This is a genomic window from Gracilibacillus dipsosauri (assembly GCF_003176895.1).
GTDB lineage: Bacteria > Bacillota > Bacilli > Bacillales > Amphibacillaceae > Gracilibacillus > Gracilibacillus dipsosauri.
In genome coordinates, this window is record NZ_QGTD01000012.1 from 1 (window position 1) to 51,842 (window position 51,842).

Sequence of the window (51,842 nt, forward strand, 5' to 3'; positions counted from 1 at the left end):
TGTTGATCAAGCTCGCTTAAAGCTAGCATGTTCTTACTTTTTGTACTGGTTGTTTTGTTCAGTTTTCAATGATCAATGTTCGCCGTCTTTTTGCGACAGCTTTTATATCATATCACCATAAATCACAATTGTCAACAGCTTTTTTTAAGTTTGTAAATTGTTTAGTAGATTATATTAACTACCTTATTTAAAGCGACGCTAAACAATATATCACACCTCACTCAGAAGTGTCAATAGCTTTTTTAACTTTCCATGGATTGTTTTTCATGACTTGACAGTCTAAGTTTTCTTTTTTTGCTTTTAAAGAAAGATAACCCCAAAAAGTTGAGCGGGAGGTCTAACTTTTCAGGGTTGTTGTATGGGTTCTTTCTATTACTTATTACGCATTTGCGGGAATAGCAGCACATCACGAATCGATGGTGAATTAGTTAGTAACATTACTAAACGATCAATCCCGATACCAAGACCGCCGGTTGGTGGCATACCATATTCTAAAGCTTCTAAGAAATCTTCATCCATTTCGTGAGCTTCGTCATTTCCTTGTTCTTTTTCCTTCACTTGGGCTTCAAAGCGTTCACGCTGATCAATAGGATCGTTTAACTCAGAGAACGCGTTGGCATGCTCTCTACCAACAATAAATAGTTCGAAGCGATCTGTAAAACGATCGTCATCCTTGTTTTTCTTTGCAAGTGGTGAAATTGCAACAGGGTGTCCGTACACAAAAGTCGGCTGAATTAATTTCTCCTCCACTCTCTGCTCAAAGAATTCATTTACAATATGCCCATAGGTCATGTTATCTTCTATTTCTATTCCGTGCTCCTTCGCAAGAGCTTTCGCTTCACCATCACTCATTTGCTGCCAAAAATCTACTCCAGTGTATTCCTTAATTGCATCCACCATATGGAGTCTAGTCCATTTAGGTTGTAAATTAATTTTGTCTTCACCGTAAGAAATAGTTGTCGAACCAAGAACCTCTTTAGCTATATGTGCTACCATATTTTCAACTAGTTCCATTATATCGTGGTAATCCGCATATGCTTCATATAACTCAATCATCGTAAATTCAGGATTATGCCTAGTCGATACTCCTTCATTTCGAAAAACACGGCCAATCTCATAAACTTTTTCCATACCACCTACAATAAGTCGTTTTAGATGTAATTCAATCGCAATCCTCATATATAAAGGAATATCTAAAGCGTTATGATGAGTTTCAAAAGGTCGAGCAGATGCTCCTCCCGCTATTCCGTGCATCATCGGTGTTTCTACTTCCAAGAAACCTCGATCGTCTAGATATCTACGCATGGATTGAATGATTTTACTTCTTATAATAAATGTTTGCTTACTATCGATATTTGTAATCAAATCTAAGTAGCGTTGGCGATAGCGTTGTTCTACATCCTTTAATCCATGGAATTTCTCTGGCAACGGCCGTAACGCCTTTGTAAGTAGAATGAATTGCTCTGCTTTTACAGATAGCTCGCCTACATTTGTTTTAAAAACAGTCCCTGTAACGCCTACAATATCCCCAAGATCCGCTGTTTTGAAAATTTCGTACGCTTCCTCGCCTACTGTATCCTTTCTCACATACAACTGGATTTGACCACTTAGATCTTGAATATGAGAGAAGCCTGCTTTCCCCTTCCCTCTTTTTGTCATAATACGACCAGCAATTGTCGTCTCTATTTTTTTCTCTTCTAATTCCTCTTTAGAATATTGATCATAGTTAGCTCTTAATTCTTCTGCTAAATGTGTACGGGTAAACTTATCTCCAAAAGGGTCCATCCCTTTTTCGATATAGGATTCTAATTTTTCTAACCGGACACGCATGTGTTCACTTAATTCTTCACTCATTTTTATCACTCCATATTAAAAATTGTAGTTGGCTACGAGGTAATCCTATCACTTATCCACCCTAGTTTATTTCTTAGGTTCTAATTCTTGGATAGAAATATCTAATTGCTCAGAGATTTTTTCTAGGGTTTCCAATGTTGGTACCCGTTTACCTCGTTCTATGTCTCCTAGCTGAGAAACTGACATTCCGAGCTCTTTTGCAAAACCTATTTGTGTATAGCCTTTTAATTTTCTATAAGCCTTTATTCTTTTCCCCCATCTATTTTGTTGCATTGAACTACCCCTTCTTTTTCTTTCAAAGACATTTCACTAATTAAAGTAGAAACATCCTTCTCTATATGTGATAAGTATAAATGATGATTTATGTCCATTAATGGCATTAATACAAATGCCCGCTCATGCATACTTGGATGTGGTAAAGTTAATCGTTCTGTTTCTATATTCTCTTGATTATATAACAAAATGTCAAGGTCTATCGTCCTCGGCCCCCACTTTATTTCACGTTTTCTGCCTAAGCTATGTTCAATTTCCTGACAAGTATCCAATAATTCAAGTGGGGACAAAGTTGTTTCGATACGAATAGCCATATTGAGAAAATCATTCTGATCCGTAAACCCAACCGGTGCTGTTTCGTAGATCCCAGAGACCTTCTTGATCTGAATGGATCGATGTTCTTTCAATCGTTGTATTGCAAGTTGTAAATATTCTAATCTTGGTTCAATATTAGATCCTAACGCTATATATGCTTGATTCATTTGTTCTTCTCCCGATAAATCTCAACTGCTACCGAACGATAATGTCCAGGGATTGGTGGATCTGGCTTATAAACCTTGACGGTGCATGCCTGGAGTAAAGGAAGACTCATTAACAGTTTATCGGCAACAGATTGTGCTACAGCTTCGACTAAGTTCTTTGCTTCCCCTTCCACTATCTCTTTGGTTAATTGATAAACAAGTCCATAATCGATCGAATCTTCCATGTTGTCAGACTTACCTGCCTTACGCAATTCCAATTCAAGTATAAGGTCGACTGAAAAGCGTTGGCCTAGCTTTCTCTCTTCTGGAAACAAACCATGATAACCATAAAATTGCATCTCATGAACATAGATCTTATCCATCTATCTCACTACCTTTACCTATCATTTGATCCATCATGCTGGTCATCCGCGCAATCATTTCTACATTGTGCACTCGAACGATCTCTACCCCTTTTGTGATTCCGTAGCATACCGTTGCTCCTGTCCCTTCATCTCGTTGACCAACAGGTAAATTCAATGCATGTCCGATCATAGATTTCCTAGAGGTACCTAACAAAACAGGGTATCCTAATGTTTTAATTCGTTCGAGTTCTCGCATTACTTGCATGTTTTCCTCAAAGGACTTTGCAAAACCAATTCCAGGATCAAGTATAATATTTTCTTCTTTTACACCTCTCGCAAGGGCAATTTGTATACTTTCCTCAAGATCTGACAATACATCATTCATTAAAGACTGATAGTGACGATCTTCACGATTATGCATGAGGATAATCGGAGCTTGATATTCTGCAGCAACCTTGGCAATCTCAGGTTCCTTCTTTGCCCCCCAAACATCATTAATAATCGAAGCACCTGCTTGAACAGCTGCTTTTGCTACCTTGGACTTGTACGTATCTACTGATATGGGTATCGTTATTTCCTGGGCAATAGCCTCAACAACTGGTACCACACGGTTTAATTCTTCTTGTTCAGATACAGGCTTGTGCCCGGGTCTAGTGGATTCACCACCAACATCAATGAGATGGGCACCTTGCTCTTCCATTTTTTTCGCTTGTGCAATCGCCTGATCGATTGTATGATAGCTCCCACCATCTGAAAAGGAATCTGGAGTAACATTCAAGATACCCATCACCAACGTTTGATCAGAATAGCGAAAATCTTTCACCTTCGTCTTTAGCCAATCGTTCATCTAAATCCGTCCTTCATTCTTCTATTTCATTCCTATCATAGGATATAATAGGTATTATTATACAAAAGTCAATTATAGCATAATTTTAACCCTTTTTTGTCAAAAATGCACGATCTTATTAGAGAAACTGATGTGTTAGTTTAACCTTCGTTGCATGACCCTGCCAAACATTAAAAAAGACTACCTATAAAATAGATAGTCTCACCAATCTTATTCTTCATCAAATTGATATAAAGGTGTTGATAAATAACGTTCTCCATTACTTGGTAATACCGCTAGAACCTTTTTACCTTTTCCAAGCTTTTTCGCTACTTGCTTCGCCGCATAAATAGCAGCGCCAGAGGATACTCCACCGAGGACTCCATCTTTTTTAGCAGCTTCTCTTGCTGTTTCATAAGCTTGATCATTTGTGACAGTAATAACTTCATCATAAACCTTTGTATTTAATACACCTGGAACAAAACCTGCACCTAAACCTTGTATCTTATGAGGTCCTGGCTTTCCTCCGGATAATATTGCAGAATCTGCTGGTTCTACAGCATAAATTTTTATATCCTTGAAGTGCTCCTTTAAAACTTTACCGGCACCAGTAATCGTTCCACCTGTACCAATACCTGAAACAAATGCATCTAATTGATCTCCCATTTGCTCCACAATTTCTTTACCTGTTGTCCGTGCATGTACATCTGGATTAGCTTGGTTGTTAAATTGTTGTGGCATGAAGTATCCATGCTTTTCTTGAAGCTCACTTGCTTTTTTGATGGCACCTTTCATACCCTCTGCACCTGGTGTTAGTAATAATTCAGCACCATATGCTCGTAATAAATTACGCCTTTCCATACTCATTGTATCTGGCATGACAAGAATAGCTCTATATCCTTTCACTGCTGCTACGAGTGCTAAACCGATACCTGTATTACCGCTTGTTGGTTCAATGATTGTATCTCCAGACTTTAATACACCTTCTTGTTCCGCTGCTTCAATCATCGCTAATCCAATACGATCCTTCACAGAGCTTCCCGGGTTCATGAATTCTAGCTTTAAGTAGATTTCCGCAGCTTCTGGATCAGCAGTACGATTTAACTTAACAATAGGAGTATTGCCAATCAATTCTGCGATATTTTGAGCAACTTTCATTTAACTTCCTCCTCAATCCCAAGTAATATAATTGGTTTTATATACAATGTACATGAAAAAGGTATCATTTGTCAACCCATAACTTGGAAAAGTCCTATATCCTTTTGACCTTGCTCCTTAGTCATTTTTATCTAGCACTGTTGTGACTTCTAGTTCTTCCCACAACAATTTAGGATCTAAATTCTGGTCCATTTGATCTAGTGCTAAATCCTGCTTCACTTCTTGATAGGCTTCTTCATAGCTTACATTAACTGCAGGAATATGATGATGTAGAAACACAATACTAAAGCCTTGATCTGTTCGGATAGGCTGACTAAATGTCCCCTCGTCCATCGCTAACGTTTCATGAAAATATTCAGGAGGAATAAAGCTATTAGTCTCTGTATAATAACCGAGATATCCGCCTTCAGAAGCTGTCTCCTCATCCATAGAATATTCTTGCGCTACATCCGTAAAAGAAGCTCCTGACTCTAACTTTTGGTAAGCCTCATCCGCTTCCGCTTCGCTGGATACAACAATATGAGATAGTTGAACAACCTCTTCAAATTGATACTGGTTCTCGTAGGTTTGAAAATACTGCTTCACTTCAGAGTCTGACACTTCGACATCACGCGTTAATAAAGCCTTCATGTAATAACGATATTTAATTTGTTCTGTCCATTTCTCTTGAAGGGATTTCCTTTCCTCTTCCGTTAGGACACCTTGCATGATTAATAGCCTTGCTATTTCACGCTCTACAATCTTTGAATCGATTTCTAACTTCTCTTGCTCCGCGAGTTGAAAAACCACCTCTTGATTAACCATTTCGGTTAACACCTTTTCACCATAGCCTCTAGTTAATAAATCCAGCCATTCCTCATACTTTATCTTTTCATTTTCGATAGTGGCTAATGGTTTTTTTTGATTGATAACAGATTCATCATCTAATGCAATTTCCGTATTTCCTTTGGAGAAAAGCAGTGTTGTTATATTCGTGATGAGCAAAATAAAAATAATGACCCACAAAGACAGCTTCGACAATCTCACAACACTTTTCCTCCTTAAGAAGATTTTAATGCACGTAATTCATCAATGGAGAAGGTATAAACCTCATTACAAAAATGACAGGTAGCTGTCGCCCCGTGATCCTCTTTAATCATTGCATCGATTTCCTCATTCCCAAGTCCACTAATCGCAGTCGACAACCTCTCCTTCGAACAAGGACAAGAGAATTGAACTGGCATGTTTTCTAGTATATTAAGCTTGCCTTCCTCTCCTACTAAAAGGGTAAGGACTTCTTCTGGTGTTTTTCCTTCCTGTATAAGCTGGGAGATAGGAGCAATCTCTTCAATTTGTTTTTCTACCTTTGCAATTGTCTCATCAGAAGCTCCTGGTAGCATTTGAATAATAAAACCACCTGCTGCCAAGATAGAATGGTCGGGATTCACAAGGACACCAGCTCCTACAGCAGATGGAATTTGCTCTGAATTTGCCAAATAATAGGTGAAGTCCTCACTTACTTCTCCTGATACGATCGGGACTTGTCCTGTAAAATGATTTCGCAGTCCAAGATCCTTGACCACACTTAAGGTTCCTTCTGTCCCCACTGCTCGACGGACATCCAATTTGCCTTGAGCATTGGACTCAAAATCTACATGAGGATTGATAACATAGCCTCGTACCTCTCCTTTATCATTGGCATCTGCAATCACAGCACCAATCGGGCCATTCCCTTCAAGTTTCACGGTCAATTTTGCATTATCCTTTAACATCACACCAAGCATTGCCGTGATCGTAATCGTTCTTCCTAAAGCAGCAGAAGCAGTCGCCCAAGTATCCTGTCTTTCTCTTGCTTCCTCCACTGTATTGGTAGATTTGATCGCATATGCCCTCACTTCACCATCAAAGGCTGTTGCCTTTAAAACATAATCCTTCATCTATAACACCCTTTCACTCAAAGGTTTTTTCGTTTTTTTGATAAATTTCATACAACCCTTTTAAGGTTAAAAATGGATCGACAATATCGATTGTCGCAGAATCCTCTACTAGGAGTGTTGCGAATCCTCCAGTTGCAATAACTTGAGCAGAGGTGCCTGTTTCCCCTTTAATTCGGCTAACTACTTCATCTACTTGTCCTACGTAGCCGTAGTAAACACCTGATTGCATCGCCTCCACCGTAGAAGAACCTATGACCTTATCGGTTCTTTTCAGTTCAATTTTCGGAAGCTTTGCAGCATTGGTATACAGTGCATCCAATGAAATATTAATACCTGGTGTAATCGCACCACCAACATATTCCTCCTTTTCATTAATATAACAATAAGTCGTTGCCGTCCCAAAATCAATGATAATACTAGGAGCACCATATTCTTTGATTGTTCCAACTGCATTCACAATTCGATCTGCGCCTATCTCCTTCGGGTTAGGGTAGGCCATTTTTAAATGAGGATTAACCATTTCTTCGCCAATCACCATTGGTCTACAGTGAAAGTATTTATCTGCCATCCTCTGTAATGCGAACAAAATAGGGGGCACAACAGAAGAGATAATAATCCCGTCAATATCTGAAAAGCTTATGTCCTCGTGAGCGAACAATGATTTAAAGAACATTCCGAATTCATCTTCTGTTTTGTTCTTATCTGTTTGCATACGCCACTGATACTTTAGTTTGCCCTGATCGAAGACCCCTAATACAGTATTTGTGTTACCAACATCTAATACAAATATCATTTCCCACACCGCTTTTCTTTTTTATAGATCATTTTCATATTGTATAGGTAATAATTAATAATTAGCAAGTGAATTGAATTAGATTTGACCTGAAAGCATGATCGATTCAAAGCCCTTTTGAGAAACTCACATTCGCTCGTCCTTTAGTGGAAGTATTAGCTTTACTTATACTTTGGACTTCAAAATTTTCGCTACTTCCTGCAAAAATTTTATGCTTTCCTAACGTAAAACAAAAAGCAGCCTCCCTAATTTAGAGAGGCTGCATTTCTAATGTTATTCTTTATCTTGATTGTCTTCAGAAACTTCCTCATTGTTTTCTTTGGATTGGATGTTTACTCGAACATCCTGAGATTGATCATCAGCCTTTTCCTCTGAATGCTTCTCTCCATCTTGTTCTGACACTACTGGGTCTGGTAAAACACCATCCTCAAACAATGATTTAATTTGACTTGCATCTAACGTTTCTACCTCAAGTAAGGTTTTAGCAACTAATTCTAGCTTACTACGGTTTTCTGTAAGAATCTGTTTCGCACGATTATAACAAGTTTGAATGAAGTGCTGGATTTCTTGGTCAATTTCATAAGCAATCGCATCACTATAGTTCTGGTCAGATTGCATATCACGACCTAAGAAAACTTGACCATTACTATTGCCAAATTGAAGTGGGCCAATTTTTTCACTCATACCATATTCCATTACCATCTTACGCGCAATTCCTGTAGCACGTTGGAAATCATTGTGTGCACCTGTACTTACTTCGCCAAAAATAATCTCTTCTGCTACACGTCCACCTAATAGACCCGTAATCTTATCCAATAATTCTGGCTTAGTCATAAAGTAACGATCTTCACGAGGAAGCATAACTGCATATCCACCAGCTTGACCTCGAGGAACAATAGTAACTTTATGTACCATGTCAGCATCATCTAAAACCATACCTATAATGGTATGTCCACTTTCATGATAGGCTACAATATTTCTTTCCTTATCAGAAATTACACGGCTTTTCTTCGCTGGACCTGCAATGACACGATCAATCGCCTCATCTACATCGTCCATTTCGATCTTTTGCTTATCGGATCTTGCTGCAACTAATGCCGCTTCATTTAACAAGTTCTCTAAGTCAGCCCCAGAAAAACCTGGTGTACGCATCGCAATAGTCTTAAGCGAGACATCGTCCGATAATGGTTTATTACGAGCATGTACTTTTAATACATCCTCACGTCCTCTTAGATCTGGTCGGTCTACTGTAATTTGACGATCAAATCGACCAGGTCGTAATAAGGCAGGGTCTAAAATATCTGGACGGTTTGTTGCAGCGATAATTATAATTCCTTCGTTTTCACCAAACCCATCCATTTCAACGAGTAATTGGTTTAAGGTTTGCTCCCGTTCATCATGTCCACCACCAACACCAGCTCCACGTTGGCGACCGACTGCATCAATCTCATCAATAAAGATAATACATGGTGCATTTTTCTTCGCATTTTCAAATAAATCTCGGACACGAGACGCACCGACACCGACGAACATCTCAACGAAATCAGAACCACTGATAGAGAAGAAAGGAACACCCGCTTCCCCTGCAACAGCACGAGCTAATAACGTCTTACCAGTACCTGGAGGTCCTACAAGAAGTACCCCTTTTGGAATCTTAGCTCCAATAGCGGAGAATTTACGTGGATCCTTTAAGAAATCCACCACCTCAACTAATTCCTGCTTCTCCTCATCTGCACCAGCAACATCTCGGAAACGAACTTTTTTCTTTTCTTCATTGTACATCTTCGCCTTGCTCTTACCGAAGTTCATCACACGACTTCCGCCACCCTGTGCTTGATTGAGCAAGAAGAAAAACAGAATAAATATGATAACAAATGGAATCATGGTTGTTAAAAAGGTTACCCATCCACTTGGTTGTTCTTCCTCTTTGACCGTTAGGATTTGTTGTTCCTCAGCCGTTTCGGTAACTTGGCTTACAATCGTTGTATTGTCAGGAATATTCGTTACAAAGTTCTTATCCTCACCTGACTCTAATTCACCAACAATTCTCATGACACCATTTGATGGGCGCATTTCCATTTCTTTTATTTCATTATTTTCCAATGCTTCCATGAATTCATTTACTTTAAATTCTTGTGCTTGGTTGTTTTGATTAATAAAAACATTGATGATCCCTATCACTACAAGAAATATAAATAGATATAGGATCACATTACGTATTATCCGATTCATTGCCTACCTCCTCCCGTAACGAGAAAACTATAGTAAATAGTACCATATTAAAATAGTTTATTACAACTAATTACCACTATAAAATTTGCATATGTATGTTTCCATATACATTGCACTAAGACTTTAATTTAAACTTATTCTTCTCCACCGTAAACCTCTGGCTTTAATACACCGATATACGGTAAATTTCTAAATTTTTCTTGATAATCCAGTCCATAACCTACGACAAACTCATTTGGGACTTCAAATCCTACCAGGTCTGCTTTAATATTAGCTGTACGACCTTCTGGTTTATCTAGAAGGGTTACAATTTTAATCGATTTCGCTTTTCGATATTTAAATAAATCCACTAAATAACTTAAGGTTAAACCACTGTCTATAATATCCTCTATGATAAGTATGTCTCTTCCTTCTACTTTTGTATCCAAATCTTTGACAATTTTCACTTCACCGGAGGAGCGCATTTCATTACCGTAACTTGACACATCCATAAAATCCATTTCAATATGTGTATGGATATTACGTAATATATCAGACATAAATGGTAGAGCACCTTTCAAAATTCCAACTGCTAGAGGGAATTTTCCGTCATATTCTTCGGTTAATTGCTCACCTAACTCCTTACATTTTTGTTGTATGGATTCTGCTGAAATCAACACTTCTTTTATTTCATCGTGCATCATGGTGCCTCCTACTTATATTTTGCTCAGTACTTTCCGCTTTCTTCGCAGCACTTTTATAGTGTAACGATATAAAGGTATCCATTTTTTCTAAAAGAATCTCTGCCTTCGTTAAGCCTATAATCCATAAAATCGTACCATTATTTCCTACTAGCAATGGCCAGCTATCCCTTTTTTCGATAGGAATTTTTTTATCGATAAAAATATCTTTGACTTTTTTACTGCCATTTAACCCTCTTATTTTCATTCGATCTCCTGCTTGCCTTGTTCTTACTATTAGGGGAAATAACGATTCGTCATTTGGAAGGTACATCGAATGATGACTTTCCTGCTTAGTGAAGGTACTAATGCTGGACTCTATGACAAAACCATTCCATAATGCTTGCACACCTGGGATATGTAATTTTTGCGCCACGGATTTCTTGGGCTGCTTTATTTGAAAATGAAAGGAAATTTCCTGATAGCTTTTCGTTATATGTAGCGATTTAGGTAAATCGATCGTTACATTAGCTCTAGATTGTTGTAGCAATGTGAGGAAATCTTCTTCATGCTTCATCGAAATCTTATCAGGGATTTGATGATTGTATAGATAATTTAATATTAGATGAAAGGCTCGTCTTTGTAAAGCAATCGGGTATTGTAAAAAGGAAGGAATGGAAAAAGAAGCCGTCTTCCCTGCAGATGGAAATTGTACTATTTCGGATACCATCTCCTCTGCTTTCTGGGTTAGATACTTATCGTCTTCTCTAATTCTTTCAGTTAATTGCTGAACTTGCCTATGAATGTTTTGATTTTTCTCCTTGAGAAATGGCAGAACATTTAATCGATAAAAATTTCTAGTGTAATCAACAGATTGGTTTGACGGATCCTCTCTTGGCATCAGCTGATGCTGATCACAATAATGATAGATCGCTTCCTTCGTTGTACATAAAAAAGGGCGAATAATCTCTCCTGTACTAAATTTACGTTTAACTGGTATACCTGCTAATAAGGACGGATTACTATGTTGTGTGAGACGCATCAGGACAGTTTCTAATTGGTCATCCCCATGGTGGGCCAATGCTAGATAATCTGCGTCAAATTGTTCCATCACCTTCTCAAACACCCTGTATCTGAGCTTTCTAGCTACCAATTGTGTTCCTTCCTGTAGCTTATTTTTTTCCTTCTTTACATCTACTTTTTCCTTAACAAAGGTCACTTGCCATAAAGCACACAATTGCTCTACGAACTTCACATCTTCTGCTGATTGCCTTCCTCTTAATCCATGATCCACTGAAACGGCAGCAATATGTAGTTTCCACTTATCTCTTAATGTACAAAGATAGTGTAGTAATGCTATCGAATCGGCTCCACCCGAAACGCCAACAACAATGGTAGCCTCTTCTTTCAATAGCTGATGCTTTTTAATAAACACCATAACGGTTTGCTCAAATGATTGATTTGACATCCACCACCACCCCACAAAAACTCTTTTAGACTATTTTAACATATTATGAAATAGCATTTCGATTTATCACATAAATAATGTCATATATAAATAACATCCACCACTTATTGTTAATATACTTAAGATCTCTAATAAAGGGTAGTAATGCTCGTCATTCCTCTTGGTGGCCCCCCGACGCTTCCTCTTTTCCCTTGTGAAATAATGGACTAGAAAATCCTTTACTTGATTCGCCTCAGTAATTTCTCCACTAATCATCTTTAACAGCAATTGTTTAATAGAAGGAGAGGATATCGCCAAATTTATTTTTTGTTGGAGGATTTTTTTAGGATTAGACCCCTTCGTAAAACCATTTGGGTAATAGATTCTTAACACTACCATCGCTAAAGCGAATAGGTCATAGCTTGGCTCCGCTCTTCTCGTCCCCATTTGCCAATAGGCTCTATCATAGAATTCGGTATATTCCTTGATCGATCTTCCAATTAACGTCGTCCCTCCTACATCCACCCAACGAAGACGAACTGGATTCCTGGAAACAATCAAATTATCCAATTTCAGATCCCCAAACACATAGCCTTGTCGGTGCAGCATGTCTAAATCCTTCACAAATCCCATCAACAAGGTAAACAAACGATCCTGACCATTTCTCCGTATGAAATCTGGTAAGGAGTCACCCGAAATATATTCCATAACATAAAAGGCATAAACATGACCATTTGGCGCAATAAAATCATCTACATCGATTAAAGAAGGCCCAAGGTGATGGCCTTGAACCTTCTTTAATCCTTTCAATACATTTACTTCTGAGCTGATCGAGGTACTTTGTTTACTCACCTTTAGCGCAACTTGTTGGTTGTGGTGTACACATAAGTATACCGTACCAATCGCCCCGCTCCCAAGCTTGCGAATCACATAATAGCTATGATGGTGCCATTTTCCTTTAATCGTCTGTCCTTTTATTAAATTGACATTAGGCTTCTTCGATGTTTCCGTATTCATTAGGCAAGAATCTCCTTCTTAAGCTCTTCTTTCCAAATTGGTGCATCGCTTCTTTCAGAGCTGGTCCTGTGGGTGTAACACCACCACTTGCTAATTTGGAAAAAATAGCAGTAATCGAGTCTAATTTCCCTGTCCAATCTACTAATTGATGAATGGCCTTCTTTCTTCCCGGAAATTGATAGACACTGAATCTACTTCGTCCAATTCGTGCATTCATACTGATCGACAAATCGATTAATGCTTCTTGTACAGTTGGAAGCTTATTCGCCATACTAGCACTCGTATCTACTAATACCAAAACCTCCAGATCACAAGTTTCTCCTAATTCATCCACTACCTCCATTACTTCGCCTCTTTGTTCAGGCGGTAGCTCTTCCATTGTCTGCTGATTGCCTAATATTTGTTTGAGTTCTTGATTGACCACACCTTGTAATGTCTCCGTCATCGCTTGCTTAGTGACAGCCTGGACCGTCTGAGATAAGATTTGCTTATAGACAATTTGACTGACCCCTTGACCACAACTGGCAATCTCTTCTACTTCTAATAGACCTGTAGGTTCCTCTGTATCATCATCTTCTAAAATACCAATTACGTTGACTGTAATACCCTGCTCTGCGATGATGGTTGCTACTTGTGCCGGGTCCTCCCCTTGGTTCGAGCAACCATCTGTTATTAATAGAATCTGCTTTAACGTTCCTGTCTTCATCTAATACTCCTCCTATTTCTAGCCTTTTTCTACATCTTCACCAAAAAAAGCTAGAAATATACTTCCATGCTTACCGGTTTTTCAGTAAAAAAACTATTGCCAGCTATAAGCAGGGTAAAAAGAAGCATCTGTGCGAATCGGTGCCCATTTAGGGTGATTTTTATCAATTTGAGCTACTAATACAGTCATATCATCTTCAATCATTCCACCTTGTGAACGAATCACTTCCTCTAGTAACAAATCGGCTATTTCTTGAGGTTCCTTCGTCTCCATTTCTCTTAGCTTTCGCTTTAGCCACATATCTACATTCTCGATTTCCTTTGGCCCTTCAAAAATCCCGTCACTCATCATAATAAGGTAGTCGCCTGGTTTAAGCTCAGCTGTTACGACCTCGACATCGAATTCTTGTATAATGCCAATGGGTAGATTACTCGCTTCAATTCGTTCAATGGCATCACTTCGCATCACATAGCTAGGGGACGAGCCTATCTTCAAAAATCTTACCGATGCGTGGTGGAGATCAATCATCGCCAAATCTAAAGTGGCATATATTTCTTCGTTTGTCCTTAAAGAGAGGATGGAATTAATCGATTTTATCGCAACTTGTTCATGAAGCCCTGATTCTAGGATTTGCTGTAATAATCGCAATGTTTCCATACTTTCTTCATGTGCCCTGTCTCCGTTCCCCATGCCATCACTTATAGCTAAGGCATAATGACCTGCACCAAGTTCCATTGCTTTATAGGAGTCACCTGATACTAAGCCACCACCTTTTGCTGCATGAGCCATTCCAGTAGATACGACATAACGCCGAGCAGATCCAAAGGTAAAGAAGCTATGACCTTTCGCCATCGGAGAAACATCCTCTGTTACCACAATAATCGTTTCATCTAATATATCAGATAGAATTGGTGCGATGAGCTTAGCAGCTTCTCCATGATACTGCTGGAAGAGAATCACCATTTCGATATCAATATTTCCTTTTTCTAGACTGTATACATCTAATTTTTCTAATTCAATTCCTACATGCTTTAATGCGGCTACTATCTCTAATTCTTGTTGCTCATGATTTTCCTTTTCCTTTAAAATCTCTTTCGCAAAGTTTTCCATTACATCGGAAACACCGCTAAGCTGATCTGCTACAAACCTTCTGCTTTCTAGTACTTGCTTCTTTAATTGTTGATTCGCCTGAAAAAAAGAAAGCTCCTGTTGCATTGCATCTATCACTCTTCTTGACTTGATACAATGATTCTCAAATTGATGCTTCGTTACCTTGCTTAAGCCAGAAGGTGTTTCTAATTCTGATTTAACCCCTTTCATTAGATCATAGGTTTGATCAAACTGCTTAACCCAGCATGTTTCTTTCTTAAAGCATGTTTGGCATGTTTTCTCTGCTACATTGCTCAGATAATAATCCACCTCAATATCTTCGTCTTTTAATTGATTGGAATCTATTTGAAAACTTCGTGATAATGCCTTAAACACACTGGAAAAACGCTCGACTCGATGTGCTGTTACATCACGAACTTTTTGTAAATACTGCTCTTGTTCTTTTGTATGCTCTACCGTCCCTGGGATATATCTAGCTATTTTGGAAATGAGCGCATTTGGTGTAAGCACAAATAAAAATACAGCAAAGCTTGATTCAATTAATGCCGCACTAATATAATCAAAGGAATCTCCATATAAGCTTAACAATACCGTACTGACAAACAAACCTACACTTACAGCGAGTTTTTTCCCTTCTTTTAATAGACCGCCCAGTAGTCCAGCGAAGGCTAGTAGACTCATCTGATAGAGATTCCCAACATTAGCTAGACTAAGAATGAGACCAGCTACCACACCTACCGTCGAACCGATAGAAGCTCCGCCGATGAGAGCAAGTAATAGCACGAGATATCTTGCTAATATTTGTTCAAATTGGGCACCGTACCACTCGATTCCCGTTAAGCCTGTTAGTACTGAGGCAAGTAAAATGATCAAACAAACAATTTCTTCATTTTTTAATGTAGGTTTATATCTTTTTGGTGATAATAAAGGGAGGCTTTGCATAAATATTAGAAGTAAGACGGCAGCAAGCACTCCCTCGACTAAGGCAAGCATCCACTGAACATAGGTTAGTGGGCCTTCCCATGCATACAAGCATAAGCGGGGTAAGAATGTGGATATTAAAGCAATAAGCGGAAGTAATTTCTCGATGTGTTTGACATGAAAAAAAATGATATTGAGTAAGAGCATCGTCGCAATGGCTAATACGAGATAGACACCGTGCATTATTGAATATGTACATGCCCCTATTAGCGAAAAACAAATCAAAGCGACAACTTTGTCTCTCCGCAAATACCATACTGAAACGATAAACGCCAAGGCAAATGGGGATAAAGTAGACAAAATAACTGCACGTCCTAACAGTAAACCTAATAGACAAAGTAGAAAACCTTTCTCAATCATGAAATGATGCCACCATCTCATGAGGTTCTTTTGTGAAAAGAACATGGAAAAACGAGCCTTTAATTCGATAGATTTTGGTTTATTCTCCGTAATAGTATTCATCTACATCACTCCTTGTCCTCTATTAAAACACATTCTTTTTTTCTTTTTTGTCAAAACAAGGAAGTAGAATTGGAGAAATGTTCGACTCTTTTTCTAACTAAAAAGCTAATTCAATCGTTAAGCGACACAATCTGGATGAAAACATGTCAGTTTTCATCTTTTTTATGTCGATGATGTCTGATAGCGTTTTTTTATCTTCTCTCTTTTTTGAGTTGACAGAAAAATAAAGCTGTTGTATTATATTCTTTGTGTCTTTACATTAAGGCGGTGTAGCTCAGCTGGCTAGAGCGTACGGTTCATACCCGTGAGGTCGGGGGTTCGATCCCCTCCGCCGCTATATATGGAAAAAGAGTTGTGAAAAAAATTCACAGCTCTTTTTTATTTCGTTTCTACACATGTAAAAAAGCTACCAATCTAGATAGGTAGCTTTTTGATCTATTGTTCACGAGTCACATCCGTCTTTGTCTTCTATATCCTACATAGACAGCAAGTGTTTAGCCTTTTCTCGCTCCTCGTCCTCCGCGTTTTGATTCTGTATGTTTCTTTAATGTTGCTAAACGATCCTCAGAATCTTTTAAGAAACGATTCATTTTTTGTTCAAATGATTCGCCTCTCTCGCGGTTATTTTTTTGATTGCCTTGATTTCTTCGACGGTTAGGTGGGTTATCCTTTGCTTTTTTGATGGATAAACCAATTTTACCATCGTCCTCTACATTAAGAACTTTAACAGTGACCTCATCACCGACTGTTAAATGCTCGTTAATGTCCTTTACATAATTATCGGCAACCTCACTAATGTGGACGAGACCTGTTTTTCCATCAGGTAACTCAATAAAAGCTCCAAAATTAGTGATACCTGTTACCTTTCCCTGCAACTTGCTGCCTACTTCGATTGACATAAAGAAATTGCTCCTCCTTAAAATTTTTAAAGAATCGTACTCATACTATATTATAGCGAAGCAATAAAAACGGTGTCAATAAGATGACTCCTCTTCTGGTAATTTAAACACAATTTCGCCTTCTTCTGTGAAGAAATAGTTGGTTTTCGCAATTTGTAGTAAGTATTCTTCATCATTCAATAGCTTGATTTCTTGTGTCAGCTTCTTTTCTTCTTTTTCCAGTGATGCTAATTGATCAGATTTCTCTGTATATTCTGCTTGCAATTCATTATATTTTACCCGTTGCTTAATGTGATAGGTAGTAACACAAACTATTGTAATCATGACAACTAGGCCGAACAAAGCAAGTCGTCGAAATAATCGCTTTTTTCTTTGCTTTTGTCTTCTTATGTAAGCATCATGTTGTTCAATATAAGCTTCGTTTATTCTAGATACATTACTAGATTTTGCCATGATTAATTCTACCTCCTTAAAGGGTTCTATTACTTTTTCTTTTTTATTTTACTAAATAAACGAAAAAATTGGTAGAGATAATTTTTCTCCATTTTCGGCATAAAACGTTTCACGTAATTCCATAATAAGATAAATGGATAGAAAAGTATACGGAAAATGAAAGAAAATAAACGAAAGAATAGCTGGTAAAGCCATGAAAGGCAAACAACGATAAACGTGAAAAGTAAAGTGATAGGCTTTATTAGTACCCAATGAATGATGGCATAAACCATCCGGAGAATATGTGAAATAATCCGGATGGCAAGTTCTAACCCTTTACTGTAGGCTTGCTCCAACAGAGCCTTGAACATTGCATAGCCACAAAACACAGCTAAAAATATATAGAAGCGCAGTATTCCTTCATTTACCTGATACAATACATAGAAAAAGACGAAGGCTTGTACGATCCAAAAAAGGAATTCTAGAAGGTATCTTCGTATAATACCATCTGCCCACCACTTTTCGATTCGCTTAAACGTATAGTATGCTGCCCCAATATATACCCCCATTGCCACCATTGTAAACATTGTGAGGAACTGCGTGTTTAACGTCATTTGAAGAGCTTGCTAAAAAGACCTTTAGCTTTATCTCCATGCTGCTCGTCTAGATAAGAGAGCTCATAAACCTTACCCTTTATCGATACATGACCGGACTCTACATCTAAATTTTTCATTTGGAGATTGTCCCCACGAATGACAAGATAGCCCATGACGGTCTGTAGCAGAAATTCCTCACTATCAAAGCTATCTACTTCCTTCACTCCGTCTATTTCTAGTAAACGTCTATTTGTCATTTTCACATGGTGATCCATTTGTGATGTTGTCATTGGTTTTTTATCATAATAGTTCATTGCAAATCCCTCCCTTTTATCCATAACTACTTTATGAAAAGAGGGACAAGTTTAGAACTATTTTTATAGAAATGGCGCTTTACTCGTTCTCTCGATATTCTTCACTCTTTATCGTATATAGTGTACTAGCTTCTTCTTTTCTTACTGTTTCTTTTAATTGGTCTACTTGAATCGTTAACAGCTTTTGGCCAAATTGAATCTTCAGTTCATCACCAACGGCAATGGTGGTTGCAGCCTTCGCTGTTTGATCGTTTACGATAATTCTGCCTTGATCGGCTATTTCTTTAGCCAAGGTTCGTCGTTTAATCAATCGTGAAACCTTTAGAAATTTATCTAATCGCATAATTATTCCCTTCCTGATAGAGGTTTGTCTACTCTTTTTGTTTTGCCTTCTCCCAAAATATATCTAATTCAGCTAGAGTAAAATCCGTCCAATCCTTGCCACTATTCGCTACTTCTTTTTCGACAAATTGAAAACGATTCATAAACTTGTTATTTGTTCGCATTAATGCTATTTCTGGATTAATTTTATAATATCTTGCAAGATTAATCATTGCAAATAGAATATCTCCAAATTCTTTTTCTTTCTCGATTTGGTTTTCTTCCGCTAACGCTTCCCTCCATTCTACTATTTCCTCCTCCACCTTCTTCCTGATGTCTTCTGAATTATCCCAATCAAAGCCTACCTTCGCCGCCTTTTTTTGTAGATCTTCTGCTAATAGAGTTGCTGGCAATCCTTTGGTTATACCGTCCAATACCGAGGAGTGCTTGTCTTTTTTCTCTCTTTTCTTTATTTCCTGCCAGTTTCGTATAACATCCTCTTCCCCATCTACATGTACATTGCCAAAAACATGAGGATGTCTTCGAATCATTTTTTCCGTGATACTATATATTACGTCATCGATGGTAAAATATCCTGCTTCTTCCGCAATTTCACTATGAAGCATTACTTGTAATAGAACATCACCTAGCTCCTCTGCAATTGCCTCATCATCTTCCCGATCTATCGCTTCTAACACCTCATAGACCTCTTCAATCAAGTACTTTTTTAATGATTCGTGGGTTTGCTTTTTATCCCATGGGCATCCATCTGGCCCTCGCAAAATATGGACAACCTCTCTCAATTGGGAAAATTGGTGATGGAGCTTTTCTTTAGTAATCGGTGGTATGTAGACACTTGTTAAGTTACTTAAATCTACTTGTTGATCCAATGCCAGTAGTGGAATATGCTTGATTACCTCATTCTCACTGCCTACTGCCTCCGCTATGAAAATCATATGATCTGCAGGAAGATCCTCCAACAAGGTTAATTTTACCTCGGAGGCAACAAAAGAATCATAAACCTGACAAAATACAAGGTGTTGCTCATATTGTAGCTGATGTCTTAAAAAGCTTGTCGCATCTACCATTTGAAAGCCTTCAATTGGGTCAAAGCCAAATGCCCGAAACAGATCATCCAAAAAGCTCTGACCACCTGATATTTTCAATTCAATTTGATTATGTTCCCGTAAGAGCTGTACCGTACGTTCTGCTAACATGGGATGGCCCGGTACCGCATAGAGAATTCGGTTCTTTTTTAATGCTTGGTTGATTAAGCAATCGACAATCTCCTGATAAACGGCTTCAAACTGATCGTGCTTTTCATAAACCGTATCAAAGCTCTCGAATACAACCCCTTCTTCCTCTAATGATGAAATTACTGGATGATCGATCGTGCGCACATAGCAAATATCCTTTGTGTCTATTAATTTTCGGTACAAGCCTAATGGTAATTGATGTATATCTCCACCACCAAGACCTATTACTTCAATGATTGGTTTCATCTCTATTGACTCCTTTATAGTTCCATTTTTTCGGCATAGGAAGCTGGTTCCACTCTTCTTTTGTTAATATATTTAACCATCGTAGACTAAATAGAAAAACTAAGAAACCAAGAACCACACTAAATAAGACAAATATGACTAATTCTAGTCGAGTTACTAGATGTAGAAGGTTATTGTTTAGAAATTTCAAAAGACATTCTATCGCGATCAGAAGTCCTGTTGCTAGAATAAGACGTAAAAGCGGGAGGTGAAGTAGCCTTTGTTTGATGACCCTTTTTCTTAATAGCCAGTAATTGATAACAAAGATAACCACAATCGTACACACGGTGGCAAGAGCATTACCACTAATTCCAAATGAAGGAACAAACCATTTATTTAATAAAATTTTTACCCATAATCCAAAAAAGATAAGAAAGGCTGTCCATTTCATATAGCCAAAACCTTGTAGTAAAGAAGCAACGACTAAAGTAAGTGGACTGACTAAAAGAGTAAGTGCTAAAATACGCAAACTATTCGAACCAAGCCTATCAGTGAATAATAATTGGTTAATCTCTGGCATTAGGATCCATAAACCTGCTGTTGCACCAACAGACAACAATAAACAAAATTTTAACGATGACTGGATTTGGTTGAATGCATGCTTTTTGTTAGCATGCCAATTCTGCTTCGTTATTTCTGGCATTAACGCCATCGCAAAGGAAGACCCAACAACCGTCACAAGCTGAAGTAATGGCTGACCGCGATCGATAACTCCCTTCGCCTTCATCGCTTCTGTTGTAGAAAGTCCATATTCCACTAGCCCTGGCACAACCGTAACAGAATCTGCAAATTGCATTAATAACAATAGCATATGGTTTAAGCTAATCACGATTCCACCAAAGATGATCGTACTCCATAGACTACTGAATCCAAATACCCTTTCTTCCATTCCATCACACAAAGGCCCTTTCTTTCGATGAAAAAGTAAATATAAGGTAGAGGCAAGGAATGCTACAGTTGTAGCCAATACTGCGCCATCTGCAATCCGATAAACAGAAAGATAGCCTAAAGAGATGAAAGCAGCTGTACCAATAATGATACAAGCACGAATTAGTTGTTCGATTAACTGAGAATTTGCTGTAAGGTACATCCTTTTTTCTGATTGTTGTATTCCCCTGAGTAAGGACAAGATGGGAACAAAAAGAAATATCCACGCCACTAGTTTTAATGCCTCTACTAGGTCCTCATCCCCCATCCATAAAGCTATCTGTGAACGGAAACAATAGATAAGCAAGAAGAGAAACACATGGAAAAGAAGCAGGACCCCTATTATATTTTTCGATAGCGGTTTTGATGCTTTTGCTTTATTTTCAGCTAAAAATTTAGCGATCGCGGAAGGAAATCCATAAAGGGCTATGGTGATAGCAATCCCAATAATTGGATAGATTTGCTGATAAATATAAAAACCGATATCACCGGTTAGGTTCTGTAATGGTATGCGATAAAAGGCACTAATAACCTTACCTATTATGCCAGCAAATACTAGTGCAAAGGCACCTTTATATATTTGCTTATTTTTAGTTGAATGATTCATCTATTTCTTCCTTCAATGATGTTTTTTTTATTATAGCATAGATGTGAATCGTACAAATGGCTGCTTAGGAATGTATAACCCAGTGAGTGCCATAGGGGCTATAGTGAGATTTTGATCATAGTGAGGCATTAAAAAGCTCTCTCCCTAGCCAACTGACCAGGAAGAGAGCTCCAAGCATTTATTGTATTTGTATAATATTTTGGTCTTCTTTATTTACTTTACCAGAGACTTTCACACTAACTTCTTGGTCTTCTTGTAAATTAGTGAAGATAACTGGCGTTACTGTAGAAGGGGCATTTTGTTCGACAAAGGCTAAATCCACTTCCATTAGGACTTGGCCTTGCTTTACCTCATCGCCTTCTTCTATTTTGGCCGTAAAACCTTCTCCTTTTAAATTAACCGTATCGATACCGATATGGATTAGAATCTCTGTTCCATTGTCCGCTAAAATACCGATAGCGTGCTTTGTTGGGAAGATATTGATGATTTTACCATTCACTGGTGAAACTATTTCACCTTGAGATGGTTTAATCGCAAATCCATCCCCCATCATTTTTTGTGAAAAGACTTGATCTGGCACCTCTGATAATGGCATGATTTCACCTGTCATCGGGCTAGTGAAATCTAGATCGCCTTCTATATTAGCTGACGCAGCTACTGTCTCTTCTTTATTATCAGTAGCTTTTTTCGTTGGTGTTTTACCATCCATAATATCTTGCATTTGACCTCTTAATGTATCTGAAACAGGTCCATAAATTGCTTGAATATTATTTCCTACTTCCATTACTCCAGAAGCACCAAGCTTTTTCAAACGTCCTTTATCCACTTTGTTTTTATCATCTACACTAACACGGAGACGGGTAATACATGCATCCAAGTTCGTAATATTACCCTTGCCACCCATTGCTTCCAAGATCTCATAAGGACGATCATCTACTTCGCCTTCATCATCGCTATCTTCTGCCTCATCTTCACGGCCCGGTGTCGCTAGGTTGAATTTTTGAATGGCAAATCGGAAACCAAAGTAATAAATAACCGAGAAGACCAATCCAACAATAATTACCCACCACCAGTCTGTACGGTTAGGCATAACACCGAATAGAAGGAAGTCAATCAGACCACCTGAGAATGTCATACCAATTTTAACATCTAGTAAATACATCGTCATAAACGATAAACCAGCAAAAATTGCATGAATTCCAAATAATAATGGTGCAACGAATAAGAATGAGAATTCAAGTGGTTCTGTAATCCCTGTTAAGAAAGAAGTTAATGCAGCAGAGAACATAATCCCTCCAACTACCTTTTTTCTTTCCGGTTTTGCTGTATGATAAATAGCTAATGCCGCAGCAGGAAGTCCAAACATCATGAACGGGAATTTACCTGTCATGAAATTACCTGCCGTAAAGTCTACCCCATCCTTCAATTGCTCGAAGAAAATACTTTGGTCACCACGAATGATTTCTCCAGCAGCATTCGTATATTGTCCAAATTCGAACCAGAATGGAGAATAGAAAATGTGATGTAACCCAAATGGAATTAACCCTCTTTCAATCACACCAAATACAAATGTTGATATCGTGCGGTTTGTTTCTAGCATAAAATGAGAAACCGCATTAAGCCCTTCTTGTGCAAATGGCCATACTAAAAACATGATAATACCTAATATTAAGGATGAAAAGGCTGTAATAATAGGAACAAAACGCTTTCCTGCAAAGAATCCTAAAAATTGTGGAAGCTCTATATTGAAATACCGATTGTACATAAAGGCTGCTAATATACCGACAATGATCCCGCCAAACACTCCTGTTTGCAATGTCGGAATCCCTAGGACACTTGCGTAGGCTGGATTTGAAGTCATTTCTGCTGTGATATCTCCAAATACACCCATCGTGACATTCATGATTAAGTAACCGATGATAGCCGCAAGTCCAGCAACCCCATCACCTTTTGCTAAACCGATTGCAACACCGACAGCAAATAGTAATGGTAGGTTATCAAATACGATTCCACCTGCTTCTGACATTACTTCTAATATTTTTTGTACGGTTGCATTACCGAACCACGGGAATTGTTCGACCCATTGATCCTGTGCAAAGCTTGTACCAAATGCAAGCAGTATACCTGCAGCCGGTAATAAAGCAACCGGTAGCATTAAAGCTTTACCGACTTTTTGCAATGTACCAAATATGTTGGACATGTTAATTTTCCTCCTTCTTGTTTGTATTGCAACAAAAAAGGCATGAGTAAAATGCATTTAGATCCTATGGTATATACTTCTCCCCATAGAATAACCTAAAACATCCATTTTACTCATGCCTGATCGTATCAGTAACACGTTATGATGATTGCGTTAATCGTTGTAGGTGAATGGTCAGATAAAGTACTTCTGACTCATCTACACGTGTATGCAGTTGTTGTTGCATTACTTTAATTAATTTCCAAGCAAGATTATAGCATATGGGATAAGTCGATTTCAACACTTTTGCTAAATTCGTTTCTTGCCCTAATGTTTCCCCTTCGTATACCCTTTCAATCGCACGATGCAAATGCTGAATTAAGCGGTTATAATTAATGCCTTGGCGATCGAGTTGAATGCCTAGATTTTCTTCAATAATTTCTACAAGCTTGGCAATCAATTGATGATGCCGATTCATATCTCGTAATGATTTATCTGTCACTGCACTGTGAATATGCAGCGCTATAAATCCAACTTCCCCTGGGGGAAATGCGACACCTATTTTCTCCTGCAAGACTTGAACAACCTCTTGTGCTACTTGGAATTCCTTTGGGTATAAGGATTCAATCTCAAACAAAAAAGGATTGGAAAATTGTACATTTTGATTGGCACGATTTATTGCAAATGATAAGTGATCGGTTAAAGCAACATGAATGTGTTCATATAATGTCTCACCCATCCGCTTCTCAATTAATACCATCACATCATTTAATATCTCGAGCAAATCTTGATCTACATAGGATATGAGTTGTCTGTATTGTTCCTGTTCCTGCTCATCCTTTAATAAAAACGTTTTCTCTGCTTGATCCTCTGGTACAACATCTCCCTTTTTCTTGCCGAAGCCGATCCCTTTACCAATAAGGATAACTTCTTTATAAAGAGGATGAGAAGCTATGAGTACATTATTGTTTAGTGCTTTTTTGACGATTATTTTCTCCTCCACCAGTTTCACCTCACTTACCATCTTCTATCTTACTAAAAACGACAGAGATAGCCAAACCGAAAAGCTTTTTCTTATACTTTGGGCATCAACATTTTCGCATCTTCGCCTTCCTAGTGTACAATAAAAAACTAGTGCATGAGATTTCTCAGGCACTAGTTTTCCTATCGGTCTTTTTAATCCATCTGTTTAGCTAAAAATTGACTAGCGGTATGGGCGGCCTTTTCTTCTACCTTGCCGAATTCTTTCTTTTCTCTTGTAAAAATGACCAAGCAGCCAATTGGATCACCATTTGCTACAATGGGATATAAAAGATGTGCTTCCAATTCCTCTTCCTTATTCTCGACTAGCTCTACATTTGCTGCTTCTTTTTGCATCACTAGCTTTCGACCTTCCATTGCTTCATCTATTTTCTTGGAAATATGCTTACCTAAATATTCCTTCTTAGACTCTCCGGCAACTGCAATAATATCGTCACGATCACTAATTAATACAGATAAACCTAAGGATTCATATAATGCCTCCGCATATTCTGTTGCAAAATCACCTAATTCACTGATTGGTGAGTATTTTTTTAGAATCACTTCCCCATCTCGATCTACAAAGATCTCCAAAGGATCTCCTTCACGAATTCGCAATGTTCTACGAATTTCCTTAGGGATTACAACCCTTCCTAAATCATCAATGCGTCGTACAATTCCTGTAGCCTTCATAATTAAATCATGACCTCTCTTTCCATTTTTAACATATAAACAATTATTTCTCCAACTGATGAAATAATTATGTTGTAAGGTTAGTATGATTTAATTATTAGAAAACTATACAAAATTACCATATATTTTCTAACTTACTTACCCGACAGGGGTCTGTTTCATCTCCTTTAATGCTTGAATGAAGGACTCTAACACTTCATAGCGTTTAAGCTTCGGTTCTCTACTAAAGCGGAATTTAACCTTTAATTGGCGATTTTCGGTTCCTAGCTGAATCATTCTCCCGTATTGATTAGCAAATTCAAACAGCTTTGCTCCATCTATTTCTTGACTTCTATCTTCCTCTACTAATAGCTCCATTTGGTGATTTTTTTCGGTAATGGACTCAATTCTCTCTTTCTTTGCCTGCATCTTTAAAGTCGTGACAAGGAATAGGTTCTCTACCTCTTCTGGATAGTCGCCAAATCGATCGATCAATTCATCTCTTAAATCGTGGATATCCTCTTGTGTCATGATAGCTTGGAATCTTTTATACATGTCAATTTTTTGTTTTTCATCTTCAATGTAATTATCAGGAATATAGGCATCTATCTTCAAATCAAGCTCGACCTCAAATGGCTTCACTTCTTCCAAGGATTTACCCTGCTTCTTCGCCTGTACTGCTTCATTTAACATTTGGGAATACATATCAAACCCAACCGAATCAATAAACCCATGCTGCTGTGCTCCTAGAATATTCCCTGCACCACGAATCGATAAATCGCGCATAGCTATTTTAAAGCCTGACCCAAGCTCCGTAAATTCCTTGATTGCCTGCAACCTTTTTTCAGACACTTCTGTTAAAATCTTATCTTGTTGATAGGTGAAATAAGCATAAGCAACACGATTAGAGCGACCAACCCGACCTCTTAATTGGTACAATTGGCTAAGTCCCATATGATCAGCATTATATACAATAAGTGTATTGACATTTGGTATGTCGACACCTGTTTCGATAATCGTTGTACTAACTAAGACATCGGCTTCTCCTTCTAGGAAAGAGAACATCACATTCTCTAGCTCCGTTTCTTTCATTTGCCCATGTGCAACGACCACACGCGCATCTTCCACTAATGCTTGGATATCCTGCGCTACTTTCTCTATCGATTCTACTCGATTGTATAAGAAAAACACCTGCCCACCACGAGCTAATTCTCTTTCGATTGCTTCCCTGACGAGCGGCCCATTATATTCCATTACATATGTCTGGATAGGAAAACGATTTTCAGGAGGTGTTTCAATGACAGACAGGTCTCTCACGCCGAGCATAGACATATGCAAGGTTCTCGGAATTGGTGTTGCTGTTAGTGTGAGTACATCTACATTTGTTTTTAATTGTTTTATTTTTTCCTTGTGCTTTACACCAAACCGTTGTTCTTCATCGACAATTAATAGCCCTAACTCCTTATAGGTAACATCTTTGGATAGTAAACGGTGTGTGCCTATCACAAGATCAACCATGCCATTTTTTAGTCCTTTAAGTGTCTCTGTTTGTTGCTTCCTTGTTCTAAAACGACTCAATAAGCTTACATTGACCGGATAATCTTGAAATCTCTCCATAACGGTTTCATAGTGTTGCTGTGCAAGGATCGTCGTCGGTACTAGTATCGCAACTTGTTTACCATCTGCAATGGCCTTAAAGGCGGCGCGAATCGCTACTTCTGTCTTTCCATAGCCAACATCCCCGCATAATAATCGATCCATTGGGCGTTCCTTTTCCATATCCTGTTTGATTTCTTCAATACAGCGAAGTTGATCGTCCGTTTCTTGATAAGGAAAGGCCGCCTCAAATTCTCTTTGCATCTCGGTATCCTCCGAAAATGCATAACCCTTTGCCGCTTCACGCTCTGCATACAGCTTGATTAAGTCATCGGCAATATCTTCTACCTTAGACTGGACCTTACTTTTTACTTTCTTCCAATCATTACCACCTAGTTTGTATAACTTCGGTTCTTTCCCTTCTGATCCCACATATTTTTGGACAAGATCAATTTGGTCGATTGGAACAAAAAGCTTATCATCACCGGAATACTTTAACAGCATAAAATCCTTGTGTAGTCCATTGACTTCTAATGTCTCTATTCCTACATATCTACCGATCCCGTGATTCGTATGAACCACGTAATCCCCAATTTGTAGCTCTTGGTAGCTTTTAATTCTTTCCGCATTGGAGATTTTTTGCTTTCTTTTTGTTCGTACTGTCTGTTGCTTAAATAGCTCACTATCTGTTAAAACAGCTAGCTTATGCAGCGGAATTTCAAAGCCACCGCTTATATTTCCTGTCGTTATACATGGTGTCTGTACAGGTAAGGAAGGAATGGTTTCCAGAACACTCGCAGTCATCTTATAATCTTCAAGGACGGAATGAATCTTTTCGACCCGTTTTTTATTTGGCGCCAGAATAATGACAGAGTATCCGGCCTTTTGCCATCTTTCCATTTCATTTTGCAACAAGTTCATTTGACCGTGAAATTGCTGCATTCCTCTACTAGATAAATTGACAATATTAGCAGGATTCGTATTCGGAATATGGCGCAAAAAGACAGACATGTACAGACGTTGTCTATCCATTTTGGCCCAAGTGTCTGGCCAATCAAAGGATAAATGCATATCACTTACCGCCTGATTCCTGCTTAAATGATCCTTTAACCATTCTCCTTCTTCCTCATCTAGGTGGAGAGCCGTTTCTTGAATTCTGCTCATCTCATCTAAAATGATCAGACCATCCTTCGGTAAATAATCTAACAAACTAGTTTGCACTGGATAAAAGTAAGAAATATATCTTTTCATTTCTTGAAAGCGCTCGCATTGGTTCAGACGTTCAATGTCTGCTGTAATTGCTTTTTCTAGAGCTTGTTGATCGGCTTTATTTTTTGTTTTCTTTAATGTCTGCTGAAGTGCGTGCTCTATTCGTTGTGCTGCCGTAACTAAGTCCTCATCAGTAGCTAAAAGCTCTGTTGCTGGACCGATTGTTACTTGGTCGAGCTTTTTCAAGGATCGTTGAGTTTCGGCATCGAAAAAACGGATCGAGTCAACTTCATCATCAAATAATTCAATTCGGATAGGATCCTCGTCTGTGATTGGATAAACATCTAGTATCCCACCGCGCAAACTGAATTCGCCAGGACTACTCGTCATTTCTTGCCTTACATAACCCATTTCTATTAGCTTTTGTAGCACTTCCGCTATATCTAATGTTTTTGTCAATTCTATCTTAATCTGATACTTATTCCAATACTCAGGTGGAGGTAACATGCGTTTCAAACCAGCAACTGGTGCGATTAATATCCCTTTATCTGCTTGAATCCAGGCATTTAATGCATCTATTCGTTGGCTTAATAGTTCTGGGCTTGCTATCGCCAATTCAGATGCTAATAATTCATTGACTGGATAAAGGAATACATCCTTTGCCTCTGAAAATTCTAAAAGATCCTCATACAGCTGCTGTGCATGATTTAGTTGATGTGTCACAATAAGTACCTTTCTCTGTACAGCCTCATGAATAAGTGCAGAGAACAAGCTCCTGCTTGAGCCTGATAGACCTGAGATTAGTTGTTCTGATAATCCTGAATGTATACCTTCAATAACAGAGTATACATCTTCCTTTTTTTGTAAATACTGTTTTAATTGCTGCATAGTGCTCCCCCTACCATTACTTTAACCAAACACGTATCCCGTTCATAACTGCAAAAATGCTTTGGTTAGAACCAAAGCGGATGTCTTACTAATATCGATTAATCTATTATTGAATGAAATAGTCTAACTCATGATAATTCGGATTATCTTCTAAAAGACGTTGACAATTTTCACATATGGATTGAATCATCACTTGCTGATCTGGCTTTAGTTTCATCAATTGCGATTTTTCTTCAGGTGAAAGGTGTTCCCAGCCGATCTTATTTAAGTCCACCATTTCTGATGGTAGTCTTCCTACCTCATTACCACAATGCTTGCATTTATAGACAAGTGTCATTTTTTACCCTCCGTATTACTCTTGTATTATTCTTATCATTTCCCGAGCAATAAATATTTATACGAAGGGTTTATTAAACAGGTGGTGTTCATTTCATTTTTATTGATTATAATCATTCATTACTTTTGGAAAGGGCTCTGTCATCCATGCTTCTAGTGCATTCACCGCATGGTCTACGGCCTGTTCTAAAGTGGTCTGCTCCTCTTTTTGAAAATTCCCCAATACGTAATCAATTACTGGAATCGGTGTAACAGGTCTGCCAATACCAAAGCGGATACGATTAAATTTCTTTGTTCCTAAATGATCAATGATCGACCGCACACCATTATGCCCACCATGTCCACCTGTTTGTCTTAAACGAATTTTGCCGAGCGGAAGATCTAAATCATCATAAATGACCACAACATCCTCTGGTGCCAAATCATAAAAATCCATCAAAGGCTTTAAGGATTCTCCTGATAAATTCATATATGTTTGGGGCTCTAAGATCAAAACCTTTTCATTATGTAATGTTTCCATCGTATAATGACCATTAAATTTATTCTTCGATAAAGTCCAATTATTACGCTTCAAAAGCTCATCTACGACAATAAAGCCAATATTATGACGAGTGGAACGGTATTTTAATCCTGGATTTCCCAAACCTACGATACATTTCATTTGTCTTAACTTCCTTTATCAATATTATTCTATTATTCATCTTAACATATTATTTCTGTTTAATATATCAAATAATTTCCACTTTCCTTCGTTCTTCCTTTAGAAAGCCTGCTAAAAAATTCCTGACGTAGAAAAGGGCGCAACTTCATTCGTTGCGCCTCTGTTTTTATTCTTCTGATTCTTTTTCATTCATCACTTCTGGTTCGGCCTGTTCTTCCGCTTCCTCTGTCTCTTCTACTGGTTCCTTGTCTGGCACAAGAATGGTAACAATCGTCGTTGCTTCGTCTTCAAGTATTTCATAGTTTTTCCCATCCTTCAGGTCAGAAACCAATATGCTGTCCCCTACCTCTAATTCGGATATGTCAACAGTGATTTGCTCTGGAATGTCGTTAGGCTTTGCTCTTACTCCTAGCTCATAAAGTGGCTGCTGTAAGACGCCACCTTCTTTCACACCTTTCGCTTCTCCTTCTAGAACAAGCGGAACCTCGACATCCATTTCCTCTGACATATTGACGACATAAAAATCCGCATGAACTAACTCATCCTTTAATGGATCAATCTGATATTCATGGAGCATGACTTGAAATGTTTCCCCATCCACCTTCAAGGAGATAATCGCATTTTTCCCCTCATCACGAACGGTTTTTAATAGTTCTATACTATCAACAGCAACTGTTTTAGGTTGCACATTATAGCCATATATAACTGCCGGTACACCACCAGCTAATCGCACTTCCTTTGTCTTAGATTTCGTTAGATCCTCTCGGTTATTTGCTTGTAAAACTACTGCCATGGTTTCATCACCCTCCAATTATTTTAACAATAGTAATTATATATTTCCCGCTTTTCGACTACGTTAAACATGTATTACTATTAGAAAATCTCGTATTTGCTCGTCCTTTAGCAAATACGTCAGCTTTTCTTAAACTAAGGACTTCAAAATTTTCGCTTCGTTACATTACTTCCTACAAAAAATCCCTACTTTCCTAACGTATAAAAAATTCAGCATTCAGGTATGAAGTTCATAGATGAAAATCTCAAACTTTCTCAATCATGACTTAATTTTCAGCAAAAATGGACTGATCTTAATCGAATAATATACTTACAGATTGTCTTTCATGGACACGGATAATCGCCTCACTGATCAATGGTGCAACAGAAAGCTGTGTAATCTTATCAATTAGTTTTTCCTCTTTCAAAGGAATACTATTTGTCACCACTAATTCTTTGATTTGCGAATTTGCGATTCTCTCAATGGCTGGTCCTGATAATACAGGATGTGTACAGCAAGCATAGACACCTGTTGCGCCACTTTCGATTAGCGCATTAGCGCCGATCGTAATTGTTCCAGCGGTATCAATGATATCATCAATTAATATGGCTGTTTTTCCTTCGATATTACCGACAATATTCATTACCTCTGCCACATTAGGACGTGGTCTTCTCTTATCGATAATAGCAATTGGTGCCTTTAGTCGATCTGCTAGATTACGTGCACGTGTTACTCCACCATGATCAGGTGAAACAACGACAATATCATCAAGACCTTTTTTGCTCCAATAGCTAGATAAGATTGGTACACCAACTAATTGATCGACTGGGATATCGAAAAATCCTTGAATTTGTGGAGCATGGAGGTCCAGTGTAATCACCCTTGAAGCCCCTGCAGTTTGTAATAAATCTGCAACAAGTTTAGCAGTAATCGGCTCTCTTGCTCTTGCCTTGCGATCCTGTCTTGCATATCCATAATATGGCATAACAATATTGATCGATTTCGCTGATGCTCGTTTTAATGCATCAATCATAATTAAAAGCTCCATGATATGTTGGTTGCCTGGTTCACAGGTTGATTGAACAACATAAACGTCACAACCACGGATACTTTCTTCAATATTGATTTGAATTTCGCCATCACTAAACTTTGTTACCGAACTCTTTCCTAATTCGACACCAATATTTGCTGCAATCTCTTCTGCTAGTTTTGGATTCGAATTTAATGTAAAAACCTTCAAAGATGAATCCTTGTATTCGGACATCTTGTTTGATACCTCCATCAGCTTATTTGTTCCCAATCATGCTTATTTGTATTTTTTGGCATATTCTTCTTTGTTCACTTGTTGTGCTCTTCCAATGGATAAGGCATCACCTGGTACATCATTCGTAATTGTCGAACCAGCTGCTATTAAGGCCCCTTTTCCAATGGTTACTGGCGCAACTAGATTTGCATTACATCCAATAAAAGCATCGTCTTCTATTCTCGTTAAAAACTTGTTTTTCCCGTCATAGTTTACTGTGATCGTACCACAGCCAACATTGACGTTACTACCTATTTCCGCATCCCCAATATAACTTAAATGAGATACTTTACTTTTATTATCTATTTTTGTTTTTTTAATTTCAACAAAATTACCAATCTTCACATCATTGCCAATTGTAGCATCAGGACGAATATGTGCAAATGGTCCGATTTGAACACGCTCTCCGATATAGCTAGAGGTGGCTACACTGTGCTTCACTTTGGATTCCTTCCCAATATGGCAGTTCACAATCTCTGAGTTTGGGCCGATCTCTACCTCATCCTCGATGATCGTTTCCCCTTTAATCACACTGCCTGGATGAATGACTACATCCACCCCAATTTTTACATCTGCACCGATGTACGTATTGGCAGGATCGATAATGGTAACTCCTTCTCGCATGTGATTTTCATTAATTCTTTTTTTCATGAAGGCTTCTGCCTGAGATAATGCAACACGATCGTTTACACCAATTGTTTCATTAAACTCATCTGTCTGGTAAGCAGCCACCTTTTGTTGCTGTTCTTGAGCTATTTGAATAACATCTGGTAAGTAGTATTCCCCTTGGGCATTATCATTAGACACTTGCTTTAAGGCAGCAAATAATAGCTCATTATCAAAGCAATAAGTACCTGTATTGATTTCTTGAATGGCTTTTTCTGTTTCTGTCGCATCCTTTTGTTCAACAATTTTCTCCACCTGATTGTCCGCATTACGAACAATTCTTCCATAACCAGTCGGATCCTGGGCATGTGCGGTTAGAATCGTTACTTTTGCTTCTTCCTGCTCATGAAATTCTAATACTGCTTGTAATGTCTCTGCTTTCAGTAATGGTGTATCTCCACATACTACAAGTGTTGTACCTTTTTTGCCTTCCAAGTATTTTCCGGCTTGGATGACCGCATGACCAGTCCCTAATTGTTCCTCTTGTACGACATATTCAGAAGCATCACCCAGTTGTTCCTGAACTTTTTCCGCTCCAAAACCTACAACTGTTGTAATGTTCGCTAATTTTAATGTTTTTAATTGGTCGACTACATGCTGTACCATTGGTTTACCTAGTACAGGGTGTAAAACCTTATATAGCTTTGATTTCATTCTAGTACCTTTTCCAGCTGCTAAAACGACTGCATAACGATTCGGCAAGACTTTCCCTCCGTCCTATTTTAAAAAAATGATTTGATTTAAAAATTTACATTACTTGATTAAGTTGTACAAGTTTCCCCTTATGAATATATATGAAATACAGAGTTTTTTCAATGAAAGTTTCTTTACAATAAAGAAAACAGAGGAGAAAAGTGAAAATAGCTCGGAGCACAACCAACAGGTGGTAGGAAATAATTGTTTTGTATACAGAGAAAAGGCCTAATCACGGGAAACGATTAGGCCTTTTTATACGATTAAATAATTGGTTGATAATACATTTAAGAGCAATTACATTTAAAAAAGGAGCTAATTATGAAGCCCCTGCTTCTTCAAATTCTTGCACCTCACCAGCACGATGGTATTCTTCTAAAACCGCATCTTGAATTTTTGATCGAGTGGTTGAGTTGATTGGATGTGCAATATCTCTAAATTCTCCATCAGGAGTTCTTTTAGAAGGCATTGCAACAAACATTCCGTTATTCCCATCGATCACACGAATATCATGTACGACAAATTCATGATCTAACGTAATGGATGCGATCGCTCGCATTCTTCCATCGGTATTCACGCGGCGTAATCTCACGTCTGTTACTTCCATTATGTATCACCACCTTTTCCCTAATTAAGAGCATATTATCTTAATTCAACAAATGTTCTTAAATTCCTGCTAATCTTTTAAAAATTTTTATCTTTTTTTGGAAAAAGTATTAGTGATTGGAAGTTTGGAAGTAGTTTCCTTTTACAACTTCTATCTCTTTGTTATTCGCATCTACGTTCTTAATCTGTAATAATGAGATATAATCATCCACTACACGCTCTTCTTCTTCATCCTCTGCTTCTGCTAGGACTCCAATTGCGCATACATTTGCATTGAATTCCTGGAGTAAGCTTTTCATTCCATTAATCGTTCCTCCAGCCTTCATAAAATCATCAATGATACAAACGTTTTCTCCCAAATCTAGACTTCTTTTTGAAAGAACCATTGTCTGTATTTTCTTAGATGAACCGGATACGTAATTAATACTGACTGTGGAACCTTCCGTCACTTTGGGATCTCTACGAACAATGATAACCGGTACATTTAGAAAAGAAGCAACAGCATATGCTATCGGTATTCCTTTTGTCGCCACTGTAACAATCGAATCAATATCCAAATCAGCAAACTTAGAAGCGAACAGTCGGCCAATATTACGTACAATGCTAGGGTTTCCTAATACATCACTCATAAATAAATAGCCACCAGGTAAGATTCGGCTTGGATCCTCTAAATCCTCACACAATCGCTCAATAAATGATTGACTATGTTCCGGCCCAACCCTCGGGATATATTTCACCCCTCCAGCAGCACCAGATATGGAAGCTAGATAGCCAATGCCATCCTCTTGAAATCTACGGTTGATAATAGTTAAATCCTCACTAATCGAGGATTTAGCGGCACCATACGTATCCGAAAAAAATGGAAGAGAAATTAATTCCATAGGATGTTCTATTAAATAATTTGTCATTGCTACTAAGCGATCACTTCTTTTCATTACTACACCTCAAAAACCGAATATTTTGTCGTAAATATAACATTTTATACGTGTTTAATCAAGTGTTTGATGAGATCCGAGCATCCTAACAATGTAGACCTCTTCACAAAACCCTCTTAGGCTATTATAGATTCTAACCGCCCTACTTTCGTGTTTGACTAAACCAAATACGGTTGGACCACTTCCACTCATTAATACTGCATCTGCACCTGATTGTAGCATTTGTTGTTTTATTTGTTGTACCTGTGGATGCTTAGGTAATGTCACAAGCTCTAGTACATTTTTTAACCGTGAACAGATCCCATCATAATCGGAATTCTTTAGTGCCTCGACCATTCCTATCGTATCCGGATGCTCGACTTTATCTAATGGTAAGGATTGATAAACTGATTGGGTAGATACCCCTTGCGATGGTTTTGCCAATACGACCCAGCATGATGGTGGGGCTGGTAATTCTGTGATGATCTCTCCTCTTCCTTTTGCTAATGCTGTCGAGTTATATACACAAAAAGATACATCTGATCCAATTTCTGCACCTAACGCAGCTAATTGCTCAGTACTAATACCCAGTTGCCATAAACGATTTAGGCCTCTTAGCGTAGCAGCAGCGTCACTACTTCCTCCAGCAAGGCCTGCAGCAACCGGAATTTGTTTTTCGATAATGATTTTCACACCTGCTGATATTTTAAAGCGCTCCTTTAGCAGTTTTGCTGCACGAAAGGCTAAATTTCGCTCATCATTTGGAATAAAACGATTTTCAGATTGTATCATAATTTCATCACGATCGAGTAAATATAATTCAATACGATCAGCTAAATCCACTGTGGTCATCACCATTTCCACTTCATGAAAATCGTCTGATCTTTTATATAGGACATCCAACGTAAGGTTTATTTTCGCTGGAGCCTTCTCAGAAGTATACATTTCTGTTGTCACCTACTTTACTTAGCTGTGTACTAACGGAGATACACTTTATGTAAAGATACCATAAATAGATTAATGGGACAAAGCCATATCTAGGCTTTGTCCCTTTTCATACTCTCTTCCGCTATTTGCACAGCTCTTTTCACCATGCTTCCAGCTTCTCGAGCTGTTATTTCTCCCCAACCGTGTTGTGACACCTTGTGGTAAAAACCTAATTCTTTAGCAAGCTCTTCCTTAAAACGTTCAGACATGATTCCTCGTCTTCTGCCCATAGAAGATACTCCCCCTCTGTCGTTTCATACGACAGTTATAGCTTATGCCTAATCCGATGGTTTATCCTTTAATAATAATGGTATGTAAGTGAAATTCGGGGAGATGATCGAATCACTTTTTAAGCAAAGAAAAAAAGCAGCAAACATATTGTTTACCGCTCTCCTACCGCTGCTTTTTCTAATTCGTCCATAAAATTTAATTCAACTGTTTCCGTTAGAACATCTGCATAACTATAAGAAACACGCTCGAACGCATTTTCCTCCTGGTCTAACTCTACAATAAATACAGAAGGAAAAGTTTCAGCTAATGTTCCATAGCGCTCAATGGTCTTTTTCCTTCCACCATTAGCTCTAATCTTAAGTCGTTTGCCAACATTACCATCTAGGCCTTGTTTGATTTCAACCAATGTTTTTGCCAATGCACTCCACCTCACTACATATAGTATACTACATTCTTGTCCAACAGTCAATTAAAAATATTCTATTATAACAATATTAATTGAAAGCTGTCAATAAGAAAATCTCAATTATTCGAAAAATAAGTTAGCCACCTAGTAGCTCACACTTCTGCTACAAGTAGTTTGTCTTACTTTATGAAAATTATGTATACGATAAGGAATTCTTTCTAAATTGGTAAATGCTTCGGTGCTTAAGGACGGTTAGCGTTGGTTGTAAAATGTATTAGCTAATAGGGCAAATTCCTCCATTGTTAGTGATTCAGCCCTTCTCGTGCCATCAATTCCCGTCTCTTGTAGAGTTTTTTCAATCATTGGTTTGTCAAGATTCGCAAAATGTCTTGATAAATTATTTCTCAATGTTTTTCTTCTCTGTTGGAAGCATGCTTGTACGAATAAAAAGAAAAAGTCCTCATCCATCACATCTACAGGTGGCTTTTTTCGCATTTGCAAGTGCAACACGGCGGAATCTACGCGAGGCTGTGGCATAAAAACAGTTTTCGGGACAATCATTTCGACACTTGCTTCTGTATAATATTGAATAGCAATGGACAATGAACCATATTCTTTTGTATTTTCGGTAGCTGCCATTCTATCTGCTACTTCTTTTTGGATCATTACCGTGATACTGGATATAGGTAGTTTAGCCATTAGCAAGTGCATTAAAATTGGTGTGGTAATGTAATAGGGTAAATTGGCAACTATTTTTATTTCTTTTTCATCATAAAAATTTTGTTGTAATAGGCTCTGTATGTCGGCCTTTAAAATATCTTGATTGACAATATTCACATTATCATAAGGACTTAACGTATCCTCTAATATTGGTACTAAACGCTGATCAATCTCAAATGCCACCACTTTGTTCGCATAGATGGCAAGCTGTTCTGTCAATGCCCCTATTCCTGGTCCAACTTCAATCGCATTTGTCTCCTTCGTAATATCGGCAACATTCAGAATATTTTTAAGAATATTAACATCAATGAGAAAATTTTGTCCTAAGCTTTTCTTGAAAGCAAATCCATACTTTTTCAGTATTTCTTTTGTCCTGTTTGGTGTTGCGATTGCTTTTATGTTTGCCATTTGCCTTCCTCCTGCAAAATCTGCTCCATCGCCTGCTTCAATTCATTTTGATCTATATGAAACATTTGAAGTCTTTTTAATAATTGCTTGCCATTTACATAGCCAATTCTTAAGGAGATACCTAATTGTTTTCTTCTTTCCTTTGCACCTTGGCCACCTATAAGTCCATATTTTAATAAATCAGCTCTTGTCAGTGTATTCACACCATCTTCTGTGACTTCATAGACCGCTTTTAGTGCTTGGCGAATAACAGGGATGGATGCATGCTCAATTCCTAACCCTTTGCCATTTTTAGCTACCGCTTCTTCCTTTGTCAAAAAAGCATGCTTACAGCCAGGAACGTGCTCATCAATAATTTTACGAATTCGTTGTCCAGGATAGTCAGGATCAGTGAATATGATCACTCCTCGTTTCTGCTTAGCATGGGCTATTTGATCTAATGTTTGCTTATTTATTGCGGAACCATTTGTCTCAATGGTATCTACATCAAGTGCTTGTTTTAGCTTTGCTGTGTCGTCTTTCCCTTCCACTACTATTATTTCTTTTACCTTCAAGGAATATCCTCCATTTCATCATCTCCCCTTATTATACCACGGAAAAAGAAGCAATGTCGCTAGCAAATAGCATAGAAAAATCCGAGCTCATTCATCAATGAACTCGGATTTATTGACTGATAGCTATTCTAATATTTTTACCTTTACTCGTTTACTCCCAAAGCTCATAGCCTGCTTTTGGGTTGGCATATGAACATCGATACGGTTCCCTTTAATAGAACCACCAGTATCTCTTGCGACAGCATACCCATAGCCTTCTACCCAAACCTTTGTGCCAAGAGGAATTACACTTGGATCGACTGCCACGACGCCATTCGGGTTCGCCTTCAAGTCATAGCCTGTCGAAGTCAAACCACGACCATCACAGGAAGGACAATCCCAATTGTAAGCAGTAGCATGCATATAAATGGTTTTACTACTACTTTCACTTCCTCTAGATACCGTCGTTCTAACCGTATTTTTTTCGGCTGTTGCTACTGTTTTCGTATCAGTAGAGCTAGGCGTTGGTTGTTGCGTTTCTTGTACCTCTTTTGTGCCAACAGCAACTACCTTATCCTGGCTTTCTTTTTTTACTTCTTCTTTGATTAGTTCACGTGAAACTTCTTCCCCATTTTCCAAAACGACTTCATAATGTTTTGCAATGACGCCATTTTCTCCTTCAGAAACCACTTCCTCTGTTCCCTTCGTCAAAGAGGCATCGCTTTGCTTTACGGTCGCGAATTCCTTCGGTTCTTCAACTACGTCTGTTACTTTTTCTACTCTTGTTATATTAATCACAGACGCATCCTTAATCTTTGCACTTTGCTTAGGTTCAACTCGATCTAATTCAGACAATGTCGTATCCGTTTTGGCTAGTAACTCTTCAACTGTAGCCCCAATTGTCCAGACTTTTTCCTTTTGACCTGCATCATTAATCGTGACCTGGAATGCTTTTAAGATATCGACAATCATTCCATCTTTGATCTTGTTATCCATGGCTACAGACAATTGATCATGCTCTCGGAGATTCAAGTCCACCTCTCCAACAAAATCCTCTACTCGGTCTGCAGTCGTATAATAGACTTTTTCTTCTCCATTTTGTCGAACGATTACCTGATCTGCAACCGTGTGTTCGATTTTCATTTCTGAGGAAACTATGTCATTTAACTTATGTGATAATTTATCATGTTCTGCTACATGTATGTTTAATTGTTTGAGCACTTCTTCTACAGTATTCGCGTGGGTACGAACTGTAGTCGCTTCGCCTTCTTGAACAACGGTGACCTCTGCCTTAGAAATTTCATAAAATAAAAAACTAATAGTTCCTATAATAGCAAATAGTGTAACAGCATAGACAAAGTCTTTGTTGTTCAATAGGTTTCGCAAGCTGAAAAGACGTTTTAACATTCTCTCACCCTCCTTATGCTCGCCGTTGTATTATATATAGTTAAAAAAAAGCTGTCAAACAGGCGTTTACACAAAAAGAAACAGAAAAACCCTTGATTTCTAAGGACTCTTCTGTTTCTTTCATTTAAATATTTCAAATTCATTACATTATCGTAACAGGCAGTAATACTATTGGATACCAAAAAAGCGTTTAGCATTTTCTGTCGTTATCTTACAAATGCTGTCATAATCAACACCGCGAAGTTCGGCAATTTTCTCAGCAACAAGTCGGACATATGCCGGTTCATTTCTTTTCCCTCGATTTGGATGTGGTGCTAAAAAGGGACAATCGGTTTCAATTAATAAGCGATCCTCCGGAACCGCAATCGCCACCTCTTTCGGTAGCTTAGCATTTTTAAACGTAACTGGACCACCTAAAGAAATATAAAAGTTCATAGCAAGACAGGCATCCAGGTAATCAGCAGAATCATTGTAGCAATGCATAATCCCACCAACCTCATTTGCCTTTTCCTCTTGTAGGATCTTAATTATATCCTTTGTCGCCTCCCGATTATGGATAATAATCGGCAATTGAACCTTTTTGGCTAATCGAATTTGTTTTCGAAATACTTCTTTTTGTACATCCTTAGGAGACTTATCCCAATGATAATCAAGACCCATTTCTCCTATTGCGACAACCTTTGGATGGTTTGCTAATTGTTCTATGCGTAAAAGGTCTTCTTCTGTCATATCAATCGCATCAACAGGGTGCCAGCCAACCGCTGCATAGATAAAATCATGCTCCTCGGCAAGCTCGATCGCTTTCGGTATTGTCTCATTATCAAAGCCGACGATGACCATATGCTCTATCCCTGCATCCCTCGCTCTTTTTATGACTTCCTCTCTATCTTCTTCAAATTGTGCGACATTGAGATGAACATGTGTATCAAATAACATGTTTATGCCTCCTTCGTTCCAATATAGTAAAACTAATAATCACAACACATAAAATAGATATACCTCCGTTTCACTTTAAAGGAAATGGAGGTATATTAGAATGAAGCATTATTTTACGACAGAACCATTCGGTAAATCTGATTCAACAGTAGCTAAGGATAGCTTACCATCCTTGTCTTCACCTGAGAGGATCATACCCTCTGATAGCTCCCCGCGCAGTTTAACTGGTTTTAAATTAGTTACACAAATAACCTTTTTACCTACCATATCTTCAGGTGTATAGAATTTGGCAATACCGGAAATGACTTGACGCTTTTCTTCCCCTAAGTCTAATTGAAGGCGGAGCAGTTTATCTGCATTTTCCATTTTTTCTGCTCGAACCACTTCTGCTACCTTTAAATCTAGCTTCATAAAGTCGTCGTAGGTTACTTCATTTGTTTTAGCGGTGTTTTTCTTCTCAGGCTCTGGCTGCTTCATCATATCTTTAATAATTTTCACTTCTTTTTCGACATCTAAACGTGGAAAAATTGGATCTTTTTTGACGATAGAAGTGCCTTCTGCTATCACACCAAACGCTCGTGCACTATTCCACTCCTGATCTTTTTGCTCTGTCACCCCGATTTGCTCAAATATTCGGGCTGGAGTTTCCGTTAAGAATGGGCGTAGTAAGATTGCAATACGACGCAAACTATCTGTTAAATGGGCCATAACATTCCCGAGGCGAGCTTTTTTATTGTCGTCCTTTGCTAATACCCATGGCTCTGTTTCATCGATATATTTATTTGTTCTACTAACATATTTCCAAATACTGGTTAAGGCAACCGAGAATTCCATTTCATCAAGTGCTTTTTCTACATTTTCGATCGTTTCTTGGCCAAGCTTCTCTAGTGATTGATCAAATTCGTCCTCTGATGCATTAAAGGCAGGAATTTTTCCATCAAAATATTTTTGAATCATCGCAACCGTACGATTAAGTAAATTTCCTAAGTCATTCGCTAAATCATAATTGGTTCGATCCACAAATCCTTCTGGTGTGAAAACACCATCAGAACCAAATGGTACTTCACGTAATAAGTAATAACGCAGTGCATCAAGGCCATAACGATCGATTAAATCGATCGGGCTGACAACATTCCCCTTGGATTTAGACATCTTGCCATCCTTCATCAAGATCCAACCATGGGCAAATACTTTTTTCGGTAATGGTAAATCAAGAGCCATTAGCATAATAGGCCAATAAATCGTATGGAAACGAACAATTTCCTTACTCATTAAATGTACATCTGCCGGCCAATATTTTTGGTATAGGGAATCATCATCTGAACCATATCCAAGTGCTGTAATATAATTCGTTAATGCATCAATCCATACATAGATAACATGCTTCGGATCACCAGGTACCTTAATTCCCCAATCAAAGGTCGTTCTCGAAACAGCTAAATCCTCAAGACCTGGCTTAATGAAGTTGTTGATCATTTCATTTTTACGGCTTTCTGGCTGAATGAATTGCGGATTTTCTTCATAAAAAGCTAATAAACGATCTACATATTTCCCCATTTTAAAGAAATATGATTCTTCTTTTACTTGTTCCACTGGTCCACCACAATCTGGGCATCGACCATTCTCTAGCTGACGCTCTGTAAAAAAGGATTCACAGGAAGTACAATAGCTTCCCTCATATTCATCTAAATAAATATCCCCTTGATCTACTAATTTCGCAAAAATCTTTTCGACAACTTTTTTATGTCTTTCTTCTGTTGTTCGAATAAAATCATCGTTAGAAATATCAAGTTTTTGCCACAATTCCTTGATGCCACTTACAATATTATCGACATACTGCTGTGGCGTAACGCCTGCTTCATCCGCTTTTTTTTGAATTTTTTGTCCATGTTCATCCGTTCCCGTTAGATAACGAACATCATAGCCACGCAAACGTTTATATCTTGCCATGGCATCCCCTGCAACTGTACTATAGGCATGACCAATATGTAAATTACCACTTGGGTAATAAATTGGTGTAGTTATATAAAAAGTTTTGCTATTTTCTGACATCGGGCAATCCTCCTTTTATTTTTTCCATCTCAAAATCAGTCTGCTTATATTGTAGCGATTTTTCGTTTACTTTTCCATTATTATTGCATATTCAGCCAATTTCATAAGAAAAAGGTTGAAAAAATACATTTTTTAAAGAAAAATGTCGAATCTCAGTAATACTTCCATTTCCTTAAAATTTCTTGAAAAAATCTCAAAATTCGTTTGACATTAATGGCAACTAATGGTATTATAACGCTATAGATGTCGAATCTTGCCGAATTTTTATTTATTGAAGGGGAGAATAAATAATGAAATCAACTGGTATTGTACGTAAGGTAGACGAATTAGGTCGTGTCGTTATCCCGATTGAACTTCGTCGTACACTAGGAATTAACGAAAAGGACGCGCTTGAAATTTACGTGGATGATGAAAGAATTATCCTACAGAAGTACAAGCCAAACATGACATGCGCTATTACAGGTGACATCTCTGATGACAACCTATCACTTGCGGATGGCAAGTTAATTCTAAGCCAAGAAGGCGCAAAACAGTTAATTGAAGAAATCCAAAGCAAAATGAAGTAATGAAATATTAACCCGAACTGATACAGTTCGGGTTATTTTGATACAGTTCGGGTTATTTTGTACTTCTGGATTTTTTTCGATAAATGCTTATCTTGTTCTAATCTGTATGATAAGCCTGGTATACTTCACGCTTTGGAATCTTTCTCTCCTTTGCGACAACCTTAATCGCTTCTTTGCTTGAAATATCTTCAATAGCAGCTATTCTTTCTACATGTTCTTTGAGTGTGAGTGGATCCCACCAGTTCTCTTCCTCTGTCCAGATTTTACCTTCTAGGACAATACAGCATTCGCCTTTAAAGGTACGATCCTCCGCCCATTTGGCAACATCACTTAATGCACCACGAGTGAATTCTTCAAACTTTTTGGTTAATTCTCTTGCGATGCTAATTTGTCGATCTCCTAAGCTTTCTAATAAATCACTTAACGTATCTGATAGTCGATATGGCGATTCATATAAAATAATCGTCGAATCCTGCTTCTTTAACCGCTCTAAAGCATCATCTCGATCTTTTTTTTTCCGTGGTAAAAAACCATAAAAATAAAATTGCTCCGTCGGCAGGCCTGAACCAACTAATGCACATAATGCTGCACTTGCCCCAGGTAATACAATCACCGGAACATCTTCTTCGATTACCGATTTCACGATATCATAGCCCGGATCAGATATTCCAGGCATTCCAGCATCGCTCACTAAGGCTAATTTCTCTCCATTTGCTAATTTAGCTAAGATCGCTTCTCGTCTTTCCAGCTTATTGTGCTCATGATAGCTTAAGAACGGCTTTTTTATTTCAAAATGATGCAGTAATTTCCCTGTATTCCGCGTGTCCTCTGCCAAAATTAAATCTGCTTCTTTCAAAATTCTTAGTGCTCTTATCGTGATATCCTCTAGATTGCCAATCGGGGTTGGCACAATATACAAGACACCGTTATCGTATGGCTCTGAAAAGCTTTTTTGAATCTTCATCCTCTTCACCTATCTTTTGATTTGCTTCATGAATCAAAGCTAATTTTCTTTGCTTAGGTAACTTCTTTATCTGTGCCTCAAGCTGCATGGCTTCTGATTTTGTTTGACATTTTTGCTTGTAAACGAGGGTAAAAGGCGCTCTTCCTCTTGTATATTTGGCTCCCTTACCTTCCATATGCTTTTTCAGGCGCTTAGCAACATTTGTTGTATAGCCTGTATATAGAGTTTGATCCTTACACCTCAATATGTATACATAATGCTGACTATTGCTTGCCATATAAGATCCCCTCTAACTCTTCTGAATATTGATCATTGTCGTAAAACGCAAAAAAAGGTGGTAGCATTTTAAGATCTGGCTTGCCATCTCGAATGCCTTCGATGAGGACGATATTCGCCTCTTTATCCTTTTTCGGATAGACCAATCGCATTCGCTTTGGTTCTATCTTGTATTGTCTGAAAAGGGTTAGTATATCCATTAATCGTGCAGGACGATGCACCATCGCTACCTTACCTCCTGATTTCGCAAGACGACTACAGGCTTTAACTACATCCTCTAGCGTACAATAGATCTCGTGACGTGCTATCGTTAAATAATGATTTTCGTTCTGGTGTGCTTTATTTTTCGTTTGAAAATATGGTGGGTTGACGGTAACGACATCAAACTTGTTGTTACCGAAGCGGGTAGGCATGTCCTTAAGATCACCGTGGATCATACTAATTTGATCCTCCAGCTTATTTAATCGGACATTTCGTTCTGCCATGTCATAGAGTCTAGCTTGGATCTCTACACCCGTAATGGGAACGTTCGTTTTTCGCGATAACAATAGAGGAATAACAGCATTCCCACTACATAAATCGAGAATCTTCCCTTTTTTTAAAGGTATTTTTGCAAAATCTGCTAATAATACTGCATCTAATGAAAAGGCAAAAGCACTTTGGCTTTGAATGATCTTCATTGTTTCATCTGCCAATAAATTGTCGAGTCTTTCATCTTCTTTTAACTGCAACTTGTTCATCACCTTGTCTTTACATAATAAGTTATAAAAGTCCTCACTGTATAAAAAGACTGACATGTAAAACGCCAGTCTTTGTGAATAGAGTCAATTATTTCGTTTTATTTAAAAACAATAAACAGAACAAGCAATCCCCATCCTGTCTTGGGCTACCGAAATGGACATTACAGATATGAAAACCTTCCTCATATAATCGTGCTAGGTTATCATATCCTTCTCCAATGGCTAAGTCACCTTCTTCGTTCCCTTCACTCTCTTCTTTCTTCTCTTGTTTCTCCTCCATCCGATTACGTAGATGGTGATTTTCCATCTCTAATCGATGATTTTCTTCGAGGATATCTCGTAACTGCTGTTTTAAATCACCCAGCTGTTGATACAATTGTCCGATCTGTTCCTCCATATCTGAAACCTGTTCAAATAATTCTTTTTTTTTCAAGTGTTTTCACCCCATCATTCTGCAGCCTGGGTCTTTATAACGCCTTCTTCCATTAATTCATCTAGTGTGTACTCAACGACTCTTTCCTTTTCAGGGATTTCTATTTGGATCAATCTTTCTAGAATATTCAAACCAACGACTTTACCATTGCCATAAGAAGTTTTAATACTTTCCCCTAAATCTGGTAGCTCACGCTTTGCTGTTTCATAATCATCATTTTCATATTTTAAACAACACATCAAGCGACCACATAGACCAGATATTTTCGAAGGATTTAAGGAGAGGTTCTGATCCTTTGCCATTTTTATCGATACTGGCTCAAAGTCTCCTAAAAAGGTTGAGCAACAAAGCATACGACCACATGGGCCAATTCCTCCAAGTAATTTAGCTTCATCTCTTACCCCTATTTGGCGTAATTCAATCCTTGTTTTAAAGACAGAAGCTAAATCCTTTACTAGATTACGAAAATCTACCCTACCATCTGCAGTAAAGTAAAAAATAACTTTATTCCGATCAAAAGTATATTCCACATCGACCAAGTTCATTTCTAAATCATGTTCTTTAATTTTTACCTGGCATGTCTCATATGCTTCTTGAGCGACTTCCTTATTTTCTAGAACGAGTACTTTATCTTTCTCATTCGCCATACGAATCACTTTTTTCAGTGGTAGTACGACATCTTCCTCGTCTACCTCTTTATTCGCTACGACTACCTTACCAAACTCTATGCCACGAACGGTTTCTACTATCACATAGTCCTCGTTCGTAAACTTAACCTCATCAGGGTCAAAATAATATATTTTACCCGCTTTCTTAAAGCGGACACCAATAACTTCTATCACTAAAGTTCACCTCTGTATTTGAAGTGTTAATTGCTCCATGACTAATTGTGGATGGACGTTTTGTTCAAGCTTTCTCTTCGCTTCCATAATAGCTTGGAGGTTCTCTGTTACATTTTTCATTGACCAGAACATGCTAGAAGCCTCGATTTTCTCCATTTGATGAACGAATACGATCTTTGAATGCTCCTCAAGATGATATTGAAGCAAATCTCTAAAAAATACTAGCAATAAATCTAGCCCTTCTTGTAACTGATTCCTCTCTTTAAAATGCGGCATCCATTGAGTGTGCAAAAATACTGGCACTTCGTCTTTGTTGTGCTGAAGCATTTCAATTAATTGTACCACTAACTTTCGCGCCTGTGCAAACCAAGTATCCTTACTTTTTTCGATAGCATCCTCCACATTTTGTGTAAAGATCGTCATTAGCTTAGCAGAGGCCGCCGATAACCCTTCTTTTAGTAATTGTTCTTCTAATTGCTTGGGGTTAAGAGGGTGTAGAGACATGATTTGGCACCGAGACCGAATAGTGGAGAGGACTGCTTGACTATTTTCTGTTAACAGGATAGCGGTTGTCTTTTGACTAGGCTCCTCTAAAAACTTCAATAATCGGTTAGCAGCATTGTCTGTCATTTTATCGGCATCAACAATTATATATACTTTTGTATTTGATTCTAATCCAGTATAAGTGAATTCCTTTTGTAGATGTAGAATTTGGTCTTTTTTAATACTCGCACCATCTGGTTTAACAATATGCAAGTCAGGATGATTGCCACTTTCAATACGGCGACAATCTCTACACGTTTGGCAAGGCTCTTCTCCGTTCTTATGCTGACAAAAAATACTTTTAGCAAACATATGAGCGAGTGCATATTTCCCTGCTCCTTTATCCCCCTGAAATAAATAGGCATGAGAGATTCGACCCTTTGCAATACTATTCATCATCATTTTACTAATAATTGGCTGTCGTTTTTTTATATCTAACCATGAACTTACCATATATTGGCCTACCTTCTATTTTTAACCTTTTATATTAAATCCATTGTGTAAAGAAAAAAGGATTGATTAGTATTTGAAGCTAATCTATCCTCCCCCTCTTGGTTATCATATTACGTATATAAGTTAATGAGTAATCCTTTGATCTCACCAATTACATCTAAGATTTCAATTGAGTTTTTTTCTTGATCCAATACCGCTTCCGATAATTCGACTAGTTTCTCATCGATCTCTTTGACGATCGTTAATCTTCTGTTATCGCCATCCATTAAGAAGCTGTGCGATTTCTTTAATCCAAGACCAAAGTTAACCGCCTCTTTGACAAAGCGTTTTACCATCCTTTTATAGGCAGCTAAATCCTTAAATGAACGAAATCGGGCAATCCTTTCTCCTTGCGCTGTCAATTCGGACATTAATTTTTGCAATTCTGCTTGCTTTAATTGGGTAGATTCAGCCTTCACTAAAGAATCAAATCGCTGGTTATTCACCCTTTTTTGTTGCTCATTTTTGTTCATTGATTCCAGCTGTGTTCTCATTTCTTGGCTAATTTTCATCCTAATCCTACCTTTAGTTTAAAATTGATGAAACTCATCAACAGGTACAACAAAAACTGTTGCTCCTCCCACCTCTACGTTAATAGGGCGTGGAATATAAGAGTCGGCACTACCTCCCATTGGAGATACAGGAGAAACCATTTGCTCTCTTTGGCTACAATTATCCTTGATAATAGCTAAACCTTCTTCAACATACTTATCCTCACAGCCCACCATTAAAGTTGTGTTACCTTCCTTTAAGAATCCGCCTGTGGAAGAAAGCTTCGTTGTCTTAAAATGCTTTTCATTCAACGCATCTATTAATCGGTTACTATCCTTATCTTGAACTACAGCCAAAATTAATTTCATCCTTACCGCCTCCTTTATGATATTTTATTAAGGGAGAAAGCCTTCTAACACTTTATATGCTGCATTTTCTACATTTATTATATCAGAATTTGCATCGATCTTCTTGATCCGTTGTGGAAATTTTTCAATTAATTGTTGATAGGCATCATAGACCTGTTGGTGAAAGGATAAGGCCTCTACATCTAATCGATTTTTTTCTCTATCTTTATTATGATCAATTCTCGCTAAACCATCCCTAGGAGAAATATCAAAAAACAAGGTCAGATCTGGCATCCTACCATCAATCGCAAATTGATTGATTTGATACACTTCTTCCATACCAAGACCTCGCCCTACACCTTGATAGGCTAAACTACTATCAATAAAACGATCGCATAAGACAATTTGATTTTTTTCTAATGCAGGAATAACCACTTCTACTAAATGCTGTCTTCTCGCTGCAGCATATAACAATGCTTCTGTTCTTGCATCCATCATCGTATGGGACCGATCTAGAATAATCCCTCGGATTTTTTCGGCAATGGGAATGCCACCTGGCTCTCTTGTGGTGACCACTTGATAATTCTCTTTTTCTAAGCGTTGGGCCAGTCTATTTAGCACGGTCGTTTTACCAGCACCTTCGCCTCCTTCAAAAGTTATAAATAATCCTGACAACATTCATTCTCCTTCAGATTGGTCTTTCTTTTCCTTCTCGAAAACATACAATCCATCTAATACGTTAGATGGTTGGAATAAGATATGGTTTGCCTGGAGTGTATGGATTTGCTGCACATGTTCGTCTGTAATATATTCCCCTTTCACCAATAATGGAATTCCAGGGGGATACGGGACAATAGCTTCAGCAGCTATGTAACCAATTGTATTCTCAAGCTTTACCCACTTACTATCTTTTTCTTTCATCTCTTGATAGGAAAGTGCCAATTCGTTCGTTCTATATGGAATAAAACGATTGTTTGTTTCTATTCTATCATGATTTGTTAACAATTTTAATCGATCTTTTATTTTTTTGATCGTATTCTTTAGCGATCTTACCGGTATAGTTGGTTCTAGCCCAAAGATAAATAAGATATCTTGTTCTGTTACGAGCTCTGGGATGAGCCCTTCCGATTGACATACTTCTGCCACCATCGCTGGTGTTAGGGAAGGATTTATTTTCCACACACATTTTAATGGATCATCCATTTCCTCTTGTTCTTCTAGTCGCCAGAAATCATTTGTTGCAAAAATTTCACGGGCTTCGTCCATATAACGCATTAATTGGTAAAATTGCTCCCTTTTATAATTTGCTAAGTAATGTCTCGCTAAATCTAAGCTAATCATAATTAAATAAGATGGACTGCTAGATTGCAACATTTGTAAATAATATTGAAGTCGGTGAACATCTACTCGCTCTGTTTTATTTACATGTAAAAAAGCCCCCATCGTTAAAGCGGGGGTCATTTTATGGGCAGATTGGACAACTATATCAGCACCTAACGATACTGCTGATGGGGAAGATAGATATGGGATAGAAAAATGGCAGCCATGTGCTTCATCAATTAAAACGACCATATTTCTTTGATGTGCTTTTTCTATCATTTGTTTTAGTTCAAAGGTTTTTCCAAAATAATCTGGATAAGTTAATATGAGTGCTTTTGCCTCTGGATAAAGCTCGCTAGCGTTTTCTAATGTTTTAATAGATGGATGATCATAACGTTCTGTATCATGATCAAATTCAGGAGCAAGAAATACTGGTCGGACACCAGCAAGCTCTAATCCATGTAAAATAGATTTATGACAATTTCGCTGTACAAGTACCATATCGCCCGATTGACAAGTAGCCATTATCATCGCTAGATTTCCAACTGTACTACCATTTACAAGGAAAAATGTTTCCATAGCACCAAACCAATTCGCTGCTAATTGTTGTGCATCCTTTATCATTCCTTCAGGTGCATGGAGATCATCCAAGCCTGGTAATTCTGTTAGGTCAAATCTTAAAACTTCTTTAAAATGTTCGTATCCGATTTCATTAAAAATTCTTCCATTTTTATGACCTGGTACGTGTAAAGAATATGGTTGTTTTTTTGCAAGCTCAAGTACTTGATCATATATTGGAGTTTTTCTTTGGTTGATTTCCATTGCTTTTATCCTCACTATTGAATCATTGAAGTAGTTTGATTGATTGCCTTCAACTTTTTGACAAAATAGTCGTAATGACTATCCGAAGGGTTTGTAGCGACAATCTCTTTCTCACATTCGTGACAAATAAACATATGATATAAATAGATTCCATCTTTCTTTGATTGATCACATACTCCGCAGTGTGTGCTGAATGTTTTTTCCTTCATTTTTTACACCTCCACTACTATTGTGACCAATCTATGAAAATATATTCCTACTTTATAGAAAAAATTTTTTCACGTGAAACAATTATAAAGGTGCTTTAAATACATAACTAACCTTATCATAATTCATCTTTTCTTCATAGAATCGATGGGCGTCCTCTCGTTGCAATCCTGAGGAAAGTGCGATACTTTCATAATCATTATCTTTTGCCCATTGATGAAGATAAGAAAGTAATTGCTTTCCATAACCTAGTGATCGATGATTATAATCTGTAACTAGATCACAAACCCAAATAAATTTACCATAATAGAGAGTGATCATCGGTTGAAACCCAATCACAGCTATTATTTCGTTCTCTACTATTAATGCAACCATTTTATAATTTTCTTTTTCTTGCGCCTCTTTTACTAATGCTAGATACTCTTGCTCTTTCAAATGTGATCTTAATTGCTTGATCACCTTATAGGCAGTTTTTATTTCATCTTCTGTATGTAACTCGTTTATCATAACTCCTTGCACGATTCAACTTCCCCCTTTTTAAGGATACTATAACATGGACAAAATTCAATGCCTCCTCCATATACAAAAAACCTCTTAGTTTTAATGTTAAAACTAAGAGGCTTTTCCGTTGCCTGGCAGCGTCCTACTCTTGCAGGGGCGTGAGCCCCAACTACCATGGGCGCTGGAGAGCTTAACTACTGTGTTC

The 51,842-nt window shown here is 37.9% G+C and carries 54 protein-coding genes and 1 tRNA gene; 2 read left to right on the forward strand and 53 right to left on the reverse strand.

The features are described from left to right. Positions 1-372 precede the first annotated feature (372 nt). The 15 genes from lysS to spoIIE form a co-directional block, all read right to left on the reverse strand. Entirely contained in the window at positions 373-1,854 is a 1,482-nt protein-coding gene (gene lysS / locus DLJ74_RS13415) for a lysine--tRNA ligase (RefSeq protein ID WP_109984857.1), read from the reverse strand. Between the two features lie 66 nt (positions 1,855-1,920). Next, on the reverse strand, positions 1,921-2,127 hold the full coding sequence (locus DLJ74_RS13420) for a helix-turn-helix domain-containing protein (protein WP_109984858.1): 207 nt from the start codon (positions 2,125-2,127) through the stop codon (positions 1,921-1,923). Then, entirely contained in the window at positions 2,097-2,609 is a 513-nt protein-coding gene (folK, locus tag DLJ74_RS13425) for a 2-amino-4-hydroxy-6-hydroxymethyldihydropteridine diphosphokinase (RefSeq protein ID WP_054789110.1), read from the reverse strand. Before folK ends, DLJ74_RS13420 begins: the two co-directional genes overlap by 31 nt. Beyond that, positions 2,606-2,971 carry a dihydroneopterin aldolase gene (gene folB, locus DLJ74_RS13430; RefSeq protein WP_109984859.1) on the reverse strand — a complete coding sequence of 122 codons (366 nt, stop codon included), beginning with the start codon at positions 2,969-2,971 and terminating at the stop codon, positions 2,606-2,608. Before folB ends, folK begins: the two co-directional genes overlap by 4 nt. Further along, a complete protein-coding gene (folP, locus tag DLJ74_RS13435; RefSeq protein ID WP_109984860.1) occupies positions 2,964-3,800 on the reverse strand; it encodes a dihydropteroate synthase in 837 nt (278 codons plus the stop codon). Before folP ends, folB begins: the two co-directional genes overlap by 8 nt. Before the next feature lie 210 nt (positions 3,801-4,010). Then, a complete protein-coding gene (gene cysK, locus DLJ74_RS13440; protein ID WP_054861461.1) occupies positions 4,011-4,937 on the reverse strand; it encodes a cysteine synthase A in 927 nt (308 codons plus the stop codon). A 117-nt stretch (positions 4,938-5,054) separates the two neighbouring features. Continuing rightward, positions 5,055-5,963 carry a peptidylprolyl isomerase gene (locus DLJ74_RS13445; protein WP_109984861.1) on the reverse strand — a complete coding sequence of 303 codons (909 nt, stop codon included), beginning with the start codon at positions 5,961-5,963 and terminating at the stop codon, positions 5,055-5,057. 14 nt (positions 5,964-5,977) lie between these two features. Next, on the reverse strand, positions 5,978-6,853 hold the full coding sequence (hslO, locus tag DLJ74_RS13450) for an Hsp33 family molecular chaperone HslO (protein WP_054789113.1): 876 nt from the start codon (positions 6,851-6,853) through the stop codon (positions 5,978-5,980). Positions 6,854-6,866: 13 nt separating this feature from the next. Then, a complete protein-coding gene (locus DLJ74_RS13455; protein WP_109984862.1) occupies positions 6,867-7,646 on the reverse strand; it encodes a type III pantothenate kinase in 780 nt (259 codons plus the stop codon). Between the two features lie 273 nt (positions 7,647-7,919). Next, positions 7,920-9,878, reverse strand: coding sequence for an ATP-dependent zinc metalloprotease FtsH (gene ftsH, locus DLJ74_RS13460; RefSeq protein ID WP_109984863.1), 1,959 nt, complete (start codon positions 9,876-9,878; stop codon positions 7,920-7,922). Between the two features lie 134 nt (positions 9,879-10,012). Next, positions 10,013-10,558 carry a hypoxanthine phosphoribosyltransferase gene (gene hpt / locus DLJ74_RS13465; RefSeq protein ID WP_054789114.1) on the reverse strand — a complete coding sequence of 182 codons (546 nt, stop codon included), beginning with the start codon at positions 10,556-10,558 and terminating at the stop codon, positions 10,013-10,015. Further along, complete coding sequence (gene tilS, locus DLJ74_RS13470; RefSeq protein WP_109984864.1) at positions 10,548-12,005, reverse strand: tRNA lysidine(34) synthetase TilS; 1,458 nt, start codon at positions 12,003-12,005, stop codon at positions 10,548-10,550. Before tilS ends, hpt begins: the two co-directional genes overlap by 11 nt. 66 nt (positions 12,006-12,071) lie before the next feature. Next, positions 12,072-13,001 carry a serine/threonine protein kinase gene (locus DLJ74_RS13475; RefSeq protein ID WP_109984865.1) on the reverse strand — a complete coding sequence of 310 codons (930 nt, stop codon included), beginning with the start codon at positions 12,999-13,001 and terminating at the stop codon, positions 12,072-12,074. After that, positions 12,973-13,707 carry a vWA domain-containing protein gene (locus DLJ74_RS13480; protein ID WP_109984866.1) on the reverse strand — a complete coding sequence of 245 codons (735 nt, stop codon included), beginning with the start codon at positions 13,705-13,707 and terminating at the stop codon, positions 12,973-12,975. Before DLJ74_RS13480 ends, DLJ74_RS13475 begins: the two co-directional genes overlap by 29 nt. Positions 13,708-13,800: 93 nt before the next feature. After that, complete coding sequence (gene spoIIE / locus DLJ74_RS13485) at positions 13,801-16,260, reverse strand: stage II sporulation protein E (RefSeq protein WP_109984867.1); 2,460 nt, start codon at positions 16,258-16,260, stop codon at positions 13,801-13,803. Positions 16,261-16,523: 263 nt separating this feature from the next. Between spoIIE and DLJ74_RS13490 the strand changes: the two genes are divergently transcribed. Beyond that, positions 16,524-16,597: transfer RNA gene (locus tag DLJ74_RS13490), tRNA-Met, on the forward strand. A 157-nt stretch (positions 16,598-16,754) separates the two neighbouring features. Here the strand turns inward: DLJ74_RS13490 and DLJ74_RS13495 are convergent. From DLJ74_RS13495 to metG, 26 genes are all read right to left on the reverse strand, one after another. Continuing rightward, the gene (locus DLJ74_RS13495) at positions 16,755-17,159 is read right to left on the reverse strand and encodes a S1 domain-containing RNA-binding protein (RefSeq protein ID WP_054861456.1); all 405 of its coding nucleotides are present in this window, start codon (positions 17,157-17,159) and stop codon (positions 16,755-16,757) included. Positions 17,160-17,234: 75 nt separating this feature from the next. After that, on the reverse strand, positions 17,235-17,612 hold the full coding sequence (locus DLJ74_RS13500; protein WP_054861455.1) for an FtsB family cell division protein: 378 nt from the start codon (positions 17,610-17,612) through the stop codon (positions 17,235-17,237). A 29-nt stretch (positions 17,613-17,641) separates the two neighbouring features. After that, positions 17,642-18,205: a spore cortex biosynthesis protein YabQ gene (yabQ, locus tag DLJ74_RS13505; RefSeq protein WP_109984868.1), complete on the reverse strand. Its 564-nt coding sequence runs from the start codon at positions 18,203-18,205 to the stop codon at positions 17,642-17,644. After that, on the reverse strand, positions 18,202-18,501 hold the full coding sequence (yabP, locus tag DLJ74_RS13510) for a sporulation protein YabP (protein WP_054789119.1): 300 nt from the start codon (positions 18,499-18,501) through the stop codon (positions 18,202-18,204). Before yabP ends, yabQ begins: the two co-directional genes overlap by 4 nt. A gap of 79 nt (positions 18,502-18,580) precedes the next feature. After that, positions 18,581-18,844, reverse strand: coding sequence for an RNA-binding S4 domain-containing protein (locus DLJ74_RS13515; protein WP_109984869.1), 264 nt, complete (start codon positions 18,842-18,844; stop codon positions 18,581-18,583). Positions 18,845-18,872: 28 nt separating this feature from the next. Next, positions 18,873-20,324, reverse strand: coding sequence for a bifunctional methyltransferase/pyrophosphohydrolase YabN (gene yabN, locus DLJ74_RS13520; RefSeq protein ID WP_109984870.1), 1,452 nt, complete (start codon positions 20,322-20,324; stop codon positions 18,873-18,875). Then, on the reverse strand, positions 20,308-21,897 hold the full coding sequence (locus tag DLJ74_RS13525; RefSeq protein ID WP_109984871.1) for a putative polysaccharide biosynthesis protein: 1,590 nt from the start codon (positions 21,895-21,897) through the stop codon (positions 20,308-20,310). Before DLJ74_RS13525 ends, yabN begins: the two co-directional genes overlap by 17 nt. 178 nt (positions 21,898-22,075) lie before the next feature. Next, positions 22,076-24,097: a glucose-specific PTS transporter subunit IIBC gene (gene ptsG, locus DLJ74_RS13530; RefSeq protein ID WP_109984872.1), complete on the reverse strand. Its 2,022-nt coding sequence runs from the start codon at positions 24,095-24,097 to the stop codon at positions 22,076-22,078. Between the two features lie 139 nt (positions 24,098-24,236). Beyond that, a complete protein-coding gene (gene glcT / locus DLJ74_RS13535; RefSeq protein WP_109984873.1) occupies positions 24,237-25,079 on the reverse strand; it encodes a glucose PTS transporter transcription antiterminator GlcT in 843 nt (280 codons plus the stop codon). A 173-nt stretch (positions 25,080-25,252) separates the two neighbouring features. Beyond that, complete coding sequence (gene spoVT, locus DLJ74_RS13540) at positions 25,253-25,789, reverse strand: stage V sporulation protein T (protein ID WP_054861463.1); 537 nt, start codon at positions 25,787-25,789, stop codon at positions 25,253-25,255. Between the two features lie 138 nt (positions 25,790-25,927). Further along, entirely contained in the window at positions 25,928-29,461 is a 3,534-nt protein-coding gene (gene mfd, locus DLJ74_RS13545; RefSeq protein ID WP_109984874.1) for a transcription-repair coupling factor, read from the reverse strand. A gap of 106 nt (positions 29,462-29,567) precedes the next feature. After that, the gene (gene fin / locus DLJ74_RS13550) at positions 29,568-29,798 is read right to left on the reverse strand and encodes an anti-sigma-F factor Fin (protein WP_054789165.1); all 231 of its coding nucleotides are present in this window, start codon (positions 29,796-29,798) and stop codon (positions 29,568-29,570) included. A 99-nt stretch (positions 29,799-29,897) separates the two neighbouring features. Further along, positions 29,898-30,458 carry an aminoacyl-tRNA hydrolase gene (gene pth, locus DLJ74_RS13555; protein ID WP_109984875.1) on the reverse strand — a complete coding sequence of 187 codons (561 nt, stop codon included), beginning with the start codon at positions 30,456-30,458 and terminating at the stop codon, positions 29,898-29,900. 166 nt (positions 30,459-30,624) lie between these two features. Beyond that, positions 30,625-31,251: a 50S ribosomal protein L25/general stress protein Ctc gene (locus DLJ74_RS13560; RefSeq protein ID WP_109984876.1), complete on the reverse strand. Its 627-nt coding sequence runs from the start codon at positions 31,249-31,251 to the stop codon at positions 30,625-30,627. 292 nt (positions 31,252-31,543) lie between these two features. Beyond that, positions 31,544-32,494, reverse strand: a complete 951-nt coding sequence (locus tag DLJ74_RS13565; protein ID WP_109984877.1) for a ribose-phosphate diphosphokinase — start codon at positions 32,492-32,494, stop codon at positions 31,544-31,546. A 42-nt stretch (positions 32,495-32,536) separates the two neighbouring features. Further along, positions 32,537-33,901, reverse strand: coding sequence for a bifunctional UDP-N-acetylglucosamine diphosphorylase/glucosamine-1-phosphate N-acetyltransferase GlmU (glmU, locus tag DLJ74_RS13570; RefSeq protein WP_109984878.1), 1,365 nt, complete (start codon positions 33,899-33,901; stop codon positions 32,537-32,539). Positions 33,902-34,211: 310 nt separating this feature from the next. After that, positions 34,212-34,499: a septation regulator SpoVG gene (spoVG, locus tag DLJ74_RS13575; protein ID WP_054789162.1), complete on the reverse strand. Its 288-nt coding sequence runs from the start codon at positions 34,497-34,499 to the stop codon at positions 34,212-34,214. 109 nt (positions 34,500-34,608) lie between these two features. After that, a complete protein-coding gene (gene purR, locus DLJ74_RS13580; protein ID WP_109984879.1) occupies positions 34,609-35,433 on the reverse strand; it encodes a pur operon repressor in 825 nt (274 codons plus the stop codon). Between the two features lie 54 nt (positions 35,434-35,487). Next, on the reverse strand, positions 35,488-36,357 hold the full coding sequence (ispE, locus tag DLJ74_RS13585) for a 4-(cytidine 5'-diphospho)-2-C-methyl-D-erythritol kinase (RefSeq protein ID WP_109984880.1): 870 nt from the start codon (positions 36,355-36,357) through the stop codon (positions 35,488-35,490). Between the two features lie 92 nt (positions 36,358-36,449). Further along, positions 36,450-36,629: a small, acid-soluble spore protein, alpha/beta type gene (locus DLJ74_RS13590; RefSeq protein ID WP_109984881.1), complete on the reverse strand. Its 180-nt coding sequence runs from the start codon at positions 36,627-36,629 to the stop codon at positions 36,450-36,452. A gap of 152 nt (positions 36,630-36,781) precedes the next feature. Beyond that, positions 36,782-37,048, reverse strand: a complete 267-nt coding sequence (gene veg, locus DLJ74_RS13595) for a biofilm formation stimulator Veg (protein WP_054789160.1) — start codon at positions 37,046-37,048, stop codon at positions 36,782-36,784. 240 nt (positions 37,049-37,288) lie between these two features. Next, complete coding sequence (rsmA, locus tag DLJ74_RS13600) at positions 37,289-38,164, reverse strand: 16S rRNA (adenine(1518)-N(6)/adenine(1519)-N(6))-dimethyltransferase RsmA (protein ID WP_109984882.1); 876 nt, start codon at positions 38,162-38,164, stop codon at positions 37,289-37,291. After that, complete coding sequence (gene rnmV / locus DLJ74_RS13605) at positions 38,152-38,718, reverse strand: ribonuclease M5 (protein WP_054861443.1); 567 nt, start codon at positions 38,716-38,718, stop codon at positions 38,152-38,154. Before rnmV ends, rsmA begins: the two co-directional genes overlap by 13 nt. 123 nt (positions 38,719-38,841) lie before the next feature. Beyond that, positions 38,842-40,104, reverse strand: coding sequence for a G5 and 3D domain-containing protein (locus DLJ74_RS13610; RefSeq protein ID WP_054861442.1), 1,263 nt, complete (start codon positions 40,102-40,104; stop codon positions 38,842-38,844). 168 nt (positions 40,105-40,272) lie between these two features. Further along, positions 40,273-41,040, reverse strand: a complete 768-nt coding sequence (locus tag DLJ74_RS13615; protein WP_109984883.1) for a TatD family hydrolase — start codon at positions 41,038-41,040, stop codon at positions 40,273-40,275. A 108-nt stretch (positions 41,041-41,148) separates the two neighbouring features. Further along, complete coding sequence (gene metG / locus DLJ74_RS13620) at positions 41,149-43,092, reverse strand: methionine--tRNA ligase (protein ID WP_109984884.1); 1,944 nt, start codon at positions 43,090-43,092, stop codon at positions 41,149-41,151. A gap of 290 nt (positions 43,093-43,382) precedes the next feature. Between metG and DLJ74_RS13625 the strand changes: the two genes are divergently transcribed. Next, complete coding sequence (locus tag DLJ74_RS13625; RefSeq protein WP_054789157.1) at positions 43,383-43,658, forward strand: transition state genes transcriptional regulator AbrB; 276 nt, start codon at positions 43,383-43,385, stop codon at positions 43,656-43,658. 97 nt (positions 43,659-43,755) lie between these two features. Here DLJ74_RS13625 and rsmI read toward each other — a convergent pair whose 3' ends face one another. From rsmI to DLJ74_RS13685, 12 genes are all read right to left on the reverse strand, one after another. Then, complete coding sequence (gene rsmI / locus DLJ74_RS13630) at positions 43,756-44,622, reverse strand: 16S rRNA (cytidine(1402)-2'-O)-methyltransferase (RefSeq protein ID WP_109984885.1); 867 nt, start codon at positions 44,620-44,622, stop codon at positions 43,756-43,758. Next, the gene (locus DLJ74_RS13635; RefSeq protein WP_109984886.1) at positions 44,585-44,899 is read right to left on the reverse strand and encodes a GIY-YIG nuclease family protein; all 315 of its coding nucleotides are present in this window, start codon (positions 44,897-44,899) and stop codon (positions 44,585-44,587) included. The genes rsmI and DLJ74_RS13635 overlap by 38 nt, the downstream gene beginning before the upstream one ends. Then, positions 44,886-45,638 carry a tRNA1(Val) (adenine(37)-N6)-methyltransferase gene (locus DLJ74_RS13640; protein WP_109984887.1) on the reverse strand — a complete coding sequence of 251 codons (753 nt, stop codon included), beginning with the start codon at positions 45,636-45,638 and terminating at the stop codon, positions 44,886-44,888. The genes DLJ74_RS13635 and DLJ74_RS13640 overlap by 14 nt, the downstream gene beginning before the upstream one ends. 88 nt (positions 45,639-45,726) lie before the next feature. After that, positions 45,727-46,071, reverse strand: coding sequence for a DNA replication initiation control protein YabA (gene yabA / locus DLJ74_RS13645; RefSeq protein WP_054789156.1), 345 nt, complete (start codon positions 46,069-46,071; stop codon positions 45,727-45,729). Positions 46,072-46,085: 14 nt separating this feature from the next. After that, positions 46,086-46,913 (reverse strand): PSP1 domain-containing protein, encoded by an 828-nt coding sequence (locus DLJ74_RS13650; RefSeq protein ID WP_109984888.1) that lies wholly within the window; start codon positions 46,911-46,913, stop codon positions 46,086-46,088. Positions 46,914-46,919: 6 nt separating this feature from the next. Next, complete coding sequence (gene holB / locus DLJ74_RS13655) at positions 46,920-47,909, reverse strand: DNA polymerase III subunit delta' (RefSeq protein ID WP_109984889.1); 990 nt, start codon at positions 47,907-47,909, stop codon at positions 46,920-46,922. Positions 47,910-48,019: 110 nt separating this feature from the next. After that, complete coding sequence (locus tag DLJ74_RS13660; RefSeq protein ID WP_054861692.1) at positions 48,020-48,460, reverse strand: YaaR family protein; 441 nt, start codon at positions 48,458-48,460, stop codon at positions 48,020-48,022. 18 nt (positions 48,461-48,478) lie between these two features. Continuing rightward, positions 48,479-48,808 (reverse strand): cyclic-di-AMP receptor, encoded by a 330-nt coding sequence (locus DLJ74_RS13665; protein WP_054789155.1) that lies wholly within the window; start codon positions 48,806-48,808, stop codon positions 48,479-48,481. 27 nt (positions 48,809-48,835) lie between these two features. Next, complete coding sequence (gene tmk / locus DLJ74_RS13670; RefSeq protein ID WP_054861697.1) at positions 48,836-49,462, reverse strand: dTMP kinase; 627 nt, start codon at positions 49,460-49,462, stop codon at positions 48,836-48,838. Positions 49,463-49,465: 3 nt separating this feature from the next. Next, positions 49,466-50,929: an aminotransferase class I/II-fold pyridoxal phosphate-dependent enzyme gene (locus DLJ74_RS13675; RefSeq protein WP_109984890.1), complete on the reverse strand. Its 1,464-nt coding sequence runs from the start codon at positions 50,927-50,929 to the stop codon at positions 49,466-49,468. A 14-nt stretch (positions 50,930-50,943) separates the two neighbouring features. Then, a complete protein-coding gene (locus DLJ74_RS13680; protein WP_054789151.1) occupies positions 50,944-51,138 on the reverse strand; it encodes a sigma factor G inhibitor Gin in 195 nt (64 codons plus the stop codon). A gap of 82 nt (positions 51,139-51,220) precedes the next feature. Continuing rightward, entirely contained in the window at positions 51,221-51,643 is a 423-nt protein-coding gene (locus DLJ74_RS13685; protein WP_054861696.1) for a GNAT family N-acetyltransferase, read from the reverse strand. Positions 51,644-51,842 lie beyond the last annotated feature (199 nt).

Coding starts and splice junctions, on each gene's coding strand:
- lysS (WP_109984857.1), bottom strand. CDS start 1,854: ATGAGTGAAGAATTAAGTGAACACATGCGTGTCCGGTTAGAAAAATTA.
- DLJ74_RS13420 (WP_109984858.1), bottom strand. CDS start 2,127: ATGCAACAAAATAGATGGGGGAAAAGAATAAAGGCTTATAGAAAATTA.
- folK (WP_054789110.1), bottom strand. CDS start 2,609: ATGAATCAAGCATATATAGCGTTAGGATCTAATATTGAACCAAGATTA.
- folB (WP_109984859.1), bottom strand. CDS start 2,971: ATGGATAAGATCTATGTTCATGAGATGCAATTTTATGGTTATCATGGT.
- folP (WP_109984860.1), bottom strand. CDS start 3,800: ATGAACGATTGGCTAAAGACGAAGGTGAAAGATTTTCGCTATTCTGAT.
- cysK (WP_054861461.1), bottom strand. CDS start 4,937: ATGAAAGTTGCTCAAAATATCGCAGAATTGATTGGCAATACTCCTATT.
- hslO (WP_054789113.1), bottom strand. CDS start 6,853: ATGAAGGATTATGTTTTAAAGGCAACAGCCTTTGATGGTGAAGTGAGG.
- DLJ74_RS13455 (WP_109984862.1), bottom strand. CDS start 7,646: ATGATATTTGTATTAGATGTTGGTAACACAAATACTGTATTAGGGGTC.
- ftsH (WP_109984863.1), bottom strand. CDS start 9,878: ATGAATCGGATAATACGTAATGTGATCCTATATCTATTTATATTTCTT.
- hpt (WP_054789114.1), bottom strand. CDS start 10,558: ATGCACGATGAAATAAAAGAAGTGTTGATTTCAGCAGAATCCATACAA.
- tilS (WP_109984864.1), bottom strand. CDS start 12,005: ATGTCAAATCAATCATTTGAGCAAACCGTTATGGTGTTTATTAAAAAG.
- DLJ74_RS13475 (WP_109984865.1), bottom strand. CDS start 13,001: ATGAATACGGAAACATCGAAGAAGCCTAATGTCAATTTAATAAAAGGA.
- DLJ74_RS13480 (WP_109984866.1), bottom strand. CDS start 13,707: ATGAAGACAGGAACGTTAAAGCAGATTCTATTAATAACAGATGGTTGC.
- spoIIE (WP_109984867.1), bottom strand. CDS start 16,260: ATGAATACTATTACGGAGAATAAACCAAAATCTATCGAATTAAAGGCT.
- DLJ74_RS13495 (WP_054861456.1), bottom strand. CDS start 17,159: ATGTCAATCGAAGTAGGCAGCAAGTTGCAGGGAAAGGTAACAGGTATC.
- DLJ74_RS13500 (WP_054861455.1), bottom strand. CDS start 17,612: ATGGCAAAATCTAGTAATGTATCTAGAATAAACGAAGCTTATATTGAA.
- yabQ (WP_109984868.1), bottom strand. CDS start 18,205: ATGACGTTAAACACGCAGTTCCTCACAATGTTTACAATGGTGGCAATG.
- yabP (WP_054789119.1), bottom strand. CDS start 18,501: ATGAACTATTATGATAAAAAACCAATGACAACATCACAAATGGATCAC.
- DLJ74_RS13515 (WP_109984869.1), bottom strand. CDS start 18,844: ATGCGATTAGATAAATTTCTAAAGGTTTCACGATTGATTAAACGACGA.
- yabN (WP_109984870.1), bottom strand. CDS start 20,324: ATGAAACCAATCATTGAAGTAATAGGTCTTGGTGGTGGAGATATACAT.
- DLJ74_RS13525 (WP_109984871.1), bottom strand. CDS start 21,897: ATGAATCATTCAACTAAAAATAAGCAAATATATAAAGGTGCCTTTGCA.
- ptsG (WP_109984872.1), bottom strand. CDS start 24,097: ATGTCCAACATATTTGGTACATTGCAAAAAGTCGGTAAAGCTTTAATG.
- spoVT (WP_054861463.1), bottom strand. CDS start 25,789: ATGAAGGCTACAGGAATTGTACGACGCATTGATGATTTAGGAAGGGTT.
- mfd (WP_109984874.1), bottom strand. CDS start 29,461: ATGCAGCAATTAAAACAGTATTTACAAAAAAAGGAAGATGTATACTCT.
- fin (WP_054789165.1), bottom strand. CDS start 29,798: ATGACACTTGTCTATAAATGCAAGCATTGTGGTAATGAGGTAGGAAGA.
- pth (WP_109984875.1), bottom strand. CDS start 30,458: ATGAAATGTATCGTAGGTTTGGGAAATCCAGGATTAAAATACCGTTCC.
- DLJ74_RS13560 (WP_109984876.1), bottom strand. CDS start 31,251: ATGGCAGTAGTTTTACAAGCAAATAACCGAGAGGATCTAACGAAATCT.
- DLJ74_RS13565 (WP_109984877.1), bottom strand. CDS start 32,494: ATGTCCGAATACAAGGATTCATCTTTGAAGGTTTTTACATTAAATTCG.
- spoVG (WP_054789162.1), bottom strand. CDS start 34,499: ATGGAAGTAACAGACGTGAGATTACGCCGCGTGAATACCGATGGAAGA.
- purR (WP_109984879.1), bottom strand. CDS start 35,433: ATGAAAAGAAGTGATCGCTTAGTAGCAATGACAAATTATTTAATAGAA.
- ispE (WP_109984880.1), bottom strand. CDS start 36,357: ATGTATACTTCTGAGAAGGCTCCAGCGAAAATAAACCTTACGTTGGAT.
- DLJ74_RS13590 (WP_109984881.1), bottom strand. CDS start 36,629: ATGGGCAGAAGACGAGGAATCATGTCTGAACGTTTTAAGGAAGAGCTT.
- rsmA (WP_109984882.1), bottom strand. CDS start 38,164: ATGGCAAACATAAAAGCAATCGCAACACCAAACAGGACAAAAGAAATA.
- DLJ74_RS13610 (WP_054861442.1), bottom strand. CDS start 40,104: ATGTTAAAACGTCTTTTCAGCTTGCGAAACCTATTGAACAACAAAGAC.
- DLJ74_RS13615 (WP_109984883.1), bottom strand. CDS start 41,040: ATGTTATTTGATACACATGTTCATCTCAATGTCGCACAATTTGAAGAA.
- metG (WP_109984884.1), bottom strand. CDS start 43,092: ATGTCAGAAAATAGCAAAACTTTTTATATAACTACACCAATTTATTAC.
- DLJ74_RS13625 (WP_054789157.1), top strand. CDS start 43,383: ATGAAATCAACTGGTATTGTACGTAAGGTAGACGAATTAGGTCGTGTC.
- rsmI (WP_109984885.1), bottom strand. CDS start 44,622: ATGAAGATTCAAAAAAGCTTTTCAGAGCCATACGATAACGGTGTCTTG.
- DLJ74_RS13635 (WP_109984886.1), bottom strand. CDS start 44,899: ATGGCAAGCAATAGTCAGCATTATGTATACATATTGAGGTGTAAGGAT.
- DLJ74_RS13640 (WP_109984887.1), bottom strand. CDS start 45,638: ATGAACAAGTTGCAGTTAAAAGAAGATGAAAGACTCGACAATTTATTG.
- holB (WP_109984889.1), bottom strand. CDS start 47,909: ATGGTAAGTTCATGGTTAGATATAAAAAAACGACAGCCAATTATTAGT.
- DLJ74_RS13660 (WP_054861692.1), bottom strand. CDS start 48,460: ATGAAAATTAGCCAAGAAATGAGAACACAGCTGGAATCAATGAACAAA.
- DLJ74_RS13665 (WP_054789155.1), bottom strand. CDS start 48,808: ATGAAATTAATTTTGGCTGTAGTTCAAGATAAGGATAGTAACCGATTA.
- DLJ74_RS13675 (WP_109984890.1), bottom strand. CDS start 50,929: ATGGAAATCAACCAAAGAAAAACTCCAATATATGATCAAGTACTTGAG.
- DLJ74_RS13680 (WP_054789151.1), bottom strand. CDS start 51,138: ATGAAGGAAAAAACATTCAGCACACACTGCGGAGTATGTGATCAATCA.
- DLJ74_RS13685 (WP_054861696.1), bottom strand. CDS start 51,643: ATGATAAACGAGTTACATACAGAAGATGAAATAAAAACTGCCTATAAG.